Here is a 55,117-nt window from a genome sequence, read left to right on the forward strand (position 1 = left end):
AGGGACGTCAATTTGATGAATGTCAAAGCGGCACCCCGGAATACGGCGTAGTGCTGGAGACACTGCGCCCGGACTGAGATTTTTTGAGAGCCGGCGTCGTCTTGAAAATGGAAGGCCGGCCTTCCGGAAAAGGTGGATAGGACTATGGAACTCGACATAGTGGCGCTGTCGCGCCTGCAATTTGCAGTGACGGCTTTATATCACTTTCTGTTCGTTCCCCTGACGATCGGACTATCGGTGGTGATCGCCATCATGGAAACGGTCTATGTCATGACCGGCCGCACGGTCTGGCGGCAGATGACGAAATTCTGGGGCACGTTGTTCGGCATCAACTTCGTGCTCGGCGTTTCCACCGGCATCGTCATGGAATTCCAGTTCGGCATGAACTGGAGTTATTACAGCCATTATGTCGGCGATATTTTCGGTGCGCCGCTGGCCATCGAGGGCATGATGGCCTTCTTCCTGGAAGCCACCTTCGTCGGGCTGTTCTTTTTCGGCTGGGACAAGCTGTCGAAACTCGGCCATCTCGTCGCGACATGGTGCGTGGCGCTCGGTTCGAATTTTTCGGCGCTGTGGATATTGATCGCCAATGGCTGGATGCAGAACCCGACGGGATCGGCCTTCAATCCCCAGACCATGCGTATGGAAGTGACCGACTTCTTCGAGGTCCTGTTCAACCCGGTGGCGCAGGCGAAGTTCGTCCACACGGTTTCCGCGGGTTATGTCACGGCCTCCATCTTCGTGCTCGGCGTTTCGGCCTGGTATGTGCTGAAAGGCCGTCATGTCGATCTCGCCAAGCGTTCGATGACGGTTGCCGCCTCCTTCGGTCTGGCGTCCGCGCTGTCCGTCGTCGTGCTGGGTGATGAAAGCGGCTATCTCTCCACCGAACACCAGAAGATGAAACTCGCCTCCATCGAGGCCATGTGGGAAACCGAGCCGGCCCCGGCCCCCTTCACGGCCATCGGTTTTCCCGATCAGGAAGCACGCGAAACGCATTTCGCCGTGAAGATCCCGTGGGTGATGGGCCTTATCGGCACCCGCTCGCTCGACACACAAATTCCGGGCATCAACGATCTGGTGGTGCAGGCCAAGACCCGCATTCGCGACGGTATCAAGGCCTATGACGCGCTGATGCAGATACGGGCCACCGGCAAGGGCGCGGCGTTGCCGGAAGAGGTGCGCGGCACCTTTGCCGAACTCGGCCATGAGCTCGGTTATGCCCTGCTGCTGAAACGATATGTCGATGATCCGCGCCAGGCGAATGAAGAGCAGATCGCCAAGGCAGCGGCGGATACCATTCCGCATGTGCCGACCCTGTTCTGGGCTTTCCGCATCATGGTCGGCCTTGGCATCTTCTTCATCCTGCTGACGGCGACGTTCTTTTATCTTTCGGCCCGCCGCCGGCTGGATCATTATCCGTTGCTGCTGAAAGTGGCGGTCTTCGCCATTCCCCTGCCGTGGATCGCGGCGGAAATGGGCTGGGTGGTGGCCGAGTTCGGCCGTCAGCCATGGATCATCGAGGGCGTGCTGCCCACGGCCGCGGCCGTCTCCAGCCTCAGCGCCTCCACGGTCCTCATCACGCTCCTGTGTTTCATCGCCATCTACACGGTGCTGTTTATCGTCGAAATGGGGCTGATGCTGAAGGCGATCCGCAAGGGCCCCGAGCCGGACCATGAGCCGGAAGCGCCGCTCGTTCCTGAAAAACTCGTCGCTGCGGAGTAAACGATCATGATATTGCACCAACTCATCGACTACGAAATTCTCCGTGTCATCTGGTGGCTGCTGCTTGGCGTGGTGCTGATCGGTTTTGCCGTGACCGGCGGTTTCGATCTCGGCACCGGCGCGCTGCTACCCTTCGTGGCGAAAACGGATATCGAGCGGCGTGTCGTCATCAATTCCATCGGCCCGGTCTGGGAGGGCAATCAGGTCTGGCTCATCCTTGGCGGCGGCGCGATCTTCGCCGCCTGGCCGCCGCTTTATGCGGTGTCGTTTTCAGGGTTTTACCTGGCGATGTTCGCCACCCTGTTTGCGCTGATCCTGCGGCCGGTCGGTTTCAAATATCGCTCCAAGCGTGAAAGCGCCGCCTGGCGCACCGGCTGGGACTGGGCGCTCTTCATCGGCGGCTTCGTTCCGGCGCTGATCTTCGGCGTGGCCATCGGCAATGTGCTGCAGGGCGTTCCCTTCCACCTCAATGACGACCTCAGGATTTTCTATGATGGCACGACGCTGTTCGAGCTTCTGAACCCCTACGCCATCCTCTGCGGTCTCGTTTCCGTCGCCATGCTCGTCATGCACGGCGCCGCATGGCTGGTGCTGAAAACGGATGGTCCAGTCGCGGCCCGCGCGCGCGGTTTCGGCAGCATTGCGGCCCTTGCCACCACCGTTCTTTTTGCGCTCGGCGGCGTCTTTCTGTGGCTCGGTGTCGATGGCTATCGCTTCACCTCGGAGGTCGTAACCGACGGTCCGTCCAATCCGCTGTCGAAGACGGTCGAGGTTGCGGGCGGTGTCTGGTTTGCCAATTATGTGGCGCATCCCTGGATGATGCTGGCGCCGGCGCTCGGTCTTGTCTTCCCGCTCGTCGCTTTCGTCTTGCTCCGGGCCCGCAGGGAAGTGCTGGCGCTGCTTTCCAGCTCGCTCGCCATTTTCGGCATCATCGCAACGGTGGGGCTGACGATGTTTCCCTTCATCCTGCCGTCTTCGGTTGATCCGAAATCGAGCCTGACGGTGTGGGATGCGTCGTCCAGCCATATGACGCTGTTCATCATGCTGGTCGTCGCCCTCATCTTCATCCCGATCATCGTCGCCTATACGTCATGGGTCTATCGTGTGCTGTGGGGCAAGGTGGATGAAAAGGCGATCCGCGACGACAGCGGTCATGCTTATTGATTAAGAAAGAAGGAGATCGAACATGTGGTATTTCGCCTGGCTGCTTGGCCTGCCTCTCGCCGCCATCTTCGCCGTCATGAACGCCATGTGGTATGAGCTGATGGAAGAAAACGCGAAAAAGGCCGAAGCGAAGCTGGATAAATAGGGCTTTGGCGGAAGCCTCTCCTCCGTCATGCCGGACTAGATCCGGCATCCAGCCACGGCGCGTCTGCGCCGTGAAAAGAGTTTCTCGCGATCAAGGACTTGTGTGGACGTATTGTGGTTTACTTGATGCATAGGCCGGGATGCGCATCCCGGCCTATGCAGGCAGGAGGCCGTATTTCCGGACTGGTTGAAACAGCCGAGATCAAGCAAGGCCCTGCCTGCTCCCTTTGACCCCGAACGGTTGATCGGGCTTTCGCCCGCACCACAAGCCTGGGAGCAAGGCCATGATACCGGAACTTCTCTTCGTCGGCATCGACGTTTCCAAAGCCCGCTTCGATGTTTTTGTTTATCCGGCCGGCAAGCGCTGGAGTACCGGCAGTTCACCGACACAGATCGGCGCTCTCGCAAACCGCCTTCTGGGGCTCGGACCGGTCGTCGTCGGACTGGAGGCGTCTGGCGGTTATGAGCGCAGGCTGGCCGACAGCCTGCATGCGGCAGGCCTGAAGGCCCATATCCTGCCGCCCGCAAGGGTTCGCAATTTTGCCAAAGCCATGGGGCAGCTGGCAAAGACCGATATGATCGACGCTGCCGTGATCGCCCGCTATCTGGCAACGGTACACGCTCACCTCACTCCATATGAACCAAATCCCGTGCGTAGTCGCCTGAGCGCGTTGGCGGCCCACCGGCGCAGGCTGGTCGCCGAAAAGAGCGGCCTGACGAGCCAGCTCGATACCATCGAAGAGCCGCTGGTGCGCGACATGCTGGAGGCACGCCTGCGCATCATCGCCACGGACATCGCCACTCTCGACCGCGCCATGCGCGATCTGCTCAAGGCGACGCCCGGCCTGCGAAAGCGCCACGACAGAATGTGCAAGGTCACCGGCGTCGGCCCGGTGCTGGCCACCGCGCTCATTGCCGATCTGCCTGAACTCGGCACTGTCTCTTCAAAGGTCATCGCCGCTCTTGTCGGCGTCGCGCCGCATGCGCGTCAATCCGGCTCATCAAACCGGCAGGGCAAATGCTCCGGTGGCCGCAAGCATCTGCGCGACATCGCCTATATGGCCGCACTCAGCGCCATCAAGGTCAAAGACCCCGTTCTTGGAGCCTTTTATCAGCGCCTGCGCAGCAAGGGAAAACCTTTTAAATTGGCCATCGTCGCAACAATCCGGAAGCTCGTCACAATCCTCAACGCCATCGCAAGGACAGATCCAGCATTTGCTTGATCATCAACGGTTGCTTGATCGCGCTGGACCCCGGATCTAGTCCGGGGTGACGGAGTGCGGATGATGCAACTCCGCCAAATATAAAAGGGCGGCATCCGGTTGGGATGCCGCCGTTTTTGGGTAAACAGCCGTGCCTGCGATGCGCGGCTTCAGTGGATCGCGATGCCGCGCTTGTCCGCTTCTTCCTTGATGATGTCTTCGACGATGGCCCTCTTGAGATTTGGATTTCCCAGAAGATAGTTGTCGGCGATCTCGAAGATCGATTTCGGATTCTCGGTCCTGTGCAGGGTGTCGAGGTCCTGGCCGATCTGCTCTCGAAGGCTGGAATAGTCGTCCATCGCGGCGCTCCCGTTTATCGGTTCAATCCAGAAGGTCGGCCGGAACCTTGCCGCCGTTTTCGGACAGCTTCTTGATGACGGCCTTGTGCAGCCAGATGTTCATGGTCGCGGAATCCGAAGTGTCGCCGGTATAGCCGAGTTCGCCGGCCAGTTCCTTTCGGGCGCTGAGGCTGCTGTCCAGATTGAGCGCTTTCAGAAGGTCGACGATCGAATGTTTCCAGTCGAGTTTCTGGCCATTCTGCTTGACCGCCGCATCCAGGATCGAAGCGACGTCGACATTGCCGGCGGGGGCCGGAGCCGCGGCTGTCGGAGCGGGTGCTGCCGGTGCGGCCGGGCTTGCCGTGGCTGCCGGCGTGCCGGCGGGAGCCGAAGTCTGAGGCGCGGCCTCGGCCTTGCCGAAAATGGCGTTCTTGATCTTGTCGAAAAAGCTCATGGTGTCCTCCCCTTAGCGGCGAAATGCCCGCCCGACGGCGATGAGAATGCAGGCGCCGATGAAACCGGCGATGAGATAGCCAATCCAGCCTCCGAGCGAAATGCCCACGAGCCCCAGAAGGAAATTGGCGACGATGGCGCCGACAATGCCGAGGATAATGTTCATGAAAAGACCCATATTGCTTTTCATGAACTGTTCGGCGAGCCAACCGGCCACGCCACCGATGATGATTGCTGCAATCCAGCCAACTTGTGCGTCTTCCATAACAAGCCTTTCCTTTGTGAGAGAGGTCCGCAGGCATATGGACAGGCTTTTGCGCGCACTGATCCCCCCGCCTTGAATAGACCTCAGGCGGAGCAATAACGGCGATATGGGCGATTGGTTCCCTGCGGCGAACTATGCGCCGTATATTCTTTAGCTCTGGCTTTGAAAGTCGAGGCCGATATCGAGAACCGGCGCGCTGTGGGTCAGCCAGCCGACGGAGATGAGATCGATGCCGGTTGCGGCGATGGCTGCGGCCGTCTGCGGATTGATGCGGCCGGACGCTTCGGTAATGGCGCGACCGGCGACGATCCCCACCGCCTCGCGTAGCTGTTCGGGTGTCATATTGTCGAGAAGAACCGCATCGACGCCCTCATCCATGACCTCGCGCAACTGCGCAAGCGTATCGACCTCCACCTCGATCTTGACGAGATGCCCCACGCCCTGCCGGGCGCGGCGGATGGCGTCGCGCACGCCGCCGGCCACGGCAATATGGTTGTCCTTGATGAGAACGGCGTCATAAAGCGCAAAACGGTGGTTCGTGCCGCCGCCGGCGCGCACCGCATATTTTTCCAGCGCCCTCAGCCCCGGCGTCGTCTTGCGGGTGCAGGCGACCGAGGCCTTGGTGCCGGCAATGGCGGCAACGATTTTTGCGGTGACGGAAGCGATGCCCGACAGGTGGCCGAGGAAATTCAGCGCCGTGCGCTCCGCCGTCAGAAGGCCGCGCGAGGGGCCTTCGATCGTTGCGATGATATCGCCGGGCGTCACGGCGGCCCCATCCTGCACATGCCGTTTTATCACGATGGCCGGATCCACGAGCTGGAAAGCGAGTTCCGCCGCGTCGAGACCGGCAATAACGCCCGGTTCGCGCGCGGCCATGATGACGACCGAGCGATGATCGGCGGGAATGACAGCGGCGGACGTGATGTCGCCCGCCAGTCCAAGGTCTTCCAGAAGAGCGTTGCGCACGAGCGGTTCGATGATGAGGCGTGGCAGGGGTGAAAGGGTCATGTCAGGCGCTCCGCGCAAGGCTGGCCGAAGAATGGCTGGAAGAGGAGAATTCATGGGCGATGGTGAGGACATCGCTGAGGTTCAGCCTGCGCCTCGTCGCCGTTGTATGTTTTTCAGGGAAATCGTCGCGGAAATGCGCGCCGCGCGATTCCGTGCGCAGCGCCGCAAAGACGGCGATGGCCAGCGCGACAAGGGCAGGATCGGATGCCGGGCCGTTCCGCTCAGCCAGTGGCAGAAGGTCGCGGATCGCGCCCGTCAGCCCTTCCGCATGTCTTACGATGCCGAGATGGCGGGAAACGATGGGCCGGACGGGGGAGAGGTCGGCTGCCGGGAAATCGGGCACGGGGAGTGTTGCGATATCCGCTGCCTGTTTTCCCGCATATGCCGGCCTGCCGGCAATGTCTTCCGCCGCGCGCATGCCCATGGCCGCCGCTTCCAGCAGGGAATTGCTGGCAAGCCGGTTCGCGCCATGCAGACCCGTGCAGGCGGTTTCGCCGGCAACCCAAAGGCCCGGCACCGAGCTTCGGCCTTTACCATCGGTGGCGACGCCGCCCATATGGTAATGCACCGCCGGGCGCACCGGAACGAGCTCACGGGCGGGGTCTATCCCGGCTTCGCGGCAGAGCAGGTCGATCGAGGGGAAGCGGGCGGAAAAGCCGGAGCCGAGCGCCTTGCGGGCATCGAGAAAGACCTTGCCGCCGCGCAATATTTCGCGGTCGATGGCGCGGGCGACAATATCGCGGGCGGCGAGTTCCGCACCCGGAACTCCCACCATGAAACGTTCGCCGTTTTCGTTGAGAAGCAGTGCGCCTTCGCCACGCACCGCTTCGCTCACCAGCGCCAGCGGCCGTCTGGGCGAGGAAAGCGCTGTCGGATGGAATTGCACGAATTCCATATCGGCGAGGATGGCGCCGGCGCGGGCGGCGAGCATGATGCCCTGTCCGAAATTGCCGGAGGGATTGGTTGTCGCCTCATAAAGCCCGCCGAGGCCGCCGGTGGCGAGAACAATCTGATTTGCCGGCAAAGTGAAGCAGCCTTTTGGCCCGATGCAGGCGAGGCCGGCGATGACACCGTCTTCCGTCAGCAGGCGGCGAACCTCCGTGCCTTCCAGAACGGTTATGGAGGGCGTGCGAAGAACGGCGGCGGCGAGAGCCCTGACGATGGCCGCGCCCGAGCCGTCGCCTTCGGCATGCAGGATGCGCCTTCTGCCATGGGCGGCCTCCAGCCCGAAGACGAGCCTGCCCTCGGCATCCCGGTCGAAGCGCACCCCGGCCCGCTCCAGCGCCTCGATGACGGCGGGGGCGGCGGAAACGATCTCTGCGGCCATATCTGCATCGCAGAGGCCGTCGCCTGCGGCGAGCGTATCGGCAAGATGCAGCGTGGCGTTATCGTCCGGCCCGAGACTGGCGGCAATGCCGCCCTGGGCCCAGGCGCTGGACGTCTCGCCGCCGAGAACGCCGCGTGTCAGAAGCAGCACGGGTTGCGGCGCAAGCGTCAGCGCCGCCATCAGGCCCGCAATGCCGCTGCCGACAATGACCGTCCAGCCCGTATGCGACGGGAGGCGTTCGCTCATACTTCCAGCATCCTTTCCACGGCGCGACGGGCGGCGACAGCGATGGCCGGGTCGACCGTCACTTCGTGGCGGTTTTCCTCCAGCGCCGCGCGGATATTGCCAAGCGTGATGCGCTTCATATGCGGGCAGAGATTGCAGGGGCGGATGAATTCGACATCCGGGTGATGCACGGCGACATTGTCGCTCATCGAGCATTCCGTCAAAAGCACCACGCGGGCAGGTCGTTCCCGGCCGACATAATCCGACATGACGGCGGTGGAGCCGGAAAAATCCGCAGCTTCGACGACATCGGGCGGACATTCCGGATGCGCCAGCACGGTGACACCCGGATGGCTTTCGCGCAATTCGCGAATATCATCGGCGGTGAAAAGCTCGTGTACCTCGCAATGGCCGCGCCAGGCGATCAGTTCGACATTGGTTTCCCGCGCCACGTTCTTCGCCAGATATTCATCCGGCAACATCAGTACGCGCGGCACGCCGAGCGATTCCACCACCTGGCGGGCATTGCCTGAGGTGCAGCAGATATCAGACGCCGCCTTCACAGCGGCGGAGGTGTTCACGTAGGTCACGACCGGAACGCCGGGATAGGCCTTGCGCAGAAGCGCGATGTCCTCGGGCGTGATGGAATCGGCCAGCGAGCAGCCGGCAGCCATATCCGGAATGAGCACGGTTTTTTCCGGATTGAGCAGCTTTGCCGTCTCGGCCATGAAATGCACGCCGGCCAGAACGATGACATCCGCTTCCACCTCCATCGCCTTGCGGGCAAGGGCGAGGCTGTCGCCAACGATATCGGCGACGCCGTGGAAGATTTCCGGTGTCTGGTAATTATGGGCGAGGATGACGGCATTGCGCTTGCGCTTCAGCTCGAGGATCGCCTCCACATCGTCCTGAAAGCCCATCCATTCGGCCTTGGGAATGACGCGGGCAACGCGGTCGTAAAGGCTTGCGGCGGAAATCTGCTCGTTCACGGTGCTCTCCCATTTATACTCTTTTTGAGTATATCTAGGAGAAAGACATATTCTCATTATGAGCATATGTCAATTGCGGGAGAGCGGCAGTTTCGTTCCGGAAAGGGCGCGTTCATCGAGAACGGTCTGGCGGAAGCGGAAGAGCTTTGCCGGGCGTCCGCCGGTTTCGGTCGCCATCTCGCCGGTCTCTTCCACCAGCTGCTGCTGTTCGATCAGCCGACGGAAGTTCTGCTTGTGCAGCGTCAGCCCGGCCAGCGCCTCGATGGCGCGCTGTAGCTGCAGGAGCGTGAAGGCGTCGGCCATCAGTTCGAACACCACGGGGCGATATTTGATCTTGGCCCGCAGACGCGCGATGCCGGTGGCGAGGATGCGGCGGTGATCGGCAAACATCGGCCTGCCGAAATTGATCCGCGGTTCGCCCTGCGCCTCTTCGACCAGCCCGGCTTCATACAGCAACTCGTAACGCTGCAGGGTCAGCTCCTCGTTCCAGCCGCCGCCATCGAGGCCGAATGTGAAATCGGCGCGCAAATGGCGCTGGCTTTTGGAAGCGGGATCGGAATCCGCCCAGGCGCGCAGCCTGTCGATGATGCTGTCCAAAACCTCAGGGCGTCCCTGACGGTGATCCTCCCAGGGGAAATATTCGTACCAGCCGTGCCAGAGCGGGCGTTTGCCGCCGGAGGCTTCCTGTTCGCGAACCAGCCCGAGATAACCGATAGAGATGGTTCTGCCGCCTAAAATGTCGTTGTTGCGGTCGCGATCGGCGAAAGTATAGAGCTGTTCGAGATAACCGACGGGGTGATGGGTCTGTTCGTGAATCCATTCCCGCAAGCCGCTCTGGAGGGTTCTGTGCCCGAATTCGAACGGTCCCGACGGAAGTGCTGCACCTTCCCGAACGGTCATGACCCGCGGCTCATCCGTGGTGATGGCGGTGACGACGGCGATGAGTTCGGCATGGGCAAGCCCGATGGTCACGGCGGCTCCTCTGGTCGTTGGCGCGAGATCAATCTTCTTTGGCACAGGAAGGTTGCTTCGCCAACATGGCGGCCGAAAAGGGCTGTCGATAAGTAGTCTGACTGAAAACCGGACGCCATCAGACAAAAGGATGAATTCTTGTGGTTAGTCGTCCGTCATCTGATATGTTACAGACCCGCACGAGCATTTCAGACTGTAGAAGGCCGATGTTGGAAAACATATCTCTCGAAGAGACACTTGTGGGTTACTACACCTGGAATGTCGGGCAAAATCTGGTTTATCTGGATGCCGTGGCCGCCCGCCTGCGCGAATTTTCGCCGGAAGAAGCCGCCTGCGGCATTCCGGTTGAAGATTTCATCGCGCAGATCGAAAGCGGCTCGCGGGCGCGTGTCGCCAAGGCGGTCTATAATTCGCTGACAAATGGCGTGTTTTACGATCAGGAATACCGTATTGAGCTCAAAGTTGGCGGTTTCCGCTGGCTGCGGACAACGGGAAGAGTGATCCTGGATGGCGACCGGATCCCGATCATGGCCATGGGCACGGTGCGGGATGTCAGTGCCGGCAAGATTTTATTGATGTGATAAGCGGCGGACCTCTTCGCGGGGCGGCGGCCGATCGATTTTAATTCGTTCATTGTTTTGATGTTGCGGTGACATGGTCCGGCAGATCGCAATTTTGCTGTTTCAGATCGTTCTGGCCATTGGCCTCAGCATAGCCGGCATCCGCATCGCCTCGCTCGTCAATGGTGAGGCGACCCCGGCGCCAGCAGGCCTTGCGGCCAATACGGAACTGCTTTGGACGACCTCGCCGGTGCGGGTCGATCCGCGTAGCCAAAATTACGAGCGCATTCCGACGCCTCCCGATCTTTATCCGCTGAAAATGCATGCGGACCAGCGCCTGCGCGTCATCTCCAGCAGCCGCTTCACTTTCAAGGGCAAGGAATTCCGCCTCGCCGGCGTGGAGGATGTCGAACGCAACCGCGTCTGCACCGGCCCCGACGGCCGCCGTTACGCCTGCGGCCTCAACGCCTTCAAGGCGCTGGAGAATCGGCTGCGCGGCAGATATCTGGAATGTCGGACGGTGGAGGAAGGTGGTGCCGGCGGTTCCTTGGAGTGCCGGATCAACGGGCAGGATGTGCGGGCGCTGCTGCAATAGGCGATCAGCTTGCGAGATGCGCAAGAGCGACTGGCTAAAGGGAAGATGTTTTTTGTCTGGGAAGGTTTGGTGGAGCTAAGCGGGATCGAACCGCTGACCTCTTGCATGCCATGCAAGCGCTCTCCCAGCTGAGCTATAGCCCCATAAGGGTTCCGGCATTTCTTCCGGTTCCGGGAACCGAAGCGGTTGTTGTTCCGTTCGGTGGCGGCTTACTACTGCGGCTTTCCGACGAGTGCAAGCATAAAAAACGGCCCGGCGTCATTTTTTTGTCGTCGGGCCGAATTATCAAGTAAAATCAAGCTTCTTCGTCGTCGCCCGATACGCCGATGATGCCGGACATGTCGTCGTCGTCATCTTCGTCGTCGGTTTCGAGGAAGGTGTCGTCGTCGTCATCGATTTCGACGTCATCGTCGTCGCCGAGATCCGGGATATCGTCGCCGTTGTTGTCGCCATCGGCATCTTCCAGCGAGACGAGTTCGACTTCCGTGTTTTCGGTATCGACTTCCGCCACTTCCTCTTCTTCAGCCTGCTCCATCTTGGCCTGGGCGGTGCTTTCCTCGAAGAAGGAGAGCGGCCAGGACTTGCCGGTGTAGGGAGAAACGACCGGATCGCGGTTCAGATCGTAGAACTTCTTGCCGGTATCGGGGTCTGTGCGCTTGGTACCAAGTTCCGCTTTTGCCACTGTCTAAGCCTCAAATTGTCGAATGAGTTTCGGTGTGTACGCCGTAAAACCGGCATAGACGGTAAAATTTATAGCCGGTCCCCTTAATCGTTGCGCTCTTTCGTGTCAAAGACAAACTTCGGGTGCCGCCTGCCTCGGCGCAACCCCTATGCGGGGATGCTGATATAAATAGGAAGGTGTTGCGTACTCTATTATATGAATGACGAATGCACAGGCGGAAAGCTTCATGACCTTCACGATCGCCATAGACGGGCCGGCTGCGGCGGGCAAAGGAACCCTGTCGCGCAGGATTGCCGAGACCTATGGTTTCCACCATCTCGATACCGGGCTGACCTACAGGGCGACCGCCAAGGCGCTTCTGGATGCCGGCTTGCCGCTCGATGACGAAGCCGTGGCTGAGAAGATCGCGCTGGAAGTCGATCTTGCGGGGCTCGATCGCGCCGTTCTTTCCCGGCACGATATAGGCGAGGCCGCATCCAAAATCGCCGTGATGACGCCGGTGAGGCGCGCGCTCGTGAAGGCGCAGCAGCGTTTTGCCTTGAAGGAACCGGGCACGGTGCTCGACGGACGCGACATCGGCACGGTGGTATGCCCTGACGCGCCGGTGAAGCTTTACGTCACGGCCTCTGCGGACGTGCGGGCGCGACGCCGTTACGATGAAATTCTGGCCAATGGCGGCAGCGGCGATTATGATGCCATTTTCGCTGAAGTGAAAAAACGCGACGAGCGCGACATGGGCCGCGCCGACAGCCCGTTGAAGCCGGCTGAAGACGCGCACTTGCTAGATACGTCGGAAATGAGTATAGAGGCGGCGTTTCAGGCCGCGCGGACGATCATCGACGCCGCCCTGGAGAAACAGGTTTCTCGCGGAACCGCTTGAATTCGGTCCGCGTTTAGTCCGGAATTGCCCGAAGACATGTCCTTGCGCCGGAAAGCCTTTTGAAAAGGCGGGCATGGGGTCGGGTATCAACAACACTAGCCCACCGGCGCTTTTGTATTCGCCATTGCGCGGATGCAATCAGGAGATTTCATGTCAGTATCTACCCCCACGCGCGAAGATTTCGCAGCGCTTCTCGAAGAATCCTTTGCCTCCAACGATCTTGCCGAAGGCTATGTTGCCAAGGGTATCGTAACGGCAATCGAGAAGGACGTTGCCATCGTCGACGTCGGCCTCAAGGTTGAAGGCCGCGTACCGTTGAAGGAATTCGGCGCGAAGTCCAAGGACGGCACGCTGAAGGTCGGCGACGAAGTCGAAGTTTACGTCGAGCGCATCGAAAACGCCCTCGGCGAAGCCGTTCTGTCGCGCGAGAAGGCTCGCCGCGAAGAAAGCTGGGTCAAGCTCGAAGCCAAGTTCGAAGCTGGCGAGCGCGTCGAAGGCGTTATCTTCAACCAGGTCAAGGGTGGTTTCACCGTCGATCTGGACGGCGCTGTTGCCTTCCTTCCGCGTTCGCAGGTCGACATCCGTCCGATCCGCGACGTTACCCCGCTGATGCACAACCCGCAGCCCTTCGAAATCCTCAAGATGGACAAGCGTCGCGGCAACATCGTTGTTTCGCGTCGTACGGTTCTCGAAGAGTCGCGTGCCGAGCAGCGTTCTGAAATCGTTCAGAACCTCGAAGAAGGCCAGGTTGTTGACGGCGTCGTCAAGAACATCACCGATTACGGTGCGTTCGTTGACCTCGGCGGCATCGACGGCCTGCTGCACGTCACCGACATGGCATGGCGCCGCGTCAACCATCCTTCGGAAATCCTCAACATTGGCCAGCAGGTCAAGGTTCAGATCATCCGCATCAACCAGGAAACCCACCGCATCTCGCTCGGCATGAAGCAGCTCGAGTCCGATCCGTGGGATGGCATCTCCGCTAAGTACCCGGTTGGCAAGAAGATCTCCGGTACCGTCACGAACATCACCGACTACGGTGCATTCGTTGAGCTGGAGCCGGGCATCGAAGGCCTGATCCACATTTCCGAAATGTCCTGGACCAAGAAGAACGTCCATCCCGGCAAGATCCTGTCCACGAGCCAGGAAGTCGACGTTGTCGTTCTCGAAGTCGATCCGTCCAAGCGCCGTATCTCGCTTGGCCTCAAGCAGACGCTGGAAAACCCGTGGCAGGCATTCGCCTACAGCCATCCGGCCGGCACTGAAGTTGAGGGCGAAGTCAAGAACAAGACCGAGTTCGGTCTGTTCATCGGCCTCGAAGGCGATGTCGACGGCATGGTTCACCTGTCGGATCTCGACTGGAACCGTCCGGGCGAACAGGTCATCGAAGAGTACAACAAGGGTGACGTCGTCAAGGCTGTCGTTCTCGACGTTGACGTCGAGAAGGAACGCATCTCGCTCGGCATCAAGCAGCTCGGCAAGGATGCTGTCGGCGAAGCCGCTTCTTCCGGCGACCTGCGCAAGAACGCAGTCGTTTCCGCTGAAGTCATCGGCGTCAACGATGGCGGCATCGAAGTGAAGCTCGTCAACCACGAAGACCTCACCTCGTTCATCCGTCGCGCTGACCTTTCCCGTGACCGCGACGAGCAGCGCCCCGAGCGCTTCTCGGTTGGCCAGGTTGTCGACGCCCGCGTCGTCAACTTCTCGAAGAAGGACCGCAAGGTCATGCTTTCGATCAAGGCTCTGGAAATCGCTGAAGAGAAGGAAGCCGTCGCACAGTTCGGTTCGTCCGACTCGGGCGCTTCGCTCGGCGACATCCTCGGCGCGGCTCTGAAGAACCGCGGCGAATAATCGCTCCGATCTTTGAAATGAAGAACCCGCCGGAATTTCCGGCGGGTTTTTTGTTGGGTTCAACGGGCCTTGCCCGCTTGAGCGCGAAAGGCAAGGCTTCTCTCGACGTCATCCTCGGCCCTGTGCCGAGGATCTAATCACGTCGAATAAAATCAATCGGTCGCAAATCCTCGGAACAGGGCCGAGGATGACGTCGGCGTGATTGGCGCGACTTACATTCCAATCTGACCACACCGAATTCAGAGCATGCCGCTCATCTTCAGATAATAATTTTCCGCGCTGTCGTCGGAAGCCACCGTCGTTGGGCTTTCCTGCGTGTCGATCCCGTCATTGGCGGCGATGCGCTCTTCCTTTTCGTCCTGACTGTCAGAATTATCAGCGCCGGCTTCGGCCTCGTCGTTTGCCTCATCCTCGGAAAACGGACCGCCTCCGCGCGGCGGCGTTTCCGATTCATAGTCCTCATCCGCCGGCGGATAGGCGACAAGCGGCAGCGGTGTGCCGTCTTTTACCAGAGCCGCGGCGATCAACGATTGCGAAGCCGATTGCTCCAGCATCGCCATCCTCGCTTCCGGGTCCAGTATGGCCCGCGGCAGCGGCTGAGCTTCGGGGCGATGGGCCGCAGTTTCCGTTTCCTCACCCGAGGGGCGGGCGGCGGCTGTTGCGAGGGCCGATTTTTCGGCGGGCTGATCGTCGGACGGTTGCCGCGCAACACCCTGCGGCGCAGACGGAGGCTCTTGCGTGCCGGTCGGCTTGAGCGGAAGTTTACCGGCGGTGGCGGCAAGCAGCGGGCTGTTCACGGTCTCGGCATCGTCTGCGAACAAACCGGATGGCGGGGTAAGGCCCGTGCGGATTTCTTTCTGCTCCGGCTTCATCGTCTCCCGATGCGGAAGGGCAGGGCGGGCTTCGCCGGTTTCGGCGCGTGGCGGATTTGCCGGGCGGGCCTCGGCCGATACTTCCTTCATCACGCTGCCGATTTGTGGCGGAAGCGGACGTGCCGTGTTTTCGGCTCTTCCATCCGGCTTTGCGGCAACGGTCGGCGTATCATGTGTGTCGGCAGGCGGGATGGAAAGCGTGGGCCGGGGGTCCAGTTGCGCCGTTAGCGCCGCCACCGTTGCTTTCATCGCTGCGCCACTGAGGGCGAGTGGCCCGATGAGCAGCGGCAGGAGCCGGCTGACGGTGGCGGAATTTGCCGTCTGCGCTGCCGCGGCCGGAGATGGGCGAGCTTCCGCATTCTGGCCCGGTGCGTTCTGCTGTTTCGGCTGGGCCGATTGCGCGGGGGCGGGATTGGAGGAATTGTTCTGCTGATAGGAAGAAACCACCGCCTTTGCCGCAAGATCCGTTCCCTTGTAACGGGAAAGCTCGATCAGCAGCGCGAGGCGGGCAGCATCCGGCCCGGTCGGCTGTTTCAGGATTTCGGCAAGCATCGAAAGGGTCAGGCCCTGCAGGGCCTTGCCGACCTGCTGTTCCAGCGCCAGACGTTGTGGCGCGGGCAGGGTGCGGAGCGCCTCCGTCAGCCGCGTCACATAGGTCTCTATGGCTTCGCCATCCCGCCGGGGCAGGTTCATCAGCTTGCCGAGCGCTTCCGCCAGAACGGCGGTGCTGCGCGAGAGCTGAAATTCGCTGGTGAGGGAGGCGATTGCCGTGCGGGCAAAAAGGCTGCTGTTTTCAGGGGCGGGAGTGTTCGGTTGCGGCGGTGCAGTCTCTTTCACCTGCTCGCGCGGTGTCAGTGAAACCGTGGTTCCATAGGCGGCATCGGTTGCCGCAATTTTCGGTACAGGCGGTAACATGCTGCGCTCCGTTTCTATCGGTGACCGCCGCTGGCTGCGAAAGGGCCAATCCCCATTGGCTCTGTGATCCGCATCTGGCTTGAATGTTGAAAAATCGCCGCGCCGGTGATGGACAGGTGTCATCTCGCCCGCTCATGCGGGAGCGCCGTATACGCTTCTGGCCGCAATGCCGGTTGCAGCGCATACAGAATCATCAAGCTCAATCTTGGCTTGCAGATATTAAGATTTGGCTAACCAAGGAATTGCGCGTCCGGTCAGGGCGAAACGCCGATGAACATGCGGTAAAGGCCGTTATCGTCGGAATTGACCGAGGAAATATGGTCGGGATCGCTGGGCGCCGTCTCAAAAGCTTCCGGCGGCATGGCATCGAGCCAGCTTGCCTTGGGAAGGTTTCGTTCCGGTTGAATGTTCACCGGGTCGATGAGGCTGTCTTCCTCAGCGGGCGCGGTGAAGGCCGCATCATCCGGAACGAGCGGTGGGGCGGCCATGGATAGCAGCGCCTGCGCGGCATTGGGTTCTGTGTCGTAAACGGCGCTGCCGGATAGGCCGGAAATATCGGTCATGTCTGAACTCACATCATGTTTCGCTCAAGTGACGATCGGAAGCGGCAATCATGCCGCCTTTTTCTTCAGCAGTTCATAAAGGCCATTGTCGTCGATCGAGATCGGCAAAATGGCGTTGCGGGTGTCTTCGACAAGCGCCTGCGCATCGAGCAGTTTTTCGCCGTCGTCTTCCGCATCGGCTGGATCGGTGCCTGCGTCTGTCTCCGCAGGCTCATTTTCGTTTTCCGCCGGGGCGGCTTGCTCAGCAGGCGCCGCCGCAAGCACGGCGATCAGGGCCGTTTCCGACGATGTGTCGACCGGTGCCTGCGGGTCGACGCTTTCCGTTTTTTCGTCGCCGGAAGCATCGATATGCTCCTTCACGACGTCCTGGAGCTCCTGCACGTCTTCAAGCTTGCCCTGCGCATCGCGCGCCTGAATATCCTGTTCCCGCTCCGCCTTCACCTCGGCATCGTTGATTTCGCCGATACGATCCTTGCCGCGTTCGGCCTGCAACTCTTCCCTGGTTTTGGGATCGGCGACATCTTCGAGACGCTGGATGACCTTCAGGGTTTCACGCGTCATGAAGCGGGTGCCCTGCGCCTGTTCGTCCAAGGCCTCCTTCACGGCGCGCGCCTCATCGCCATAGGGGTTGGCGATGGCGGAGATCATCTGACGGGCCGAGACGCCGAGTTGTTTGAGGCCGGTCGATTCTTCCAGATCGTCGACGTTTTTCGGCAGGGTCGCGCGCGCCGCCATGATGGCTTTCGACATCTGCTCGCCGAAATCCTCTTCCGTGCCTGTGAGGCCTGCACCCTTTGCGATGCGGGCGGCAAGGGCAGCCATGGGATCGGTCTTGCTGTTGACGCCATTGTTCAGCACGTCCACGACCTCAGCCTCCGAAACGCCGAAGGATTTCAGGGAAATCTTCGTGGCTTTCCCCTGCGCATCGGTTTTTTCGAAACTGTCGGTCAGGGTTAGCGCATCCTGAAGTCTTCGTGCGAAGGAAAAGCTCGATTCGTCCTTTTCCTGTGTGATGCCCAGCGCGGAGGAAAAGCGGGAGACAAGCGAGGCGAAGGCATCGGCATCCGGTTTCATGACGCCGAAGAGATAGGCGCTTATCTTCTCATTGGCGGCGCGCTGGCTTTCGTCCGGCTGCGGGTTTGTCTTGACCGCATCGTCCTTTTTGGTGCCGTTGGCCTTTTCCTGCTCTTCGCGCTGGCGTTCCTCGATGGTTTCGACCATCGAACGCATGAGGTCGCTGACTGCAATGCCCGCCGTCTGCTGTAGCGGAGTAATCATCCCTCAAAGTCCCCGGCCGCCAAAGTTGCGGCCGAGAATAGGCAATTCTGGTAAATCAGTGCTTAAACCAGATGCGGGTTCGCTCAGCTATGGGCGAAAATATCGGTTTCTTCCCAGCCGAGGAGGTCGAGCTTCGCGCGGGTCGGCAGAAAGGCGAAACAGGCGTCGGCATGGTCGAGGCGGCCGTCACGCACGAGACGACCTGTCAGCTTGTCGCGCAGCGCGTGCAGGTGCAGCACGTCGGAGGCGGCATATTCGAGCTGCGCCGGCGACAGGGTCTCGGCCGCCCAGTCGGAAGATTGCTGGGCCTTGGAAATATCGACTTCCAGCATTTCCTTGAGGTTATCCTTCAGCCCGTGCCGGTCCGTATAGGTTCGGGTCAGCCGCGAGGCGATCTTGGTGCAGAAGACCGGCGTGGTCGTCACGCCGAAGGTGTGGAACAGAACGGCGATATCGAAACGGCCATAGTGAAAGATCTTCTGGCGGGCAGGATCCGCAAGCATCCGCACGAGGTTCGGCGCTTGCTTCTGACCGGCGGCGATGCGAATGACGTCCGCCGTGCCGTCGCCCGGCGAAAGTTGAACGACGCAGAGGCGGTCACGGCGCGGCACCAGTCCCAGCGTTTCCGTATCGATTGCGATGGCGCCGGTGTAACGCGCGGCATCTTCGGCGGAAATATCGCCTTCGTGGTAACGGATGGGTGCTGCCATGTCCTGCTCCAGAAATTCCAGTTTCCTGCTCCGGCTATAACGGAAAGAGCGGCGGGACGATACCGTTTTATCGGCTCGTCCGGTGCGTCACACTGCATGGCCCTTGGCACTTGCCTTTGCGAAAGCCCCCGGGTTAGGGTCGGGAAATCCTTTCCTGACAAATCGCATGAATTCCCGATGACAAAGAAAATCTATCTCGCCGGACCGGAAGTCTTCCTCCCGAACGCGCGCGAAATGCTCGATCTCAAGGCCTCGCTGGCGCGGGAAGCCGGTTTCACGCCGCTTTCGCCGGGCGATCTGCAAATTCCGCCGGCGGATACCAGGGTCGGTCACGGCTGCAACATCAATGCCGTCGATGAGCGGATGATGCTGGAAGCGGATGCGGTGGTCGCCAACCTCACGCCGTTTCGCGGCATCGCCGCCGATACGGGAACCAGCTATGAGCTGGGCTTCATGTGTGCGCTGGGCAAGCCGGTTTTCGCCTATACCAATGTCGCGGCCAATCACTTCACCCGCATCAAAGCGCATTATGGCGGCGTCGCCACCCTGGATGAAACGGGCCGTTATCGCGGGCCGGACGGGCTGTCGATCGAGAATTTCGACATGGTCGACAATCTCATGCTGCATGGCGGGATTTTGCGGCGCGGCGGCGTCATCATCGTTGGCGATGCTCCCGAAGAGGCTTTGTATACGGATCTCGAGGCCTATAGGCGCTGTCTCGCGGCGGCGGCCGAAAAGTTACTGACACCGATTGACCCTGAAAAAACCAATAGAGTGGAGGCATCATCATGAGCGGAACCATCCTCATCACTGGCGCGACATCCGGCTTCGGACAGGCCACGGCGCGGCGCTTCGTCAAGGAGGGCTGGAAGGTCATCGGCACGGGCCGGCGGGCGGAACGGCTGGAGGCGCTTTCCGCCGAGCTCGGTTCCGCCTTTCATGGCCTCGCCTTCGACATCACCGACGAGGAGGCGACAGGAAAGGCGCTGTCCGGATTGCCGGAAGGCTTCCGGGATATCGACGTTCTCGTCAACAATGCCGGTCTCGCACTCGGCACCGCGCCCGCACCGCAGGTGCCCTTGAAAGACTGGCAGATCATGGTGGACACCAACATCACCGGTCTCCTGAACATCACCCACCATCTGCTGCCGACGCTGATCGGGCGCAAGGGTATTGTGGTCAACCTCTCGTCTGTGGCTGCGCATTACCCCTATACGGGCGGCAATGTGTATGGCGGTACCAAAGCGTTCCTGCGGCAGTTTTCGCTCGGCCTGCGTTCCGATCTGCATGGCAAGGGCGTGCGGGTGACATCCATCGAGCCCGGCATGTGCGAAACGGAATTTACGCTGGTGCGCACCGGCGGCAATCAGGAAGCCTCGGACAATCTCTACAAGGGCGTCAATCCGATCACGGCGGACGATATTGCCAACACCATCCACTGGGTCGCCTCGCAGCCCAAGCATATCAACATCAACAGCCTAGAACTCATGCCGGTCAACCAGTCCTTCGCCGGTTTCCAGGTCTATCGGGAAAGCTGATTTTCCCGCGATTTTGGGGAGTGCTGAAAAACCGGGCAGGAATTTTCGAGCTATGCAGAAATGCAATGCTGCATTGCGAGACTTGCTCTGTTAAAAATCACGGATACCGCTATATTCAAATCATCGAAGCGACGCACTCCTCCTCCCAGCGTCGCTCGATGTGGATCGGTGGTACTCCTCCTCCCAATCACCGATCAAGTTTGAAGCCTGCCGCACCTCCTCCCGCGGCAGGCTTTTTCCTTTTCTGGGCGTCTATTCCTTGAATATTTTGGGCTGTCGACTTTCAGCGCACCGGCTTAGTGCTGAAGACGGTCCGCGGTCTCCCCTTGGATTTCCGGGGGATTTTGAATTTCTGCGTCAAGGCAACGAGCGTTGAAATCAGGCGTGCGTCGATCACATTTTCGTTATGTCTAGATAAATTTGCACAGTTTTGTGGTGGCGTGCCCTGCCGGGCCATTGCTTACCCCCGGCCCTGTGTTTAAGCATGAGCAAAAGAACGCTTGGGAGGTTGCCGGCACGCCTGTGTCTGCGGCCCGAAAGCGGCGGGGAGAGAATGGCAGACTTTCAAGAGGCGCTGAAGCGGTTTCAGCCGGTCGCGGTTTCATCGATCGCTGAAGACGAGCTCAGGTTGCGACTACGCGGCCTGCAGGCGCGAATGATCCAGCAAAATATTAAGGCGGTCTGGCTCGATGCATCATCGTCGCTGACCTATTATACCGGCCTGTCGCTTGGTCTTTCCGAGCGCATTCACGGCGCCCTGGTGCCGGCGGAAGGCGTGCCGGTCTATGTCAGCCCGACCTTCGAGGAGCCGAAGCTTCAGACGCTCATCCGCATTGCGGGTGAGGTTGCCGTCTGGGAAGAGGATGAAAGCCCCTTCGACCTGATGGCAAGGCGCATTGAGGCGCTGGCCTGTCCCGGTCATCTTGTCGCCATCGATCCCGCTACCCCCTTCGTCTTCGCATCGGCCCTCATGCAGCGTCTTGAAGGGCGCATCATTTCCGCCCAGCCGATGATCGTCGCCCAGCGGCAGGTCAAATCCGCAGCCGAGATCGCCATCATCCAGACGGCGATGGACGCGAGTTACGGCGTGCAGAAGGCCGTGTTCGAAGGTCTGCGTCCCGGCGTTTCCACCACGGAAGTCGCTGATTTCGTTAATGCGGCGCATATTGCCCTTGGCCTGAAGCCGCTTTTCGTGGCGGTGCAGTTTGGCGAGGCGACGGCCTATCCGCATGGCGTGCCCCATGCGCAGACGCTCAGCGAAGGCGATATGGTGCTGGTCGATCTTGGCGGCATTCTTCATGGCTATCGTTCCGATATCACCCGCACCTATGTCTTTGGCAAACCGACGGAACGGCAGTGTTTCCTCTGGAACGCCGAGCGCGACGCGCAGGCGGCGGCCTTTGCCGCAGCCAAAGTCGGCGCTGCCTGCTCGGATGTGGACAGGGCCGCGCGCGAAAGCCTGAAAGCGGCCGGTTTCGGCCCGGATTATCAGCTTCCCGGCCTGCCGCACCGCACCGGCCACGGGCTTGGGCTGGATATTCACGAAGAACCCTATATCGTTGCAGGAAATGCCACGGCGCTGGAGCCGGGCATGTGTTTTTCCATCGAGCCGATGCTGTGCGTTTATGGCGAATGCGGCGTCCGTCTCGAGGATATAGCCTATATGACGGAGGCGGGACCGCGCTGGTTCTGCCCACCGGAGAAGAACCTCGACCGGTTGTTTCAGCCGGTCGCCGGGTAATTGGTCGGGAGGCAAAGGACCGAACGGCGACACGGGGCTCCCGCGTCGCTGCTGACCAGAAGAGGTAGGCCCCGGATGGGGCCGCAGGAACTCAGAAAAAGAGGGAAAGGACCACCAGATGAAAACGCTGACCCGCAGTTTGCTTATCGCCTCTGCGATTGCGATCACTTCCGCCATGCCCGCCATGGCGAAGACCTTCGTTTATTGCTCCGAGGCATCGCCGGAAGGCTTCGATCCGTCGCCCTACACCGCTGGCGGCACCTTCGACGCTTCCGCGCATCCGGTCTACAACCGCCTGACCGAGTTCAAGAAGGGCACGACCGAAGTTGAGCCCGGCCTTGCCGAAAAATGGGAAGTTTCGAGCGACGGTCTGGAATATACCTTCCACCTGCGCAAGGGCGTGAAGTGGCACGCCAACGACAAGTTCACGCCGAGCCGCGAATTCAACGCCGATGACGTGATCTTCAGCTACGACCGCCAGCGCGATGCGAAGAACCCGTGGAACCAGTATATCGCAGGTATCACCTACGAATATTTCAACTCCATGGAAATGCCGTCGCTGATCAAGGAAATCGTCAAGGTCGACGATTACACCGTCAAGTTCGTGCTGACGCGTCCGGAAGCGCCGTTCCTCGCCAACATCGCCATGCCTTTCGCCTCCATCGTATCGAAGGAATATGCCGATACGCTGGAAAAGGCCGGCACCAAGGAAGACTTCAACAACCTGCCGATCGGCACGGGCCCGTTCAAGTTCGTCGCCTATCAGAAGGACGCGGTCATCCGCTACCAGAAGAACGCCGACTACTGGGGCGAAGCACCGAAGATCGACGACCTGATCTTCGCGATCACGCCGGACGCCGCCGTTCGTCTGCAGAAGCTGAAGGCCGGCGAATGCCACCTGATGCCTTACCCGGCACCGGCTGACCTTGCCGCCATCCGCGCCGATTCCAACCTCAAGCTCGATGAACAGTCGGGTCTGAACGTCGCCTACTTCGCCTACAACACCACCGTTGCGCCTTTCGACAAGCCGGAAGTCCGCAAGGCGCTGAACATGGCGATGAACAAGCAGGCGATCATCGACGCCGTGTTCCAGGGCGCCGGTCAGGTTGCAAAGAACCCGATCCCGCCGACCATGTGGTCCTATAACGACAGCATCAAGGACGATGCGTACGATCCGGAAGCGGCCAAGAAGGCTCTCGAAGCCGCTGGCGTCAAGGATCTGTCGATGAAGATCTGGGCAATGCCGGTTCAGCGTCCTTACATGCCGAACGCACGCCGCACCGCCGAACTCATCCAGGCGGATTTCGCCAAGGTTGGCGTCAAGGCCGAGATCGTCTCCTATGAATGGGGTGAATACCTCAAGAAGTCGACCGAAGTGAACCGCGACGGCGCCGTCATCCTCGGCTGGACCGGAGACAACGGTGACCCGGACAACTTCATGGGCGTTCTGCTCTCCTGCGCTTCGGCAGGCGAAGGCGGCACGAACCGTGCGCAGTGGTGCAACAAGGAGTTCTCCGAGCTGATTTCCAAGGCGAAGCAGGCGACTGACGTTGCCGAGCGCACCAAGCTCTACGAGCAGGCGCAGGTGATCTTCAAGGAACAGGCTCCGTGGGCGACGCTTGCGCATTCCACGCAGTTCGTTCCGATGTCCGCCAAGGTTTCCGGCTTCACCATGAGCCCGCTTGGCGACTTCACCTTCGAAAACGTCGACATCGCGGAATAATCCCAAACAACGGACGCGCGGAAGGACCCTGTTCTTCCGCGCGTCTTTTCAGGAAAAAGCCATGATCCGGTTCATTCTCGGCAAACTTCTCTATCTCGTTCCGACATTTCTCGGGATCACCTTTGTCGCCTTCTCCTTCGTGCGCGTCCTGCCGGGAGATCCCGTGCTGCTGATGGCGGGCGAACGCGGCATTTCACCCGAACGGCATGCGCAGCTTGCCGAACAGCTCGGCTTCAGCCAGCCCATCTGGCAGCAATATCTTCATTTCCTCGGACGGCTGCTTCAGGGCGATCTCGGCAATTCGCTGGTCACCAAGAAGCCGGTTCTCACCGAGTTCCTGTCGCTCTTCCCCGCGACGGTCGAGCTTGGTCTCGTCGCCATCATCATCGCAACCTTGATCGGTGTGCCGGTCGGCGTCATCGCCGCCATCCGTCGCGGTTCCTGGTTCGACCAGATTTCCATGACGACCGCGCTCGTCGGCTTCTCCATGCCGATCTTCTGGTGGGGGCTGCTGCTCATCATCATGTTCTCCGGCATCCTGCAATGGACGCCGGTGTCGGGCCGCATCTCGCTGATGTATTTCTTCCCCTCCGTCACCGGTTTCATGCTGATCGACAGCCTGATTTCGGGCCAGAAGGGCGCCTTCGCGTCGGCCTTTTCGCATCTCATCCTGCCCTCCGTCGTGCTCGCCACCATTCCGCTGGCGGTGATTGCGCGCCAGACGCGCTCGGCCATGCTGGAAGTCATGGGTGAGGATTATGTGCGCACCGCCCGCGCCAAGGGCATGTCGTCCGCCCGCGTCGTCGGCATTCATGCGCTGCGCAACGCCATGATCCCGGTCATCACCACCATCGGCCTGCAGATCGGCGTGCTGATGGCGGGCGCCATCCTGACCGAAACCATCTTTTCCTGGCCGGGCATCGGCAAGTGGATGATCGATTCCATCTCGCGCCGTGATTATCCGGTCGTGCAGAGCGGCCTGCTCCTGATCGCGGGTCTGGTGATGATCGTCAACCTGCTCGTCGATCTGACCTATGGCCTCATCAATCCGAGGATCCGTCACAAATGACCGATGTGATCACCACCCCCGGCGTCCGCCTTTCGGACGCCGCCATCCGCCGCCGGATGCTTGCCGATTTCTGGTTCTATTTCCGCCAGAACCGCGGCGCCGTCATCGGGCTTGCCGTCTTCATCCTGCTTGTGCTGGTGGCGATCTTCGCGCCCATCCTTGCCCCGCACGATCCGACACAACAATATCGCGATGCGCTGCTCGTCCCGCCGGTCTGGCAGGAAGGCGGCCGCGCCGGCTTCTTCTTCGGCACCGACGCGGTGGGCCGCGACATGCTGTCCCGCCTGATCTACGGCGCGCAATATTCGCTGTTCATCGGCGTCGTTGTCGTCTCCATCGCCCTTGTCGGCGGTATCGTCATCGGTCTCGTCGCCGGCTTCTTCGGCGGCTGGGTGGATACCGTCATCATGCGCGTGATGGACGTCATTCTGGCGTTTCCGTCGCTGCTTCTGGCGCTGGTGCTGGTTGCGGTCCTCGGGCCGGGTCTCACCAATGCCATGATCGCGATTGCCATCGTCTACCAGCCGCATTTCGCGCGTCTGACGCGTGCGGCCGTCATGAGCGAACTCAGGCGCGAATATGTCACCGCCGCCCGCGTGGCCGGCGCCGGCAATATCCGGCTGATGTTCAAGACCATCCTGCCGAACTGCCTTGCGCCGCTGATCGTTCAGGCGACGCTTTCCTTCTCGTCCGCGGTTCTCGATGCCGCCGCTCTCGGCTTCCTCGGCATGGGCGCGCAGCCGCCCGCTTCCGAATGGGGCACGATGCTGGCGGAAGCGCGTGAATTCATCCTGCGCGCCTGGTGGGTCGTTACCCTTCCGGGCCTGACGATCCTGATCTCGGTGCTCGCCATCAACCTCATGGGTGACGGCCTGCGCGATGCGCTCGATCCCAAACTGAAGCGGAGCTGAGCGATGAGCCTGCTGAAAATCAAGAACCTCACCGTCAAATTCGCCACCGCCACCGGCGCGTTCACGGCCGTCAACGGCATCGATGTCTCCGTGGACAAACACGAGGTGCTGGCCATCGTCGGCGAGTCCGGTTCCGGCAAGTCGGTATCGATGCTCGCCGTCATGGGGCTTCTGCCCGATACGGCGACGATTACCGCCGACGAGATGACCTTCGATGGCAAGAACCTTTTGGCCATGTCGCCGCAGGAGCGCCGCCGGGTGATCGGCCGCGAGATCACCATGATCTTCCAGGAGCCGGTCGCCTCGCTCAACCCGTCCTTCACGGTCGGTTTCCAGATCGAGGAGGTTCTGCGCCTCAATCTCGGCATGAGCGGCGCTGCCGCGCGTGCCCGCGCTCTGGAACTGTTCCGTGCTGTCGGCATTCCCGAGCCGGAAACCAAGCTCAAGGCCTATCCGCACCAGATGTCGGGCGGCCAGTGCCAGCGCGTGATGATCGCCATCGCAATCGCTTCCAAACCGCGCCTGCTGATCGCCGACGAGCCGACCACTGCGCTCGATGTGACGATCCAGAAGCAGATCCTCGATCTGCTGATGAACCTGCAGGCGGAATATGGCATGGCGCTGATCCTTATCACCCATGACATGGGCGTGGTGGCGGAAACCGCAGACCGCGTCGTCGTGCAATATAAGGGCCGCAAGATGGAGGAGGCGGATGTTTTGAGCCTGTTCGAGGCCCCGCAGCATCCCTATACCAAGGCACTGCTTTCGGCCCTGCCGGAAAATGCCACCGGCGACCGTTTGCCCACGGTTTCCGATTTCTTCGGCAAGGAGGGCGTTCAATGAGTATCGTTGTCGAAGGCAAGGGCATTACCCGCGACTATCACGTTCCCGGCGGCCTGTTCGGCGGCGCCAAGACGGTGCAGGCCCTGAAGGGCATCGACTTTACCGTCGAGCGCGGCAAGACGCTCGCCATCGTCGGTGAATCCGGCTCCGGTAAATCGACGCTGGCCCGCATCATCGCGCTGATCGACCCGGCATCCGGCGGCGAACTGAAGATCGAGGGCAAACCGGTCGATATCGCCAGACGCCGTCCCGATACGGAGATGCGCTCCAAGGTGCAGATGGTGTTCCAGAACCCCTATGGCAGCCTCAATCCGCGCCAGAAGGTGGGCGACGTGCTGATGGAGCCGCTGGTCATCAACACCAAAATACCGGCTTCCGAGCGCCGCGAGCGGGCCGAAGCCATGCTGGTGAAGGTCGGTCTCGGTCCTGAGCATTTCAACCGTTATCCGCACATGTTCTCCGGCGGCCAGCGCCAGCGCATCGCCATTGCGCGCGCACTGATGCTGAACCCGGCGCTGCTGGTGCTGGACGAGCCGGTCTCCGCGCTCGATCTTTCGGTGCAGGCGCAGGTGCTGAACCTTCTCGCCGACCTTCAGGAAGAATTCGAGCTGACCTATGTTTTCGTCAGCCACGATCTTTCGGTGGTGCGTTACATCGCCGACGATGTGATGGTCATTTCGAAGGGTGTGGCGGTGGAGCAGGGCACGCGCGAGGAACTCTTCGCCGATCCGAAGCATCCCTATACCCGCCAGCTTTTCGCTGCGACACCGATCACGGATGTCGATGCCATCCGCGCCCGGGTGGAACGCCGCAAGGCGGCACGGCTGGCAGCGACAGCCTGAAGGCTGACGACCGAGGTTAGGAACAGGCCGGATTTCCGGCCTGTTCTTTTTTCAGGACTTCAGGAAACGCTCGATTGCCGCAAGCGCGCCGTGTTCCCGAATGTCGCGATAGGCGGCTTTCAGGGTAGAGACGAAGGTTTCGTTTATGGGCAGGTCGCTGCCAAATGTGCGTTCGAAAGCCAGAAAACGGTCGACGACCGCATCCGGCGCCATTGCCAGTTGATCCGGCGCATCCCACTCCTTGAAAGCGGGATCGAGAATGGTGATCGGCTGCCCCTTTTCATTCTTGTCCGCGCAGGACCTGATCCAGAGCGCGACGGCGAAAATGACCGTCCGGCTTTCAGCCTTCTCCGCAAGCAATTCACGCAAGGGGCCAAGAATGCGCAGAGGTACTTTCTGCGACGCATCGGAGGCGATCTGCATGGTCTTGTGTTGCAATGAGGGATTGGCGAAACGCTGCCGCAGGCCGGCTGCGAATTCCGCCCCGTCGACGGCGGGATCGAGCGTCCGTTCGATCTCGCGCCAATAGGCGTCGATGAAATCGCGCACGGGCGTTTCACCCCAGGCATCCGCCACCGTCGCAAGGCCGGCAATCTGGCCGATGGCGGCGATGGCGCTGTGGGAGCCGTTCAGCATTCTGAGCTTCATATGCTCGTATGGCTCGACATTGCCGACGAATTCCACGCCCGATTTCTCGAGCGCCGGCCTTCCATGCGGAAAACGATCTTCAATGACAAAACGGAAATAGGGTTCGGCCACCACCGGCCAGGCATCGCTGAGGTCGAGTGCGGCCGAAATCGCCTCCCGGTCCGCATCCGTGGTGGCGGGAACGATCCGGTCCACCATCGAGCAGGGGCAGGCAATGTTTGTTTCGATGAAGGAAACCAGTTCCGGATCGGCCAGTTCCGCAAATTCCAGCAGCAGCTTTTGCAGCACATGGCCGTTGGCGGGCAGGTTGTCGCAGGAAAGGAGCGTCAGGGGCTGAGAACCTTGCCTGCGCCTGCGCCGTGTGGCCGCAAGGATGAAGCCGAAGATGGAGCGCGGCCGCTCCGGGTTTTCAAGGTCATGGGCGATATCGGGATGATCGCGCAGCAGGCTGCGGGAGGCGAGATTGGTCAGGTAACCCTTCTCCGTCACGGTCAGGGTGACGATGAGGACGCGCGGATCGGCCATCCGCTCCACCAGCCGTTCAGGCTCTTCCGGGGCGACGATGGTTTCGAGAATCGAACCGATGATGCGCAGGCGCTCGCTCTCACCGTCTCGCAGGCAAAAGGTGTAGAGATTATCCTGCGGCTCGATGGCGTCGCGCGTATCCGGGCTGCGCAGCGATGCGGCGACGATGCCCCATCGGGTTTCGCCGCGATTAAGGCAATCGTCGATGAAAACCGCCTGATGCGCCCGATGAAAGGCCCCGACGCCGAGGTGGACGATGCCGGGCGTGACGCTTTGACGGTCATAGGCGGGTGTCGTGACGGATTGCGGCAGGCGGGGCAGGGTTGCAGCGGAAAGCCGGTCTGTCATCGATGCGAAATCCCCATGCGGAACGGGACGATTGTAGCTCGCGCCGCTCTCATTGCGGCGTCCGGCTTGTGGCGCATCATGTCGGTTCCTCCCCTTATGTGCGGAATGATCAGGCGCCGGCCTCTTTGAGCAGCCGGACTTGGCGCAGCGTATTCTGGCGGCTGCGCTCGAGATGCCGCCACAGGGCATCGACGATCTGGGCCTTGCTGCCGGCGGCGATGGCATCGGCGATATTCTGGTGCTCCTCGACCGAGCGGGCGTAGTCGCCGAGGATCGAGACGAAAACCGTGTGGGTCTGGTCGAGAATGCGCTCGTGCGAGCCGGAAATGACCGGAATGCGCGCGGCCGACACAAGGGTCGTATGGAAGCTGCGGTCGTAAAAAAGCGCTTTCGACAATTCGTCGAGCGTCGAGCCTTTGGCGAATTCGCGATGTTTCGCAAGGCTTTCCAGAAGTTCCGCGTGCAGCACTCCATCCAGTTGCCCGGCGTCGAAGGCCACTTCCACCGCGCCTTTTTCGAGCAGCATTCTGGCGGCGTAAAGTTCCTCCACATCCTCCACGGTGAAATCGCGCACCACCATGCCGCGCCGGGAGGAATTGACCACCAGCCCATCGGCCTCGAGTTTCAGGCAGGCTTCCTTCACCGGCGTGGGGCTGATGCCGAGATCGGCGGCAAGCTCATTGGGCAGCAGGCGTTCGCCGCCGCGCAATCTGCCGCTGACGATGCGCGCGCGCAGTTCCTGATGCGCCTGTTCGGCGAGCGTGACTTTGACCAGCGAGTTCATGGCGGCATCATTGCCCAGCTTCGAAGGGCTGGCAATGGCTGAATATTAAAAATAAAAAATTTTTTATTTTACAAAAGCCGCTTTTCCTTTAGCTCTATCCGTCATCGGAAGCAGGCTGCTGGAGGAGGACGGTCTGGCAATTTCCCGAAAGCCATCTTCGCGGCCCGTGGTCGCGGGGACGTGGCGTCTATTCCTCCCCGCAAGCAATCAGCAATCGAGGAATGACCGATCATGAAAATTACCTCTGTCGAACCTTTCATCCTGCACCTGCCGCTGACATCGGAATCCATTTCCGATTCCACCCACAGCATCACCCATTGGGGCGTCGTCGGTGCAAAGATCACCACCAGCGATGGCCTTGAGGGCTATGGTTTTACCGGCACCCACGCGCATCTGCCGTCGGACAGGCTGATCACATCCTGCATCAGCGATTGTTACGCGCCCTTGCTTCTGGGGGAGGATGCATCGGAGCACTCGAGGCTGTGGACGAAACTGGCCCGTTATCCGGCGCTGCAATGGGTCGGCAGGGCGGGCATCACCCATCTGGCGCTGGCCGCAGTGGACGTTGCGCTCTGGGACCTGAAGGCGAAAAAGGCGGGCGTGCCGCTCTGGCACTATCTCGGCGGCGCGCGCACTGCGGCGGTGGAGGCCTATAATACCGATATCGGCTGGCTTTCCTTCACGCTGGAGGATTTGCTGGCGGGTAGCGCGAGAGCGGTGGAGGAGGATGGGTTTACCCGGCTGAAGATCAAGGTCGGGCATGACGATCCGAATATCGACATTGCCCGCCTTGCCGCCGTCCGCAAGCGTGTCGGTTCGTCCATCCGCATCGCCATCGACGGCAACGGCAAGTGGGATTTGCCCACATGCCAGCGTTTCTGCGCGGCGGCGAAAGATCTGGACATTTACTGGTTCGAGGAGCCGCTCTGGTATGACGATGTGACGAGCCATGCGCGGCTGGCGCGCAATACGTCCATTCCGATTGCGCTCGGGGAGCAGCTTTACACGGTGGATGCGTTCCGCTCATTCATCGATGCCGGTGCGGTTGCCTATGTCCAGCCCGATGTGACCCGGCTTGGCGGCATCACCGAATATATCCAGATCGCCGATCTCGCGCTCGCCCATCGCCTGCCCGTGGTGCCGCATGCCGGCGAGATGAGCCAGGTGCATGTGCATCTGAGCTACTGGCACCCGGCTTCGACCATTCTCGAATATATTCCGTGGATCAAGGATCATTTCGAGGAGCCGATCCATGTGCGGGATGGCGTTTACAAACGTCCGGAGCACCCCGGCGCCAGCACGACGCCCCTGGCGGAAAGCTTCGCCCGTTATGGCAAGGCGGTGAAATGAGCAGCGGTATACAGCCCGGATTTTAAGGGAGGGAAAGCCCGTCCTCCGTCATGCCGGACTAGATCCGGCATCCAGCCACGGCGCGTCTGCGCCGTGAAAAGAGTCCTTCGCGATCAAAGACTTGATCGCGCTGGACCCCGGATCAATTCCGGGGTGACGGAGTGTGGATGACGCAATTTTTCCAAATTTAGCGCCAGCCGAGAGCCGGCGCCACCTGCTTGAGAATCGTCTCGATCACATGGGCGTTGTAATCGACGCCCAGCTGGTTCGGCACGGTCAGGAGCAGCGTGTCAGCCTCGGCGATGGCCTCGTCGGCTTTCAGCTGTTCGATCAGTTTTTCCGGCTCGGCGGCATAGCTGCGCCCGAAGATCGCGCGTGTCTTGTCGTCTATATAACCGATCTTGTCGTCGCCTTCGTTGCCGTAACCGAAATAGGACCGGTCGCGATCATTAACGAGGGCGAAGATGCTGCGGCTGACCGATACACGCGGTTCGCGGGTGTGGCCTGCTTCCTTCCATGCTTCCCGGAAGGTGCGAATCTGCTGCGCCTGCTGAACATGGAAAGGCTCGCCCGTTTCATCGGTCTTCAGGGTGGAGCTTTGCAAATTCATGCCGAGCTTTGCCGCCCAGACCGCCGTTGCATTGGAACTCGAACCCCACCAGATGCGCTCGCGCAGCCCTTCGGAATGCGGCTCCAGCCGCAAAAGGCCGGGCGGGTTGGGGAACATCGGGCGCGGATTCGGCTCAGCGAAACCTTCGCCCTTCAAAAGCTCGAGGAAGACTTCGGTGTGCTGACGCGCCATGTCTTCTTCGCTCTGGCCCTCGGCCGGGCGGTAACCGAAATAACGCCAGCCATCGATCACCTGCTCCGGCGAGCCGCGGCTGATGCCGAGCTGCAGGCGTCCGCCGGCGATAAGGTCGGCCGAACCGGCGTCCTCCGCCATGTAGAACGGGTTTTCATAACGCATGTCGATGACGCCGGTGCCGATCTCGATCTTTTTCGTGCGCGCGCCGACGGCGGCCAGCAGCGGAAAGGGCGAGGCAAGCTGGCGGGCGAAATGGTGCACGCGGAAATAAGCGCCGTCGGCCCCCAGCTCCTCCGCCGCGACGGCGAGGTCTATCGATTGCAGCAGCGTGTCCGCAGCCGAGCGGGTCTGCGACTGGGGCGAGGGCGTCCAGTGGCCGAAGGACAGGAATCCGATCTTTTTCATGATGACCTTCCAGATGTCGGAGGATGCCGGCTTTGCCAGCCGGCTTCGTTGTTGTCAGTCATATAAGCAGTTGAGCGCATTCTCCAATTCGCCACCGGTAGACACGGTGTCGCCGAAATGTGAACGATGCCGCTCAGGCGGTCGTCTTTCGGTCGAGAACGAAGAGATTTTGGTGGGCGCGGGCCGTGGTGAGAATGAAATCCATAAGCGAGCGCACCCGCGGCACGTTGGCAAGGTCCTGGTGGCTCGTCAGCCAATAGCCCCGCCGCAGCTCCACTTCACCGGGAAGCACCATTTGCAGATCCGGAAAGCGGGCGGCGATGAAATTCGGCAAGATGCACAGCCCCCTGCCGCTCAGCGTTGCGGTCAGCTGCGCAAAAATGCTCGAGGACTGGAAACTCGGCCGCAGACCCGGCAGCACGTCACGCATATAATCGAGGCCCGGTGAGAAGATCAGGTCCTGCACGTAGCCGATGAAGAAGTGGTCGAGCAGGTCCTCGCGCTTTACGATTTTCGGCTGCCCGGCGAGATAGGAACGCGAGGCATAGATATGCAGCGTGTAATCGATGATCTGTTCATTGATGTAGGGACCGGCCTTTGGCGGATCGAGCGTTACCGCCACATCCGCCTCCTTTTTGGACAGCGCCATGATTTGCTGGATCGTCACCATCTCCACCATGATGTGGGGGTGGGTGACGGCGAAGTCTTTCAGCCTCTCCACGAAGAAAAAATTGGAAAAACCTTCAGGCGCGCTGAGCCGCACCACGCCGCGCAGCAGGCTGCCGCTTTCGGAAATATCCGACTGCAGCCTTTCGGCTTCCGCCTCGATACGCTCGACCGTATCCACCAGCCGCCGCCCGACGGTCGTGAGTTCATAACCGCGCGGGTTTCGCTCGAACAGCTTGGTTTTAAGCGAGAATTCCAGCCGGTCGATGTGGCGGGAGACGGTGGCGTGGCTGGTGCGCAGGCTTCGGGCTGCCGATGAGAGCTGTCCGGTGCGGGCCACGGCCAGAAAATATTGCAGGTCGTCCCAGGTGAAAGGGGTGGCCATATTTGTCTCCCATCAAGAGTTCTGTTCAAAAATGAACAGTTCCTGTTCGCAATTTGATGATGCCCCGCTCTTGTGTCAACGGCCGAATTCGAGAAGTCTAGGCTCAGGATGCATCGCTTTGAGGAGGGCGGTGTGACCGTTCAGGTGCAATGGCATGGAAGCCCGCAGGCGGTTTCGTTCACCGTTGCACAGACAATCTGAGGCTCGCAATCATCTCTGGGAGGAGAAGTCATGCGCAAGAGTATCGTTTTATCCACGGCCATGGCGCTGGCCGCTGGCACCGCCGCTTATGCCGCCGAGATTTCGGACGGCAAGGTCAAGATCGGCATTTTGAACGACCAGTCGGGCGTCTACGCCAATTTCGGCGGTAAATACTCTTATGAAGCCGCGAAGATGGCAGTCGAGGATTTCGGCGGCAAGGTGCTCGATGCGCCGGTGGAAGTGGTGACCGCCGACCACCAGAACAAGGCGGATGTGGCCTCCAATATCGCCCGCCAATGGTACGATACCGAACAGGTCGATTCGATCATGGAACTGACCTCGTCGTCGGTCGGTCTCGCCGTGCAGGCGCTGTCCAAGGACAAGAAGAAGATCACCATCAATACGGGTGCGGCAACCACCGAGCTGACCGGCAAGCAGTGCAGCCCCTATGGTTTCCACTGGGCCTATGACACCTATTCGCTGGCGGTCGGCACCGGCGGCGCGCTCGTCAAGCAGGGCGGCGACAGCTGGTTCTTCCTGACCGCCGACTATGCCTTCGGTTATTCGCTGGAAGAAAACACGTCGAATTTCGTCAAGTCCAATGGCGGTAAGGTGCTGGGTTCCGTGCGCCATCCGCTGGCCACGACGGATTATTCCTCCTTCCTGCTGCAGGCGCAGTCCTCGGGCGCGAAGGTCATCGGCCTTGCCAATGCCGGTCTCGATACCTCCAACGCCATCAAGCAGGCGGCCGAATTCGGCATCGTCGCCGGCGGCCAGCGGCTTGCGGCGCTTCTCTTCACGCTTGCCGAAGTCCACGGCCTCGGTCTTGAAGCCGCGCAGGGCCTGACGCTGACGGAAGGTTTTTATTGGGACCGCGACGATGAATCGCGCAAGTTCGGCGAACGCTTCAAGGAACGCACCGGCGCCATGCCGAACATGGTGCATGCTGGCACCTATTCCGCCGTGCTGCACTACCTGAAGGCCATCGAAAAGGCCGGCACAGACGATGCCGATGCCGTCGCCAAGGCCATGAAGGAAATGCCTGTCAACGACGTCTTCTCGAAAGACGGCCATGTAGCCGCCAACGGCCGCATGATCCACGACATGTATCTCATGGAAGTGAAGAAGCCGGACGAAAGCAAGCAGCCGTGGGATTATTACAAGGTACTTGCCACCATCCCCGGCAAGGAAGCCTTCATGGACCCCGCAAAGAGCGGTTGCCCGCTGGTAACGCAGTAAAGAAGAATAAAAAGGGGAAAGCTTGATGATGATCGCTCCCGCCCTTGCCGGGCAGGCCGAACCTCGCGTCGTTCTTTCGGCGCGCGGTCTCTCCAAGACCTTCGGCGCATTCGCGGCCGTGAAAAACGTCGATCTCGACGTCCACCATGCCCGCGTGCATGCGCTTATCGGTCCGAACGGTGCCGGCAAAACCACGGTCTTCAACCTGTTGACCAAGTTTCTCCAGCCGACAGGCGGGGCGATCACCTTCATGGGAACGGACATAACAAGGACGCCACCGGACAAGGTGGCGCGTCTCGGCCTCGTCAGGTCTTTCCAGATATCGGCGGTGTTTCCGCATCTGACGGTTCTGGAAAACGTGCGGGTGGCGTTGCAGCGGCCGAACAGCCTCGCCACGCAATTCTGGCTGCCGCTCTCCTCGCTCGACAGGCTGAACGCCCGCGCCGAGGAGCTGATCGCCATGGTTGGCCTGACACGGGAAAAACATGCGCTTGCGGCCGATCTTTCTTACGGTCGCAAGCGGGTTCTCGAAATCGCCACCACGCTGGCGCTCGATCCGAAGGTTCTGCTGCTGGATGAACCGATGGCCGGCATGGGCGGCGAGGATGTCGCCCATGTGGCCGAACTCATCCGTGAGGTGGCAAAGACACGCGCGGTGCTGATGGTCGAACATAATCTGAAAGTCGTGGCCGATATCTGCCACCACGTTACGGTGCTGCAACGCGGTGAAATTCTGGCGGAGGGCGATTATGCCGCCGTTGCCGCCGATCCGCGCGTGCGCACGGCCTATATGGGCACGGAGGAGGCTTGATATGGCGGCAATGCTCGAAGTCTCCAACCTGAAATCCTGGTATGGCGAAAGCCAGGCGCTGCACGGTGTCGATCTGACGGTCGGCGAGGGCGAAACCATCACCATTCTCGGCCGCAACGGCGTGGGCAAGACCACGACGCTGCGCACCATCATGGGCATCATTCGCAACCGCAAGGGCGTGATCAAGCTGGGCGGCAAGGATCTGATGCCGGTGCCGTTGCATCGCACGGCGAAATACGGCCTCGGTTTCGTGCCGGAAGAGCGCGGTATCTTCGCGACGCTGAGCGTCGAGGAAAACCTGAAGCTGCCGCCCGTCGTCGCATCCGGCGGCATGACGCTCGATGAAATATACGAGCTGTTTCCCAATCTTTACGAACGCCGCACCAGCCCCGGCACCAAGCTTTCCGGCGGCGAGCAGCAGATGCTGGCCATGGCGCGCATCCTGCGCACCGGGGTGAAGGTGCTGCTGCTTGACGAACCGACCGAAGGGCTTGCCCCGGTTATTGTGCAGCGCATTGGCGAGGTGCTGCAGAAACTGAAGAGCCGCGGCATGACCGTTGTTCTGGTCGAACAGAATTTCCGTTTTGCCAGCCGTATCGCCGACCGTTTCTACCTGATGGATCACGGCCAGATGGTCAGCAATTTTCCGGTCAGCGAGCTTTCCGGCCGCATGGGCGAGCTCAACAAGGTGCTGGGGGTTTAACCATGACGATGATCTTCGGCGTTCCAATTCAGGCACTGCTCGGGCAATTGCTGGTGGGCCTCATCAACGGGTCGTTTTATGCGCTGCTGTCGCTTGGCCTTGCCGTCATTTTCGGCCTGCTGCGCGTCATCAATTTTGCCCATGGCGCGCAATATATGCTCGGCGCTTTCGTCGCCTTCCTCGGCCTGCAATATTTCGGCATCAATTTCTGGGTGGCGCTCATCGTCACACCTTTCGTCGTGGCGCTGTTCGGTGCGATCGTCGAACGCTTCCTGCTGTCACGGCTTTACGATCTCGATCCGCTTTACGGGCTGCTGTTCACCTTCGGTCTCGCGCTGGTGGTGGAAGGCACGTTCCGCTGGCTTTATGGCGCGGCGGGCCAACCCTATTCGGTGCCGCGCGAGCTTGCCGGCGGCACCAATCTCGGCTTCATGTTCCTGCCGAATTACCGCGCTTTCGTCGTCGTCATCTCGCTCATCGTCTGCATCGCCACCTGGGCGTTGATCGAAAAGACGCGTCTTGGCTCCTATCTGCGCGCTGCGACGGAAAACCCGACGCTGGTGCAGGCCTTCGGCATCAATGTGCCCGTTCTCCTGACGCTGACCTACGCGCTGGGTGCCGGCCTTGCCGGGTTCACCGGGGTTCTCGCCGCGCCCATCTATCAGGTCTCGCCGCTGATGGGCACGAACCTCATCATTGTCGTTTTTGCCGTAGTCGTGGTCGGCGGCATGGGGTCGATCATGGGCGCCATCCTCACCGGTTACATGCTGGGCGTCGCCGAAGGCTTGACCAAGGTGTTCTACCCGGAAGCCTCCAACATCGTCATCTTCGTCATCATGGCCTTTGTGCTGCTCATCCGCCCCGCCGGGCTTTTCGGAAAGGACGCCTGATATGTCCAAAGCCACCCATAGCCCCACCGCCGGAGCAATGCCGCAGACGGAGGTTTCGACGACTGCCGGCACCATCAAGACCGTGCTTATTCTCGCAGGGCTTGCCGTGCTCATCGCCGCGCCGATGTTCGTTTATCCGATCTTTCTGATGAAGCTCCTGTGCTTCGCGCTGTTTGCCTGCGCCTTCAACCTCCTGATCGGTTACACGGGCCTGCTGTCCTTCGGCCATGCGGCGTTTTTCGGCGGTGCCGCTTATTTCACCGCCTATTCGGTGAAGGAATGGGGCGTGACGCCGGAGATCGGCCTTGTCATCGGCATGGCGGGGGCGGCCCTTCTCGGCCTCGTCATCGGCTTCTTCGCCATCCGCCGCCAGGGCATCTATTTCGCCATGATCACGCTGGCGCTGTCGCAGATGTTTTATTTCTTCTGCCTTCAGGCGCCCTTCACCCATGGTGAGGATGGCTTGCAGGGCGTGCCGCGCGGCCATCTCTTCGGCCTTCTCGACCTCAATGCGCCGCTCAATATCTATTACACCGTGCTGGCCGCCTTTGTGTTGGCGCTTCTTGTTATCTGGCGTTTCGTCAATTCACCCTTCGGCATGATCCTGAAATCGATCCGCGAAAACGAGCAGCGCGCCATTTCGCTGGGCTACAGCGTGCAGCGCTACAAGCTCGGAGCTTTCGTCATGTCGGCGACGCTGGCCGGTCTTGCGGGTGGCCTCAAAGCGCTGGTCTTCCAGTTCGCGACGCTGACGGATGTGACCTGGCAGATGTCGGGCGAAGTGATCCTGATGACGCTACTCGGTGGCATAGGCACCATGATTGGCCCGATCTTCGGCGCGGGTCTCGTCGTCACCCTGCAAAACTATCTCGCGACATCGGATTTCCCGGTCACCATCATTACCGGCCTCGTTTTCATGGCCTGCGTTCTGGTGTTCCGACGGGGTCTTATCGGCGAATTTTACGCGTCGCGGCTTGGGAGAAAACTCGGCTTCCAGCACCGCGGCTAAACATTTTTTGAAAACACTGGAAAGGCCTCCCCCGCGTCCGGGACGACGCGGCAAGGGCGGCGTATGGAGAAGAGCATGGGCGAATATGACTATATCGTCATCGGAGCGGGGAGTGCCGGATGCGTTCTCGCCAACCGCCTTTCGAAAGATCCGAACCACCGCGTGCTGCTGCTGGAAGCGGGCGGCAACGATAATTACCACTGGATCCACATTCCGGTCGGTTATCTCTATTGCATCAACAATCCGCGCACCGACTGGTGTTTCAAGACGGCGGAAGAGCCGGGGCTCAACGGCCGCTCGCTGATCTATCCGCGCGGCAAGGTGCTTGGCGGCTGCTCCTCCATCAACGGCATGATCTATATGCGCGGTCAGGCGCGCGATTACGATATATGGCGGCAGCTCGGCTGCGAGGGCTGGGGGTGGAACGACATCCTGCCTTATTTCCTGAAGTCGGAAGACTTTTATCGCGGCAAGAACGAGATGCATTCCGCCGGCGGCGAATGGCGCGTGGAAAAGGCCCGTGTGCGCTGGGATGTGCTGGATGCTTTCCAGAAAGCGGCGGGCGAAGCCGGCATTCCCGCGACCGATGATTTCAACCGGGGCGACAATGAGGGTGCCGGTTATTTCGACGTCAACCAGCGGGCGGGCTGGCGCTGGAACACGGCGAAAGCCTTCCTGAAACCGGCGCTCGGCCGCAAGAACCTGACGGTTCTGACCAAGGCCCATGTCAAGCGCCTCATCATCGAAGAAGGCCGTGTCACCGGCGTCGAGTTTCACCATGATGGCGTCTTAAAAAAGATGCGGGCGCGGCGCGAGACGGTGCTGTCCGCCGGCGCAATCGGCTCGCCGCATATTCTGGAGCTTTCCGGCGTCGGCCGTGGCGATGTGTTGCAGGCGGCCGGTATCGATACGGTGGCGGAGGTTCAGGGCGTGGGCGAGAACCTGCAGGACCATCTGCAATTGCGCATGGTCTACAAGGTCTCCGGCGTCCTAACGCTGAATGAAAGGGCCTCCACCCTGTTCGGCAAGGCGCGGATCGGTCTCGAATATGCGCTGACGCGCTCCGGGCCGATGTCGATGGCGCCGAGCCAGCTCGGTGTCTTCACCCGTTCTTCACCCGAGAAGGAAACCGCCGATCTGGAATATCATGTCCAGCCGGTTTCGCTCGACAAGTTCGGCGATCCGGTTCACACTTTCCCGGCCATTACCGCAAGTGTCTGCAATCTGCGGCCGGAAAGCCGGGGCTCAGTGCATGTGAAAGGACCGGATTTCGCCATGCAGCCGGAAATCCGCCCGAACTATCTTTCCACCGAAGGCGACCGCCAGGTGGCCATCGACGCCATGCGGCTGACGCGCCGCATCGTCGCCCAGCCGGCCTTCGCGCGCTTCAAGCCGCAGGAATACAAGCCGGGTCCCTCCTTCGAAAACGACAATGATCTTGCAAAGGCGGCGGGCGATATCGGCACTACCATCTTCCACCCCGTCGGCACGCTGCGCATGGGGTCGGATATGGAAAGCGTGGTCGATGCGCGGCTGAAATTCCGCCGGCTCGCCGGGCTGCGCGTCGCCGATGCATCGGTGATGCCGCGCATCACATCCGGAAATACCAATTCCCCTACGATCATGATTGCCGAAAAGGCCGCCGACATGATCCTTGCGGATAATCGCTGAAAGGAGCGCTCCGATGAAGACCGTCGCTTTTATCGGGCTGGGACATATGGGCCTGCCCATGGCCGCCAATCTCGTCAAGGCCGGATATGCCGTCAGGGGTCACGATCTTTCCGAAGCCTGCCGCGCGGCGGCGGGAGAGGCCGGTGTTCCCGTTGCTGCGGGTTCTGCCGAGGCTATCGAAGCCGCTGACGTCATCATCACCATGCTGCCGAAGGGCGAACATGTCGTTTCGGTCTATGGCGATCTGGTTCGGAAAATCCCTGCCGGAACGCTTCTCATCGACTGCTCGACGGTGGATATGGAAAGCGCGCTTAAGGCGCATGAGCTGGCCGCTTCCGCCGGTTGCCCCTCGGTCGATGCGCCCGTTTCCGGCGGGACGGGCGGGGCTGCGGCGGGCACCCTGACCTTCATGTGCGGCGGCGAGGCTGCGGCCTTCTCTGCGGCAAAGCCGGTGCTGGAGGCGATGGGCAAGAAGATCGTGCATTGCGGCAAGGGCGGTAACGGCCAGGCGGCGAAGATCTGCAACAACATGATCCTCGGCATTTCCATGATCGCGGTTTCCGAAGCCTTCGTGCTGGGCGAAAAACTCGGGCTTTCGCATCAGGCGCTGTTCGATGTCGCCTCCACCTCTTCCGGGCAATGCTGGTCGCTCACCACCTATTGCCCGGTGCCGGGACCGGTGCCGACATCGCCCGCTAACAAGGATTATCAGCCCGGATTTGCGGCGGCCCTGATGCTGAAGGATCTGAAGCTTTCGCAGGAGGCCGCCAATGGAGCCGGGGCTTCCACCCCGCTCGGTGCGGCGGCGGCGGCGCTTTACGAGAACTTCGTCGATGAGGGGAGCGGCGGGCGCGATTTTTCCGCCATCGTCGAAATGCTGCGCGGGGGCGAAGCATGACGGACGCCGCGCCATCCGACATCTTATGGGTGCCGCCGGAGAAGAGGCTGGAACGCTCGGCGCTTTTCGCCTTCGCGACGAAAACGGCAAAGCTGCACGGGCAGGCCGCCGATGACTATGCCGGCCTGCTGCGCTGGTCCATCAACGCGCCGGATGAATTTTACGATGCGCTGTGGGACGAACTCGGCATTATCGGCACGCGCGGCGACGCGGCGTTCAAACCGGGCGCGACGATCCGGGAGGCGGAGTTCTATCCAGGCGCGAGGCTTAATTATGCCGAGAACCTGCTTCGCGATGCCGACACGCGGCTGGCCATCATCGCCCATCGCGACGATGGCACACGGCGTGAAATTAGCCGCAGAGAGCTTTACGACGAAGTATCCCGCATGGTGCAGGCGCTTGCCCAGGCCGGTGTGAGCGAAGGCGATCGCGTCGGGGCCATCGTCACCCATGATATCGAGGCGATCGTCAGCTATCTGGCTGTCAGCGCCATCGGCGCGATCTGGTCCTCCTGCTCGCCGGATTTCGGGCCGGCGGGAGCCTCCGACCGCCTGTCGCAGATCGGTCCGAAAATCCTCATTGCCGTGCCGGAATATGGTTATGCCGGCAAACGCATCGATGTTGGCGCGACCATTCGTGCGGTGGCTGAAAGTGCGGTGCCTGAAAAGATCGTGCTGATCGGCGATGCCGTGCCCGAAAGCCTTGCTGATCTCGGCTGCGTGACGCTTACGGATTTCGTCGCGCCTTATGCGGCGGGCGAGATCGCCTTCAACCGTCTGCCCGTCAAGGCGCCGCTGGCGATCCTTTATTCCTCCGGCACCACCGGCAAACCGAAATGCATCACCCATTCCGGCGGCGGTTTGCTCCTTCAGCACATGAAGGAACTGAAGCTGCAATGCGATATTCAGGAGGGCGAGCGCTTCTTTTATTTCACCACCTGCGGCTGGATGATGTGGAACTGGCAGGTCTCCGGTCTGGCGCTTGGCGCTACGCTCGTCACCTATGATGGCAATCCCGGTTATCCAACATCCGCACGGCTGATCGATCTCATCGACGCCGAACGGATCGCCACTTTCGGCACGTCGGCAAAATTTATCGACGCCTGCCTGAAGGCCGGGCTGAAGCCGCGCGAAAGCCACGATCTTTCGTCGCTGAGGACAATTCTTTCCACCGGCTCGCCGCTCATCCCGCAATCCTTCGATTATATCTATCGCGACTGGAAGGCCGACGTGCACCTCGCCTCCATTTCCGGCGGCACGGATATCTGCGCCTGTTTCCTCGGCGGCAACCCTTTGCAGCCGGTGCATCGCGGCGAATTGCAGGGTGCGATGCTCGGTATGGATATCGACACGCTGGACGATGAGGGCCGTTCCGTTCGCGGTGTTGCCGGCGAACTCGTCTGCCGCAATGCGCATCTGTCGATGCCGGTCAAATTCTGGGGCGATGAGGACGGTTCGCGCTATCGGGCCGCCTATTTCGACCGCTTTCCGGGCATCTGGGCGCATGGCGATTTTGCCGAAATGCGCCCCTCCGGTGGATATGTCATCCATGGACGCTCGGACACGACGCTCAATCCCGGCGGGGTGCGCATCGGGACTGCGGAAATCTACCGGCAGGTGGAAACCGTGCCTGAGGTCGAAGAGGCGATTGCCGTGGGGCAGGATATCGAGGGCGACCAGCGGGTCATCCTCTTCCTGCGCATGAAGGGCGGCGCGGTTTTGACGGAAGAGCTGGAAAAAACGATCCGCAGCCGTATCCGTTCGGGTGCGACGCCGCGGCATGTGCCGGCAAGGATCATTGCCGTCAGCGCCATTCCCCGCACCCGTTCCGGCAAGATTTCCGAAATCGCGGTGCGCGACACCATTCATGGCCGGCCGGTGAAGAATGCTGATGCGCTCGCCAATCCCGAAGCGCTCGAACTTTTCCGCAACCTGCCGCAGCTGAAGGACTAGGCCGATGGAGGATCAACCGAAAACCGTGCTTGTCACGGGCTCCACCAGCGGCATCGGGCTCGCCATCGCCAAGCGTTTCGCCGAGGCGGGGTATCTGGTCGGGGTGCATGGCATAGAGACGGCGGAGGAGGCGACGCAGGCGCTGGAGGCGGTCGCGAAGGTGGCGCGGCACAGGCCGGTCTATTTTGCCGCCAACCTCGCCAATTATGATGAAAGCGCACATCTGCCGGAAACCGTCATCGCCGAATTCGGTCATATCGATGTCCTCGTCAACAATGCCGGCATTCAGAAGGTCGCGCCGATCGATGCGTTCGATTTCGCCGATTTCTCCCGCATCGTCGCCATCTCGCTCGACAGCGCGTTTCACACCATCCATGCGGCCTTGCCGGGCATGAAGGAAAGGGGCTGGGGCCGCATCGTCAACATCGCTTCCGCGCATGGCCTGCGCGCTTCACCCTTCAAGGGGCCTTACGTCGCGACCAAACATGCGGTGGTGGGCCTGACGAAAAGCGTGGCGCTGGAAGTGGCCGAACTTGGCATCACCTGCAACGCCATCTGCCCCGGTTATGTCTGGACGCCGCTCGTCGCCGCCCAGGTCGCCGATCAGGCGCGCGTGCATGGCATGAGTGAGGAGGATGTGGTGAAGAAGGTGATGCTCGCGCCGCAGCCGACCAGACGGTTCGTGCAACCGGAAGAAGTGGCGGAAATGGCGCTTTATCTCGCGGGGGACATGGCCCGCTCGATCACCGGCACCACCATCTCGATCGATGGCGGCTGGACCGCGAAATAATCTTCGCATGTCCGACGCTGCGCTGGCGCTTCGATACGCACGCCGCTGGAATGGGGTTGAAACTAATCCTTTTCCGCGTCTGGAACAAAACCCTGACCCCAATGATTAGATCAACAGGGTTACAGGGAGTGAAAGACATGGCCAGAGAAAATACCAGCTATCTCGACGGTCGGGATGCGAAGAGCGAAACGGCAACGCGCGCGCGGCAGGGATCGCGCGGACGTCCCGTGCTCGTCATTCTGATCGTCAGCGTGCTTCTTGCATTGGTGGTTTGGGCCGTTGTCGAATATTCGGTTTTCGAACCCGACGAGAACCTGCCGCAGAACCCGCAGACCGAGACTGCGCCCGTGCCGCAGCAGCCGTCGGGCTCCGGAAGCTTCGACAACAATCCGGCGAATGGCCGCCCCCAGCCGCCGTCATCGACAGAGACAAATCCCGCGCCGCAGGATTCGACCGGCGCGCCGCAGAACCCGTGACCACCATGGCGTGAAGTTTTTTCGCGACGATGATGATTTTCATGGAACCAGATCACGCCCGATTTCATTTCACGCAAAGTGACAGGAATCGGGGGTTTCATTCATGGCAGTCACCGTCACTGCAGTTGTTCTCACGCTGATCGGTCTTGCGCTGTTCGGTTTCGGCTCTCAGCTCGTCATGCTGGGCGGGAGCTTCTATTACGTGCTTTCCGGACTGGCGTTTCTGTTGACGGCCGTTCTGCTGTTCAAGCGCAATCGCGCAGCCCTTCACGTCTATGCCGTCTTCATTGTCGCGACGCTCGCCTGGGCCATATGGGAAGTCGGCTTCGACTGGTGGCAGCTTGGCCCCCGCGGCGGCGTCATCATTCTCATAGGCCTCTGGCTTCTGGTTCCCTGGGTCAGAAAGCCGCTCGGTTTTTCGAGCCCGACCGGGCTTAGCTACGGGCCGAATGCCTGGCCGCTTGCCCTTTCCGTGCTCGCCTCCATCGTCGTGGCCGGATATTCCATGGCGCAGGATCCGCACGATACGGCAGGTTCCTTGCCTCAGGAAACGGCCTCGGCCACGCCCGCCTATGGCGGCAATGTGCCTGACGGTGACTGGCATCAATATGGCCGCACGCCCTATGGCCAGCGTTATTCGCCGCTGACCCAGGTCAATGTCGACAATGTCTCGCAGCTCAAGGAAGCCTGGCGTTACCAGACGGGCGATGTGAAGCTGCCCGATGATGTGGGGGAAACCACCTATCAGGTGACGCCGCTGAAGATCGGCAACACGCTTTATATCTGCACGCCGCATAATTGGGCGATTGCCATCGATGCCGCCACCGGCAAGGAAAAGTGGAAATACGACCCCAATGTCGGTCTCAATCCGGATCGCCAGCATCAGACATGCCGTGGCGTTTCCTATTATGCCGAGCCGAATGCCGCTCAAGGCACGGCCTGCGCGGAGCGCGTCTACCTGCCGACCTCGGATGCGCGGCTGATCGCGCTCGATGCCGCCACCGGTCAGGTCTGCACGTCCTTTGCCGATCAGGGTGTGCTGCATCTCGAGCAGGGCATGAAATACAATCCCGCCGGTTATTATTATTCGACCTCGCCGCCCGTCATCGTGGCGGGAAAGATCATCATCGGCGGCGCGGTGAACGACAACTATTCCACGCAGGAACAGTCCGGCGTCATCCGGGCTTTCGATGTGAACAGCGGCGCGCTCGTCTGGAACTGGGATTCCGGCAATCCGGCGAAAACCGAACCGATTGCGGCGGGTGAAACCTACACCACCAATTCGCCCAACAGCTGGTCGGTCTTCAGTTACGATGAAGGCCTCGGCCTCGTTTATATCCCGCTTGGCAATCAGGTGCCGGATCAGCTCGGCATGGGCCGCAGCGAGAATGTGGAGAAATATTCCTCCTCCATCGTCGCGCTGGATATAAACACCGGCAAGGATCGCTGGGTGCGCCAGACGGTTCATCACGATCTCTGGGACATGGACGTGCCGGCCCAACCGGTGCTGCTCGACATCACCAAGGACGGCCAGACCGTGCCGGCTCTCGTCGGCCCGACCAAGCAGGGCGATATCTACGTTCTCGACCGGCGCACCGGCGAGCCGCTTCTGCCGATCACCGAAGAGCCCGCGCCGGGCGGCGCCATACCGGAGGACTTCACCTCTCCGACGCAGCCGACGACGGCCCTGTCCTTCAAGCCGGAGCCATTGCAGGAAAAGGATATGTGGGGCGTCTCCATGTTCGATCAGCTCGCCTGCCGCATCCGCTTCCATCAGCTGAACTACAAGGGCCGCTATACGCCGCCCTCGTTGACCGGCTCGATCATCTATCCCGGCAATTTCGGCACCTTCAACTGGGGCAGCGTGGCGGTCGATCCCGAGCGTCAGGTGATGTTCGGCATGCCGACCTATCTCGCCTTCACCTCGCAGCTCGTGCCGCGCGCCGACATTCCGCCGAAGGGTCAGGACGAAAAGGGAAGCGAACAGGGCCTCAACCGCAATGACGGCGCACCCTATGGCGTGTTCATGGGCCCGTTCCTCGGTCCGCTGCAGATCCCCTGCCAGGCCCCGCCATGGGGTTATGTCGCGGGTGCTGACCTGCGCACCGGCGATATCGCCTACAAGCACAAGAACGGCACGGTCCATGACATGACGCCGCTGCCGCTGCCCTTCAAGGTGGGTGTGCCGGGCATTGGCGGGCCGATGATCACCAAGGGGGGCGTCGCCTTCCTCGGTGCGGCCGTCGACAACTACCTGCGCGCCTATGATCTGACCACCGGCAGGCAGCTTTGGGAAGCGCGCCTGCCGGCCGGCGGTCAGGCAACGCCGATGACCTATGCGCTGGATGACGGCAAGCAATATGTGGTGATGGTTGCGGGTGGCCACGGCTCCGTCGGAACCAAACCGGGCGACTATGTGATCGCCTATACCCTGCCGTAATCTCTGCAGGTTTCAAGATACAAAAAAACCGGAATGGGCGACCATTCCGGTTTTTGTTGCCAGGGAGGATATCAAGCCGCTTTTTTCTCGGCGGCGGCGTTAACCGAAGTTTTGGCGAGCGCGGTCAGCGCATCATCGGTTTTCGCTTCTTCCTTGAGCGTGGCATCCAGCAACGAAACTGCTTTCGTGTGTCCCAGCTTTTCCGCCCATGCCTTCAGCGTGCCGTAACGGGCGATCTCATAGTGCTCGACCGCCTGTGCCGAGGAAACCAGACCGGCGTCGAGGGCGGGCGTGCCCTTGAAGTCCTCCATGATTTCCTCGCCCTCGGCGATGATGCCCTGAATGGCTTCGCAGGTCTTGCCCTGTGCCCGCTTGCCGATGATCTCGAACACCTCCTGCAGGCGCTCGATGTGTCCCTGCGTTTCTTCCTTGTGTTTTTCAAAGGCCTGTTTCAGCTTCGGATCGGTCGCCGCCCGCGCCATTTTCGGCAGGGCTTTCAGGATCTGCCTCTCGGCGTAGTAGATATCCTTCAGCGTATCGTAAAACAGGTCGTCGAGTTTCTTCTCGGCCATTGGTCCTTCTCCCATGTGTGAAAATACATGACGTGCGCCCATGCGCACGGGAGACAAACCCTTTGCTGCGCCCATGGTTCCGGCTCGGTTGCGCGCAACGTTTATATTGCCGCGCGGAACCAACACGCCTCTGCGAACTTAGTGTGAAGAAATTTCGGGAGGAGACGCGACAGTGCCCCAGAGCCTTGCAGAAGAATTTTCCATGAATATTTCCATCCCCTTCGAGGTGCTGCTGGTGCGTGTGTTCGGCGCAGTCATCCTGTGCGGCCTGATCGGTCTGGAACGTGAGTTTCACAAGAACACCGCCGGCCTGCGCACCAACATGCTGATCGGCCTTGCCGCCGTCACCTTCTGCGTCATCACCATTCACATGATGGAGACGATGGCGGAAGGCCATGAGGCCGCGCGGCTCGATCCCATCCGCCTGGTGGAGGCCGTGACGGCGGGCATCGCCTTTCTCGCGGCGGGTGTGGTCGTTTATACCAGAGGCGATGTCAAAGGCCTGACGACGGGCGCCAGCATGTGGCTTTCGGCGGCAATCGGCCTCTCGGCCGGCCTTGGCATGTGGCCGCTTGCTCTTCTTGCTTCGGGAATGGGCATTGTCGTCCTGTGGACGCTGCGCCGCTTACAGGTGGCGGCGGGCATCAAGGAGGAATGAACGACATCAGCTGAAGCGGAAAAGATCGGCGTCGGGGTCCTTGCCGCCATTGATGGCGGCGGCCACGATTTCAGCGGCGATCTGGCTGAAGGTGATGCCGTTGCCGCCGAAACCCATCACGGCATAGACGTTGTTCATGCCGGGCACCGCGCCAATCAGCGGCAGGCCGGTGGTGGTCGTGCCGAAGGCCGCCGCCCAGCGATATTCCGGCTTTCCCATATCGATGCCGAGAAGCTTTTCGATCTTGCGGCGGATCGCTTCCGCCTTGGCGGCGAGCTTGCGCTCCGACTGGTAGGCGGTCGGGTTTTCCTCGTCCTCGCCTCCGGCGATCATCCGCCCCTCGCGATCGGTGCGCAGGTAGAGATACGGATCGGACGCCTCCCAGACGATATGGTTCTCCAGCCAGTCGGGGAGGTCGAGCCCCTTTCTGCTCGCCAGCGCCCAGGTGGAAATGATCTGGTGTTTCGGGCTCTCCAGCACTTTCAGGAATTCATAGCCGGTGCAGAAAACGACATTGCGCGCTGAAAGGATTTTGCCGCCGGCGGTGGCAAGGACAACCTCGTCGCCGAGGTTCCTGAGATCGGTGATCTCAAGCTGGGAGACGATTTCGGCGCCGGCGCCCGCCGTGTGGCGCAGCAGGCCGGCCGTCAGCTGCGCGGGATTGGCGGAGGCCGAAATATCGCTGAGGATGGCCCCGGTCCGGTGCAAGCCGTATTGCTCTCTCAGTTCCGCAGCCGTGAGAAAGCGGGCCTCGATGCCCGCTTCTTTGCGGGCATCCGCTTCGGCCTTCAACGCGCGCGATCCCATTTCGTCCCCAGCCAGATAAAGGGCCTGTTTGCGCCTCATGCTGCAGGAAATGCCGAGCGAAGAAACGATTTCCTCCAGCCGCAGGACGGCGCGGGCGGAACGCTGCCATGCCCTGTCGGCCGCGTGCCTGCCGATCATCTTTCGAAGCTGCGTCAGCGGCGTGTCGATTTCGTGCTGGATCATCGCGGTGCTGGCGACGCTGCTGCCCATGACCGGTTCACGCCGGTCGACGATCAACAAGGATTGACCTGCCCGTTGCAGGGCGTGGGACACCAGCGCGCCACTGATACCGGCGCCGACGACGATCGTGTCGTAATGGTCGGCCTCCGGCGTGTGCCTGCTGCGGACGCCAATGCGGGGCGTATCCGCCCACACGGGCTTTGAATCCCTGAGGTCGCGTGCTTTCGTCAGTTCCGATGTCGGCATGAAATCATCCTGAAAGGTGTCACGGCTCGGTATAGCCGGCGACATTGATGGTGAGCGTTGCGCTGCGGGGATCGTTGCGGAAGAAAAGCGTGCCGGTGTCGCGAGACTCCGAGGCGACGTAATCGAATGTCACATCGGCGCTCTCCAGCGTTGCGCCGTTTTGCTGCAGGTCGCCGCGCACCTGCACCTGCGCCGCCGTCGTCATGGACAGGTTGCGGATGTCGAACCGCACCCGGTATTGCCCGGCCTGCGCCTCTACGCCGGTAACGGCGATTTCGAAGCGGGCATCCTCCGGCCTGTAGCGATAGATGTCATAACCGATCCAGCCCAGCATGGCGGCGACAAGGAGCGTGCAGATGGCGCCCGTCAGCCATTCCACCCAATGGGGCTCGGGGCTTTCCGTATGTTTGCGGCCCTTGGATATCGTCATCTTTTCCTCACAGGATCAGCCGGGCAGAGGCAGCGCCGATCGAGGCGGGAACGCCGAGAATCACGGCGGCATTCATGATCTGCGACAGCGATGTGTGGTCGAGGCGCTCGAAGGTCCAGAGCGTATAGATGCTGATGGCGATGGCGATGACATATCCGGGCAGGGTGAAGCGGATGAAGGATTGCCACCACTTCTGCCCTTCGTGCAGCTGGTGCGAGCCCTTGAAGTGAAGCGCGTAGACAAAGCCATGCATGATGGCGACCGACAGCAGGCAAAGCGCCAGAATGTGATAGGGCGTCACCTTATAGGCGATCAGGATCATTTCTTCCGTCGGCGCAACATTGAGGCTGAGGAAAAGCGCGCCGACCACCATCATGAACAGTTCGTGCAGATAACCCGTCTCGCCGGAATATTCGCCCTCCTCTTCATCCTCCGCGTCGGAATGCTGACCGAGCTGGCTGCGCCCAAGCAGTGCGCCGATGCTGGCTGGAACGGATTGCAGCGCAATCTTGGCGACGATGTTGGAGGCGGTGATCTGGTCGTTCAGAATGCCGAACAGCAGCAGCACCGCGGCGCTGACGGCAATGCCCAGCCCATAGGCCGTTATCGCATCGCGCAGCGCCTGGCTCCAGGAGTGAATATTCTCGAAACCGATGCGGCGGGCGAGAAGAAGCAGCAGCGGCAGGTTGAGAATGCAGAGCAGAAGAAGCCGCCAGGAATCGACGTAAAGACCGAGAAACCACATTTCCATGGTCATCAGCATGGGCAGGGCAAACAGCAATGCACCCGCCGTGCCGCGCGCGAGGCCGATCAGAAATTGCCCGACCTCGTCATCGTCCGCATCTCTTCGATTGATCGCCGTCACCATGCCGCCCCCTGTCCACAGCGATAACGCAATGGCGTTTTTCCGGTTCCGTGGGTTTATTTCGCGGGATCGATGAGAGCGATGCCGAATTCCGGGCGATAGCTGCGCCGCAATTCCGCCGGTGTTTCGCGAATGACGACTTCCAGCGTCGGCCGCACCACCCCTTTTAGAAAATGGCCGCCCCTGGTGGAGCCATCGGCAAAGCCCAGAACCACATGCAGGTGCGGATTGGGCGTGTCATTCTCGTCAAGGGTGATATCGCCGAGCAGGCTCAGAACCTCGCTCTGGTCGGTGACCGGTATTTCCTTATAGTCCTGCGTCGAAAGATCGAAAAAGGCGAGTGTTGCCGTGGCGAAGGCGCCGATCGCGGTAACCGAGGCGGCGTTGATATTCTCGGCCCTGGCAAAGCGCCTGATGGCCTCGAAGGCTTCTTCCTCGGGATCGATGACGAGGATGAAGGTACGCTCCGCGCCGCTTGCCAGCAATCTGCTTTTCATGTCTTCCTCCCATATAGAAGTGCCGCCGGGAAACCGGCGGCACGGGAATAGGGTGTGTGTCTTAAGCGGCGCGGCGTTCGTGGCGGCCTTCCTCGACTTCTTCCACGATCTTGGCGACGAAGGCGTCGAGATCGTCAGGGCTGCGGGAGGTAATGATCCCCTTGTCGGTCACCACCTTTTCATCCTTCCAGTTGGCGCCGGCGTTCTTGAGGTCGGTCTTGATCGACCAATAGGAGGTGGCGTCGCGGCCACGCAGGGCGTCGGCTTCTACAAGCAGCCAGGGTGCGTGGCAGATGGCGGCCACCACCTTGCCGGATTTGATGAAATCACGCACCACCCGCATCGCATCCTCGTCATGGCGCAGAACGTCCGGGTTGATCTGGCCGCCGGGTAGAACCAGCGCGTCAAAATCGTCGGTTTTTACGGCCTTGGCGGATAGATCGACGGCGATGCTGTCACCCCAGTCTTTCTTGTCCCAGCTCTTGATCTCGCCCTCCTTGATGGAGGCGACCTTCACGTCTGCACCTTTGGCCTTCAGCTGGTCATAGGGCACGCGCAATTCGGAACGCTCATAGCCGTCCGTTGCGAGAATGAGGATTTTTGCAGCGTTGATGGCGGTCATGTCTGTCTCCTTTCGGGTTCAGTCTTCCTTGTCGGAATTGATGGAGGGCAGGAAAAATTCCACGTCCTTGAGCCGCTCCGCGTCGAGATTTTCGATATGCGTTTGCCAGAACCGTTCGGCTTCCGCCGGTTCGTGCTGCCATTGGCGCACGAAGGTCTTGTTGTCATCGATCATCACCTGACGCGTGCCGCCGAGACGCAAATATTCTTCCGCAAGTTTGCGAGTTTCGGTCTTTTCCATGTCGCGGCTCCTTGTGCGTGGAAAGCGGGAACGGAGGGGTGCCGGATGGGCAAGAAGCTCGGCTGCCATTTCGTTGGCCACCGGGAGAAAACGGAAAAATCCCGATGTTCTTCAGCGCCATCGCGTCCGTTTGACACGGCGGCCCCTCCTGCTGGAACAACGTGAGCTTTCCGGTAAGGTTCCGCAGTTTTTTCGGCGGCCTCGTTGCCGGTGCCGAATGTATCGCGCGCAATTTTTTACCGGAACAAACGGGCATGTCCCGCTGTTTTATCCCCGATGCAGGGGAGGCAGCATGACAGCCAGACAGAGTGACGGTGAATACTGCGGTGACAACGAAAACAAGGGTTTCTGGTCGATCGATTTCGGCAACTCACCGGTTATCGGCACGGCCATTCATGACGGTCATCGCATTAGACCGGACGTATCCGGGCTCATCGCCCTTTCCCCGGAACAGCGGCTGCGGGAGGAAGACCCTTTCACCGGTGAGATGATCGCCGGACTGACGAACCGTCTCGTCGTTCACCATTCGCGTTTCGAAATCGATCTCAACCGTGCGGCCGATCAGGCGATCTATCTGAAGCCGGAACAATCCTGGGGGCTCGAGGTCTGGAAAGAAGAGCCGGCGCAGGAGGCTATCCGGCAATCGCTCGATTTTCACGCCGACTATTATGCGATGCTGGAGACCGTGCTCTCTGCAATCGAAAGGCGGCACGGCGCCTTCGTCGTGCTGGATGTGCACAGCTATAATCATCGTCGGCAGGGCGCCGCTGCGCCGCCGACGGCGCAGGCGGAGGCGCCCGATATCAATATCGGCACCTTTTCCATGGATCGCAGCCGCTGGGGCGATATTGTGAGCGCGGTCGGGCACCATTTCGCGTCAGCGACCATCGGCGGACGCCGCCTCGATGTTCGCGAGAACGTGGCGTTTCAGGGCAAGGGGGAGCAGACCCGTTTCATCCACGAAAGGTTCGCAGAAAATGGCTGCGCCATCGCAATCGAGTTCAAGAAATTCTTCATGGACGAGTGGGCGGGAAGGCCGGATGCGCGTGTCGTGGCGGATATTCGCCAAGCGATAACAGCACTCCAGCCGGTGCTCGAAGAGTGCCTGAGGTCGCGGCGATGAACCTCTCTCCCGCCCGCAGCGCGCCGTCTTCCATCGCCGATCTGGTCGATGATGTCGTGTCCTGCCTCGAGGCCGGCAAGGCCATCCGCCGCGATGTCGGCAAAGACGGTCGTCTGCATATCGACCGGCCGCTGCCGTTCCTCTGCCTGCATCTGACGGGCGGCACGAAAAATCTCGCCGCCCGCGATATCGCCGCCGCCCATGCCTCCTATCTGATCGCGTCGACCATTCAGGAGGCCGCGCCGCTGATCGAGGCCGTTGGCACGGTCATGCGGCAGCGCTTCGGCGCCTTCATCGTCCTCGATATCGGCGAGCTGGAGCATGACATCCTGCTGGCCGACGATTCGCCTTTCCTGCCGCATTATGAGGTTTCCGTCTCGGCGACGGCTGAACCCGAAACGCAGAATGCCCGCCGGGTCTTCATCAAGGCGGTTTGCGATGCCGAAGTGCGTTTTCGCACGCCGCGCATCACCCGGCCGGAACCGGATGCCGATCCCGTTCTGCGCTTCAAGAAAGCGGGCCTCGATTTTCCCTGCATCAGCGTGCGTTTTGCGCCGATCTACCGCCAGCCGGAATCCGGTGCGGATTATCCGGGCCTGCGGGTGACGATGATCGCCGATCTTTTCGATGCCGGCCTGCAGGCTTTTTCATCCTTCGCTTCGGGCAAGGACGCGCTCAAGGTTACCAGCCACCGTGCGCTGGGGCGCAAGGCTTTCGTCGATGCCGTCAGGCGCGCCGACCGGTCCGTCGACGATATTGTTTCATCCTTCGATTTTCTGCTTTCCGTCACGCCCATCAATGCCCGCCGGGCCTTCGAGGAATTTCGCGATGGCGGCTTTCAGTTCGCGCCGCGCCTGCTCTACCGGCCGCTCGGCGTCGATGTCGAGGAGCAGAAACGCAAGCTTTATTCCGTCGTGTTCGATCATCTGGAAGACCCGGTGCTTTATAATCTCTACCGGGAGAAACAGCAGGAGATCGATCTGCAGCTGACGATGCTCGCCAATCTGCACCATCGCACCTTCACCGATTTTTCACGCGCCCTTTATGGCGCTGTCGAACCGGCTCTTCTTCAGCTGGCGCTGCGGGTGCTTGCGGATTGCCCGCGCAGGGAGGAAAGCAGCGAAATCGCCATGGTCGATTGTTACGCGGTCGCCAAGAAGTCGCGGGAGATGGTCGAGACCTATCTTGCGGAAGACCCGGAATTCAAGGCGCGCGTCGAAATCCGCGACGACCTGCCGCCGGGCCTGATGGTGACGGGCGAGAAGCTTTTGATCTCCCGCCACACCGTCATGGAACAGCGCCGTTTGGAGGCGCTGCTGTCGCATGAGATCGGCGTGCATCTTCTTACCTATTTCAACGGTTCGTTTCAGGGGTTGCGGCTCTTCCGCACCGGCCTTTCCGGTTATGAGGGCGTGCAGGAGGGGCTCGCGGTGCTGGCGGAACATCTGGCCGGCGGCATGACGCGTGAGCGCCTGCGGCTGATCGCCGGCCGCGTTATCGGCTGCGCCGCCATGCTGGATGGGGCGAGCTTCGTGGAGACTTTCCGCACCATGACCCGCGATCACGGTTTCGATGAGGCCGGGGCCTTCAACATGGTGCTGCGCATCTATCGCGGCGGCGGTCTTTCCAAGGATGCGATCTATCTGCGCGGGCTGGCGGAGGTGCTGGACCATCTGCGCAGGGGCGGGGCGCTCGATCCGTTCTGGATGGGCAAGATCGCCGCCGCCCATTTTCCGGTGATGCAGGAGCTTGCCCTGCGCGGCCTGCTTCGCCCGCCGGGCGTCAGGCCCGCATTTCTGCTGCCCGCCAAGGCCAATGAGCGGCTGGAAAAAATACGGGCGGGATTATCCATTGCCGAACTGGCGACATTATAGGAGGGGCTTCATGCGTATCGCATTTTTCGTCAATTCCATCGAAACCGAGGGACCGAACTACGCGACCGGCCTGCTTGCCATGGCCGCGCTCAATCGCGGCCATGAGGTGGTCTATCTAACGCCCGGCGATTTCACCTTGCGCTCGGACGACAGCCTGACCATTCACGCCACCGTGCTGCCGAAGGGGAAAATCAAGAAAGGCGAGACGTTCCATTCCACGCTTCAGGACAAGGCGCTGGAGCGGCGAACCATGGATGTGGAGGAAATCGATGCGCTGATGCTGCGCAACGATCCCTCGCTCGACCAGACGACGCGGCCATGGGCGGTGCATGCCGGCATCCTGTTCGGGCGGCTTGCCGAACAGCGTGGCGTCGTGGTTCTGAACGATCCCGAAGGTCTGGCGCTTGCGCAGAACAAGCTCTATTTCCAGAGCTTTCCCGAAATCGTTCGTCCGACTACGATCATTTCGCGCAATGTCGAGGAAATCCGCGCCTTTGCCGACGCGCACCCCAAGGGCGTCATCGTCAAGCCGCTGCAGGGCTCCGGCGGCAAGAACGTCTTCAAGATCGGCTCCAGCAAGGAGACCAATCTCAACCAGATTTTCGAGGCGGTGAGCCTTGAGGGA

At 60.8% G+C, this 55,117-nt stretch carries 56 protein-coding genes and 1 tRNA gene (2 of these 57 cut by a window edge); 33 read left to right on the forward strand and 24 right to left on the reverse strand.

Features of this window, described 5'->3' with window-relative positions; all coding sequences use genetic code 11:
- From cydC to ACQZ5K_RS14415, 5 genes are all read left to right on the forward strand, one after another.
- On the forward strand, positions 1-77 hold the final stretch of the coding sequence (gene cydC / locus ACQZ5K_RS14395) for a thiol reductant ABC exporter subunit CydC (RefSeq protein WP_174058428.1). 1,615 nt of this gene lie to the left of the window's left edge; 77 of the gene's 1,692 nt are visible here — the last part of the coding sequence; its start codon lies beyond the left edge, outside the window; it ends in the stop codon at positions 75-77.
- 67 nt (positions 78-144) lie between these two features.
- Positions 145-1,722, forward strand: coding sequence for a cytochrome ubiquinol oxidase subunit I (locus tag ACQZ5K_RS14400; RefSeq protein WP_174058430.1), 1,578 nt, complete (start codon positions 145-147; stop codon positions 1,720-1,722).
- Between the two features lie 6 nt (positions 1,723-1,728).
- On the forward strand, positions 1,729-2,886 hold the full coding sequence (gene cydB / locus ACQZ5K_RS14405; protein WP_174058432.1) for a cytochrome d ubiquinol oxidase subunit II: 1,158 nt from the start codon (positions 1,729-1,731) through the stop codon (positions 2,884-2,886).
- A 22-nt stretch (positions 2,887-2,908) separates the two neighbouring features.
- Complete coding sequence (gene cydX, locus ACQZ5K_RS14410; protein WP_003508602.1) at positions 2,909-3,031, forward strand: cytochrome bd-I oxidase subunit CydX; 123 nt, start codon at positions 2,909-2,911, stop codon at positions 3,029-3,031.
- A gap of 283 nt (positions 3,032-3,314) precedes the next feature.
- A complete protein-coding gene (locus ACQZ5K_RS14415; protein WP_174059042.1) occupies positions 3,315-4,253 on the forward strand; it encodes an IS110 family RNA-guided transposase in 939 nt (312 codons plus the stop codon).
- Positions 4,254-4,402: 149 nt separating this feature from the next.
- Here the strand turns inward: ACQZ5K_RS14415 and ACQZ5K_RS14420 are convergent, their stop codons facing one another.
- The 7 genes from ACQZ5K_RS14420 to ACQZ5K_RS14450 all read right to left on the reverse strand — a co-directional run bounded on the left by ACQZ5K_RS14420 (position 4,403) and on the right by ACQZ5K_RS14450 (position 9,809).
- Complete coding sequence (locus ACQZ5K_RS14420) at positions 4,403-4,591, reverse strand: hypothetical protein (protein ID WP_174058443.1); 189 nt, start codon at positions 4,589-4,591, stop codon at positions 4,403-4,405.
- A 22-nt stretch (positions 4,592-4,613) separates the two neighbouring features.
- Positions 4,614-5,024: a DUF3597 domain-containing protein gene (locus ACQZ5K_RS14425; protein WP_059756941.1), complete on the reverse strand. Its 411-nt coding sequence runs from the start codon at positions 5,022-5,024 to the stop codon at positions 4,614-4,616.
- 12 nt (positions 5,025-5,036) lie between these two features.
- The gene (locus tag ACQZ5K_RS14430; protein WP_003522465.1) at positions 5,037-5,288 is read right to left on the reverse strand and encodes a GlsB/YeaQ/YmgE family stress response membrane protein; all 252 of its coding nucleotides are present in this window, start codon (positions 5,286-5,288) and stop codon (positions 5,037-5,039) included.
- Positions 5,289-5,438: 150 nt separating this feature from the next.
- Positions 5,439-6,296, reverse strand: a complete 858-nt coding sequence (gene nadC / locus ACQZ5K_RS14435; RefSeq protein ID WP_174058444.1) for a carboxylating nicotinate-nucleotide diphosphorylase — start codon at positions 6,294-6,296, stop codon at positions 5,439-5,441.
- Position 6,297: 1 nt separating this feature from the next.
- Positions 6,298-7,869: an L-aspartate oxidase gene (locus tag ACQZ5K_RS14440; RefSeq protein ID WP_174058445.1), complete on the reverse strand. Its 1,572-nt coding sequence runs from the start codon at positions 7,867-7,869 to the stop codon at positions 6,298-6,300.
- Positions 7,866-8,837, reverse strand: a complete 972-nt coding sequence (gene nadA, locus ACQZ5K_RS14445; RefSeq protein ID WP_035263293.1) for a quinolinate synthase NadA — start codon at positions 8,835-8,837, stop codon at positions 7,866-7,868. Before nadA ends, ACQZ5K_RS14440 begins: the two co-directional genes overlap by 4 nt.
- Positions 8,838-8,906: 69 nt before the next feature.
- On the reverse strand, positions 8,907-9,809 hold the full coding sequence (locus ACQZ5K_RS14450) for an NUDIX hydrolase (protein WP_003522469.1): 903 nt from the start codon (positions 9,807-9,809) through the stop codon (positions 8,907-8,909).
- Positions 9,810-10,015: 206 nt separating this feature from the next.
- Between ACQZ5K_RS14450 and ACQZ5K_RS14455 the strand changes: the two genes are divergently transcribed.
- Both ACQZ5K_RS14455 and ACQZ5K_RS14460 read left to right on the forward strand, forming a co-directional pair.
- On the forward strand, positions 10,016-10,390 hold the full coding sequence (locus ACQZ5K_RS14455) for a PAS domain-containing protein (protein WP_059756929.1): 375 nt from the start codon (positions 10,016-10,018) through the stop codon (positions 10,388-10,390).
- A 73-nt stretch (positions 10,391-10,463) separates the two neighbouring features.
- Positions 10,464-10,964, forward strand: a complete 501-nt coding sequence (locus tag ACQZ5K_RS14460; protein WP_448740653.1) for a thermonuclease family protein — start codon at positions 10,464-10,466, stop codon at positions 10,962-10,964.
- Positions 10,965-11,031: 67 nt separating this feature from the next.
- On the opposite strand, the gene ACQZ5K_RS14465 is transcribed toward ACQZ5K_RS14460, so the two are convergent.
- A tRNA-Ala gene (locus tag ACQZ5K_RS14465) sits at positions 11,032-11,107 on the reverse strand.
- Positions 11,108-11,259: 152 nt separating this feature from the next.
- Positions 11,260-11,646, reverse strand: a complete 387-nt coding sequence (locus tag ACQZ5K_RS14470; RefSeq protein ID WP_003522472.1) for a TIGR02300 family protein — start codon at positions 11,644-11,646, stop codon at positions 11,260-11,262.
- A 199-nt stretch (positions 11,647-11,845) separates the two neighbouring features.
- Here ACQZ5K_RS14470 and cmk point away from each other — a divergent pair, with 199 nt between their 5' ends.
- Together cmk and rpsA are read left to right on the forward strand one after the other, a co-directional pair.
- Positions 11,846-12,526, forward strand: a complete 681-nt coding sequence (cmk, locus tag ACQZ5K_RS14475) for a (d)CMP kinase (RefSeq protein ID WP_174058447.1) — start codon at positions 11,846-11,848, stop codon at positions 12,524-12,526.
- Between the two features lie 150 nt (positions 12,527-12,676).
- Positions 12,677-14,377: a 30S ribosomal protein S1 gene (gene rpsA / locus ACQZ5K_RS14480; RefSeq protein WP_003522474.1), complete on the forward strand. Its 1,701-nt coding sequence runs from the start codon at positions 12,677-12,679 to the stop codon at positions 14,375-14,377.
- A gap of 239 nt (positions 14,378-14,616) precedes the next feature.
- On the opposite strand, the gene ACQZ5K_RS14485 is transcribed toward rpsA, so the two are convergent.
- The 4 genes from ACQZ5K_RS14485 to ACQZ5K_RS14500 all read right to left on the reverse strand — a co-directional run bounded on the left by ACQZ5K_RS14485 (position 14,617) and on the right by ACQZ5K_RS14500 (position 18,715).
- Positions 14,617-16,164: a hypothetical protein gene (locus ACQZ5K_RS14485; protein WP_174058448.1), complete on the reverse strand. Its 1,548-nt coding sequence runs from the start codon at positions 16,162-16,164 to the stop codon at positions 14,617-14,619.
- A gap of 254 nt (positions 16,165-16,418) precedes the next feature.
- Entirely contained in the window at positions 16,419-16,727 is a 309-nt protein-coding gene (locus ACQZ5K_RS14490; RefSeq protein WP_174058449.1) for a hypothetical protein, read from the reverse strand.
- 48 nt (positions 16,728-16,775) lie between these two features.
- Positions 16,776-18,005 carry a hypothetical protein gene (locus ACQZ5K_RS14495; RefSeq protein WP_174058450.1) on the reverse strand — a complete coding sequence of 410 codons (1,230 nt, stop codon included), beginning with the start codon at positions 18,003-18,005 and terminating at the stop codon, positions 16,776-16,778.
- An 83-nt stretch (positions 18,006-18,088) separates the two neighbouring features.
- Positions 18,089-18,715: a ribonuclease D gene (locus tag ACQZ5K_RS14500; protein WP_059756914.1), complete on the reverse strand. Its 627-nt coding sequence runs from the start codon at positions 18,713-18,715 to the stop codon at positions 18,089-18,091.
- A 177-nt stretch (positions 18,716-18,892) separates the two neighbouring features.
- Between ACQZ5K_RS14500 and ACQZ5K_RS14505 the strand changes: the two genes are divergently transcribed.
- The 8 genes from ACQZ5K_RS14505 to ACQZ5K_RS14540 all read left to right on the forward strand — a co-directional run bounded on the left by ACQZ5K_RS14505 (position 18,893) and on the right by ACQZ5K_RS14540 (position 27,382).
- Positions 18,893-19,507: a nucleoside 2-deoxyribosyltransferase gene (locus ACQZ5K_RS14505; RefSeq protein WP_174058451.1), complete on the forward strand. Its 615-nt coding sequence runs from the start codon at positions 18,893-18,895 to the stop codon at positions 19,505-19,507.
- On the forward strand, positions 19,504-20,253 hold the full coding sequence (locus ACQZ5K_RS14510) for an SDR family oxidoreductase (RefSeq protein ID WP_174058452.1): 750 nt from the start codon (positions 19,504-19,506) through the stop codon (positions 20,251-20,253). The genes ACQZ5K_RS14505 and ACQZ5K_RS14510 overlap by 4 nt, the downstream gene beginning before the upstream one ends.
- 553 nt (positions 20,254-20,806) lie before the next feature.
- On the forward strand, positions 20,807-21,994 hold the full coding sequence (locus ACQZ5K_RS14515) for a M24 family metallopeptidase (RefSeq protein ID WP_174058453.1): 1,188 nt from the start codon (positions 20,807-20,809) through the stop codon (positions 21,992-21,994).
- A gap of 118 nt (positions 21,995-22,112) precedes the next feature.
- Complete coding sequence (locus tag ACQZ5K_RS14520) at positions 22,113-23,717, forward strand: ABC transporter substrate-binding protein (protein WP_137453361.1); 1,605 nt, start codon at positions 22,113-22,115, stop codon at positions 23,715-23,717.
- A gap of 61 nt (positions 23,718-23,778) precedes the next feature.
- The gene (locus ACQZ5K_RS14525) at positions 23,779-24,786 is read left to right on the forward strand and encodes an ABC transporter permease subunit (protein WP_003522483.1); all 1,008 of its coding nucleotides are present in this window, start codon (positions 23,779-23,781) and stop codon (positions 24,784-24,786) included.
- On the forward strand, positions 24,783-25,697 hold the full coding sequence (locus tag ACQZ5K_RS14530) for an ABC transporter permease subunit (RefSeq protein WP_137453360.1): 915 nt from the start codon (positions 24,783-24,785) through the stop codon (positions 25,695-25,697). Before ACQZ5K_RS14525 ends, ACQZ5K_RS14530 begins: the two co-directional genes overlap by 4 nt.
- A 3-nt stretch (positions 25,698-25,700) precedes the next feature.
- Positions 25,701-26,540 carry an ABC transporter ATP-binding protein gene (locus tag ACQZ5K_RS14535; RefSeq protein WP_003522485.1) on the forward strand — a complete coding sequence of 280 codons (840 nt, stop codon included), beginning with the start codon at positions 25,701-25,703 and terminating at the stop codon, positions 26,538-26,540.
- Entirely contained in the window at positions 26,537-27,382 is an 846-nt protein-coding gene (locus ACQZ5K_RS14540) for an ATP-binding cassette domain-containing protein (RefSeq protein WP_003522486.1), read from the forward strand. The genes ACQZ5K_RS14535 and ACQZ5K_RS14540 overlap by 4 nt, the downstream gene beginning before the upstream one ends.
- Before the next feature lie 51 nt (positions 27,383-27,433).
- Here ACQZ5K_RS14540 and ACQZ5K_RS14545 read toward each other — a convergent pair whose 3' ends face one another.
- Together ACQZ5K_RS14545 and ACQZ5K_RS14550 are read right to left on the reverse strand one after the other, a co-directional pair.
- The gene (locus ACQZ5K_RS14545; RefSeq protein ID WP_174058454.1) at positions 27,434-28,903 is read right to left on the reverse strand and encodes a mannitol dehydrogenase family protein; all 1,470 of its coding nucleotides are present in this window, start codon (positions 28,901-28,903) and stop codon (positions 27,434-27,436) included.
- Positions 28,904-29,012: 109 nt separating this feature from the next.
- Entirely contained in the window at positions 29,013-29,687 is a 675-nt protein-coding gene (locus tag ACQZ5K_RS14550) for a GntR family transcriptional regulator (protein WP_448740654.1), read from the reverse strand.
- A gap of 231 nt (positions 29,688-29,918) precedes the next feature.
- Between ACQZ5K_RS14550 and ACQZ5K_RS14555 the strand changes: the two genes are divergently transcribed.
- Positions 29,919-31,037 carry a mandelate racemase/muconate lactonizing enzyme family protein gene (locus ACQZ5K_RS14555; RefSeq protein ID WP_448740655.1) on the forward strand — a complete coding sequence of 373 codons (1,119 nt, stop codon included), beginning with the start codon at positions 29,919-29,921 and terminating at the stop codon, positions 31,035-31,037.
- A 187-nt stretch (positions 31,038-31,224) separates the two neighbouring features.
- Here the strand turns inward: ACQZ5K_RS14555 and ACQZ5K_RS14560 are convergent, their stop codons facing one another.
- Positions 31,225-32,247 (reverse strand): LLM class flavin-dependent oxidoreductase, encoded by a 1,023-nt coding sequence (locus tag ACQZ5K_RS14560; RefSeq protein ID WP_003522491.1) that lies wholly within the window; start codon positions 32,245-32,247, stop codon positions 31,225-31,227.
- A 133-nt stretch (positions 32,248-32,380) separates the two neighbouring features.
- Positions 32,381-33,298 (reverse strand): LysR family transcriptional regulator, encoded by a 918-nt coding sequence (locus ACQZ5K_RS14565; RefSeq protein ID WP_003522492.1) that lies wholly within the window; start codon positions 33,296-33,298, stop codon positions 32,381-32,383.
- Between the two features lie 231 nt (positions 33,299-33,529).
- Here ACQZ5K_RS14565 and ACQZ5K_RS14570 point away from each other — a divergent pair, with 231 nt between their 5' ends.
- The 11 genes from ACQZ5K_RS14570 (at position 33,530) to ACQZ5K_RS14620 (ending at position 46,378) form a co-directional block, all read left to right on the forward strand.
- A complete protein-coding gene (locus ACQZ5K_RS14570) occupies positions 33,530-34,738 on the forward strand; it encodes an ABC transporter substrate-binding protein (RefSeq protein ID WP_080857693.1) in 1,209 nt (402 codons plus the stop codon).
- 25 nt (positions 34,739-34,763) lie between these two features.
- Complete coding sequence (locus ACQZ5K_RS14575) at positions 34,764-35,549, forward strand: ABC transporter ATP-binding protein (protein ID WP_448740656.1); 786 nt, start codon at positions 34,764-34,766, stop codon at positions 35,547-35,549.
- Position 35,550: 1 nt separating this feature from the next.
- Positions 35,551-36,252: an ABC transporter ATP-binding protein gene (locus ACQZ5K_RS14580; RefSeq protein ID WP_065657340.1), complete on the forward strand. Its 702-nt coding sequence runs from the start codon at positions 35,551-35,553 to the stop codon at positions 36,250-36,252.
- A 2-nt stretch (positions 36,253-36,254) separates the two neighbouring features.
- Entirely contained in the window at positions 36,255-37,142 is an 888-nt protein-coding gene (locus ACQZ5K_RS14585; RefSeq protein WP_448740657.1) for a branched-chain amino acid ABC transporter permease, read from the forward strand.
- Between the two features lies 1 nt (position 37,143).
- Positions 37,144-38,151 (forward strand): branched-chain amino acid ABC transporter permease, encoded by a 1,008-nt coding sequence (locus ACQZ5K_RS14590; RefSeq protein ID WP_080839024.1) that lies wholly within the window; start codon positions 37,144-37,146, stop codon positions 38,149-38,151.
- 75 nt (positions 38,152-38,226) lie between these two features.
- Complete coding sequence (locus ACQZ5K_RS14595; protein ID WP_448740658.1) at positions 38,227-39,822, forward strand: GMC family oxidoreductase; 1,596 nt, start codon at positions 38,227-38,229, stop codon at positions 39,820-39,822.
- Positions 39,823-39,835: 13 nt separating this feature from the next.
- The gene (gene mmsB / locus ACQZ5K_RS14600) at positions 39,836-40,720 is read left to right on the forward strand and encodes a 3-hydroxyisobutyrate dehydrogenase (RefSeq protein ID WP_448740659.1); all 885 of its coding nucleotides are present in this window, start codon (positions 39,836-39,838) and stop codon (positions 40,718-40,720) included.
- Entirely contained in the window at positions 40,717-42,672 is a 1,956-nt protein-coding gene (locus ACQZ5K_RS14605; protein WP_448740660.1) for an acetoacetate--CoA ligase, read from the forward strand. Before mmsB ends, ACQZ5K_RS14605 begins: the two co-directional genes overlap by 4 nt.
- A 4-nt stretch (positions 42,673-42,676) precedes the next feature.
- Positions 42,677-43,462 carry a 3-hydroxybutyrate dehydrogenase gene (locus ACQZ5K_RS14610; RefSeq protein WP_174046056.1) on the forward strand — a complete coding sequence of 262 codons (786 nt, stop codon included), beginning with the start codon at positions 42,677-42,679 and terminating at the stop codon, positions 43,460-43,462.
- A gap of 137 nt (positions 43,463-43,599) precedes the next feature.
- The gene (locus tag ACQZ5K_RS14615; RefSeq protein WP_065657333.1) at positions 43,600-43,938 is read left to right on the forward strand and encodes a flagellar basal body-associated FliL family protein; all 339 of its coding nucleotides are present in this window, start codon (positions 43,600-43,602) and stop codon (positions 43,936-43,938) included.
- Positions 43,939-44,041: 103 nt separating this feature from the next.
- Positions 44,042-46,378 (forward strand): glucose/quinate/shikimate family membrane-bound PQQ-dependent dehydrogenase, encoded by a 2,337-nt coding sequence (locus tag ACQZ5K_RS14620; RefSeq protein WP_448740661.1) that lies wholly within the window; start codon positions 44,042-44,044, stop codon positions 46,376-46,378.
- A 71-nt stretch (positions 46,379-46,449) separates the two neighbouring features.
- Here the strand turns inward: ACQZ5K_RS14620 and ACQZ5K_RS14625 are convergent, their stop codons facing one another.
- A complete protein-coding gene (locus tag ACQZ5K_RS14625; RefSeq protein ID WP_003522505.1) occupies positions 46,450-46,950 on the reverse strand; it encodes a YciE/YciF ferroxidase family protein in 501 nt (166 codons plus the stop codon).
- A gap of 172 nt (positions 46,951-47,122) precedes the next feature.
- Between ACQZ5K_RS14625 and ACQZ5K_RS14630 the strand changes: the two genes are divergently transcribed.
- Positions 47,123-47,608 (forward strand): MgtC/SapB family protein, encoded by a 486-nt coding sequence (locus ACQZ5K_RS14630; protein ID WP_065657330.1) that lies wholly within the window; start codon positions 47,123-47,125, stop codon positions 47,606-47,608.
- A gap of 6 nt (positions 47,609-47,614) precedes the next feature.
- Here the strand turns inward: ACQZ5K_RS14630 and ACQZ5K_RS14635 are convergent, their stop codons facing one another.
- The 6 genes from ACQZ5K_RS14635 to ACQZ5K_RS14660 form a co-directional block, all read right to left on the reverse strand.
- Positions 47,615-48,841 carry an NAD(P)/FAD-dependent oxidoreductase gene (locus tag ACQZ5K_RS14635; RefSeq protein ID WP_448740662.1) on the reverse strand — a complete coding sequence of 409 codons (1,227 nt, stop codon included), beginning with the start codon at positions 48,839-48,841 and terminating at the stop codon, positions 47,615-47,617.
- Positions 48,842-48,860: 19 nt separating this feature from the next.
- Positions 48,861-49,271, reverse strand: a complete 411-nt coding sequence (locus ACQZ5K_RS14640) for a TIGR02588 family protein (protein ID WP_059756861.1) — start codon at positions 49,269-49,271, stop codon at positions 48,861-48,863.
- Positions 49,272-49,278: 7 nt separating this feature from the next.
- Positions 49,279-50,139 (reverse strand): TIGR02587 family membrane protein, encoded by an 861-nt coding sequence (locus ACQZ5K_RS14645; RefSeq protein WP_448740663.1) that lies wholly within the window; start codon positions 50,137-50,139, stop codon positions 49,279-49,281.
- Positions 50,140-50,192: 53 nt separating this feature from the next.
- On the reverse strand, positions 50,193-50,633 hold the full coding sequence (locus tag ACQZ5K_RS14650; RefSeq protein ID WP_078052647.1) for a PPC domain-containing DNA-binding protein: 441 nt from the start codon (positions 50,631-50,633) through the stop codon (positions 50,193-50,195).
- Between the two features lie 61 nt (positions 50,634-50,694).
- Positions 50,695-51,255, reverse strand: coding sequence for a type 1 glutamine amidotransferase domain-containing protein (locus tag ACQZ5K_RS14655; RefSeq protein WP_448740664.1), 561 nt, complete (start codon positions 51,253-51,255; stop codon positions 50,695-50,697).
- An 18-nt stretch (positions 51,256-51,273) separates the two neighbouring features.
- Positions 51,274-51,495, reverse strand: a complete 222-nt coding sequence (locus ACQZ5K_RS14660) for a hypothetical protein (protein ID WP_078052649.1) — start codon at positions 51,493-51,495, stop codon at positions 51,274-51,276.
- A gap of 292 nt (positions 51,496-51,787) precedes the next feature.
- On the opposite strand from ACQZ5K_RS14660, the gene ACQZ5K_RS14665 reads away from it, so the two are divergent.
- The 3 genes in view from ACQZ5K_RS14665 to ACQZ5K_RS14675 are tightly spaced (at most 10 nt apart) and all read left to right on the forward strand, a layout consistent with a single transcriptional unit that may run on beyond the window.
- Positions 51,788-52,618, forward strand: a complete 831-nt coding sequence (locus tag ACQZ5K_RS14665; RefSeq protein ID WP_448740665.1) for an N-formylglutamate amidohydrolase — start codon at positions 51,788-51,790, stop codon at positions 52,616-52,618.
- Positions 52,615-54,492, forward strand: coding sequence for a flavohemoglobin expression-modulating QEGLA motif protein (locus tag ACQZ5K_RS14670; RefSeq protein ID WP_448740666.1), 1,878 nt, complete (start codon positions 52,615-52,617; stop codon positions 54,490-54,492). The genes ACQZ5K_RS14665 and ACQZ5K_RS14670 overlap by 4 nt, the downstream gene beginning before the upstream one ends.
- Positions 54,493-54,502: 10 nt before the next feature.
- Positions 54,503-55,117, forward strand: the 5' portion of a protein-coding gene (locus tag ACQZ5K_RS14675) for a glutathione synthase (protein ID WP_003522515.1). It continues 432 nt past the right edge of the window; 615 of the gene's 1,047 nt are visible here — the first part of the coding sequence; it begins with the start codon at positions 54,503-54,505; its stop codon lies off the right edge, out of view.

It is taken from the genome of Agrobacterium sp. 22-226-1 (assembly GCF_053522345.1).

Coding starts and splice junctions, on each gene's coding strand:
- ACQZ5K_RS14625 (WP_003522505.1), bottom strand. CDS start 46,950: ATGGCCGAGAAGAAACTCGACGACCTGTTTTACGATACGCTGAAGGAT.
- ACQZ5K_RS14500 (WP_059756914.1), bottom strand. CDS start 18,715: ATGGCAGCACCCATCCGTTACCACGAAGGCGATATTTCCGCCGAAGAT.
- ACQZ5K_RS14510 (WP_174058452.1), top strand. CDS start 19,504: ATGAGCGGAACCATCCTCATCACTGGCGCGACATCCGGCTTCGGACAG.
- ACQZ5K_RS14585 (WP_448740657.1), top strand. CDS start 36,255: ATGACGATGATCTTCGGCGTTCCAATTCAGGCACTGCTCGGGCAATTG.
- ACQZ5K_RS14420 (WP_174058443.1), bottom strand. CDS start 4,591: ATGGACGACTATTCCAGCCTTCGAGAGCAGATCGGCCAGGACCTCGAC.
- ACQZ5K_RS14615 (WP_065657333.1), top strand. CDS start 43,600: ATGGCCAGAGAAAATACCAGCTATCTCGACGGTCGGGATGCGAAGAGC.
- ACQZ5K_RS14575 (WP_448740656.1), top strand. CDS start 34,764: ATGATGATCGCTCCCGCCCTTGCCGGGCAGGCCGAACCTCGCGTCGTT.
- nadC (WP_174058444.1), bottom strand. CDS start 6,296: ATGACCCTTTCACCCCTGCCACGCCTCATCATCGAACCGCTCGTGCGC.
- ACQZ5K_RS14505 (WP_174058451.1), top strand. CDS start 18,893: ATGACAAAGAAAATCTATCTCGCCGGACCGGAAGTCTTCCTCCCGAAC.
- ACQZ5K_RS14565 (WP_003522492.1), bottom strand. CDS start 33,298: ATGGCCACCCCTTTCACCTGGGACGACCTGCAATATTTTCTGGCCGTG.
- ACQZ5K_RS14415 (WP_174059042.1), top strand. CDS start 3,315: ATGATACCGGAACTTCTCTTCGTCGGCATCGACGTTTCCAAAGCCCGC.
- ACQZ5K_RS14530 (WP_137453360.1), top strand. CDS start 24,783: ATGACCGATGTGATCACCACCCCCGGCGTCCGCCTTTCGGACGCCGCC.
- ACQZ5K_RS14440 (WP_174058445.1), bottom strand. CDS start 7,869: ATGAGCGAACGCCTCCCGTCGCATACGGGCTGGACGGTCATTGTCGGC.
- ACQZ5K_RS14580 (WP_065657340.1), top strand. CDS start 35,551: ATGGCGGCAATGCTCGAAGTCTCCAACCTGAAATCCTGGTATGGCGAA.
- ACQZ5K_RS14590 (WP_080839024.1), top strand. CDS start 37,144: ATGTCCAAAGCCACCCATAGCCCCACCGCCGGAGCAATGCCGCAGACG.
- ACQZ5K_RS14535 (WP_003522485.1), top strand. CDS start 25,701: ATGAGCCTGCTGAAAATCAAGAACCTCACCGTCAAATTCGCCACCGCC.
- ACQZ5K_RS14660 (WP_078052649.1), bottom strand. CDS start 51,495: ATGGAAAAGACCGAAACTCGCAAACTTGCGGAAGAATATTTGCGTCTC.
- ACQZ5K_RS14670 (WP_448740666.1), top strand. CDS start 52,615: ATGAACCTCTCTCCCGCCCGCAGCGCGCCGTCTTCCATCGCCGATCTG.
- rpsA (WP_003522474.1), top strand. CDS start 12,677: ATGTCAGTATCTACCCCCACGCGCGAAGATTTCGCAGCGCTTCTCGAA.
- ACQZ5K_RS14645 (WP_448740663.1), bottom strand. CDS start 50,139: ATGGTGACGGCGATCAATCGAAGAGATGCGGACGATGACGAGGTCGGG.
- ACQZ5K_RS14455 (WP_059756929.1), top strand. CDS start 10,016: ATGTTGGAAAACATATCTCTCGAAGAGACACTTGTGGGTTACTACACC.
- ACQZ5K_RS14520 (WP_137453361.1), top strand. CDS start 22,113: ATGAAAACGCTGACCCGCAGTTTGCTTATCGCCTCTGCGATTGCGATC.
- ACQZ5K_RS14545 (WP_174058454.1), bottom strand. CDS start 28,903: ATGACAGACCGGCTTTCCGCTGCAACCCTGCCCCGCCTGCCGCAATCC.
- mmsB (WP_448740659.1), top strand. CDS start 39,836: ATGAAGACCGTCGCTTTTATCGGGCTGGGACATATGGGCCTGCCCATG.
- ACQZ5K_RS14655 (WP_448740664.1), bottom strand. CDS start 51,255: ATGACCGCCATCAACGCTGCAAAAATCCTCATTCTCGCAACGGACGGC.
- cydB (WP_174058432.1), top strand. CDS start 1,729: ATGATATTGCACCAACTCATCGACTACGAAATTCTCCGTGTCATCTGG.
- ACQZ5K_RS14650 (WP_078052647.1), bottom strand. CDS start 50,633: ATGAAAAGCAGATTGCTGGCAAGCGGCGCGGAGCGTACCTTCATCCTC.
- ACQZ5K_RS14425 (WP_059756941.1), bottom strand. CDS start 5,024: ATGAGCTTTTTCGACAAGATCAAGAACGCCATTTTCGGCAAGGCCGAG.
- ACQZ5K_RS14595 (WP_448740658.1), top strand. CDS start 38,227: ATGGGCGAATATGACTATATCGTCATCGGAGCGGGGAGTGCCGGATGC.
- ACQZ5K_RS14485 (WP_174058448.1), bottom strand. CDS start 16,164: ATGTTACCGCCTGTACCGAAAATTGCGGCAACCGATGCCGCCTATGGA.
- ACQZ5K_RS14525 (WP_003522483.1), top strand. CDS start 23,779: ATGATCCGGTTCATTCTCGGCAAACTTCTCTATCTCGTTCCGACATTT.
- ACQZ5K_RS14555 (WP_448740655.1), top strand. CDS start 29,919: ATGAAAATTACCTCTGTCGAACCTTTCATCCTGCACCTGCCGCTGACA.
- ACQZ5K_RS14460 (WP_448740653.1), top strand. CDS start 10,464: ATGGTCCGGCAGATCGCAATTTTGCTGTTTCAGATCGTTCTGGCCATT.
- ACQZ5K_RS14495 (WP_174058450.1), bottom strand. CDS start 18,005: ATGATTACTCCGCTACAGCAGACGGCGGGCATTGCAGTCAGCGACCTC.
- ACQZ5K_RS14490 (WP_174058449.1), bottom strand. CDS start 16,727: ATGACCGATATTTCCGGCCTATCCGGCAGCGCCGTTTACGACACAGAA.
- ACQZ5K_RS14640 (WP_059756861.1), bottom strand. CDS start 49,271: ATGACGATATCCAAGGGCCGCAAACATACGGAAAGCCCCGAGCCCCAT.
- ACQZ5K_RS14605 (WP_448740660.1), top strand. CDS start 40,717: ATGACGGACGCCGCGCCATCCGACATCTTATGGGTGCCGCCGGAGAAG.
- ACQZ5K_RS14665 (WP_448740665.1), top strand. CDS start 51,788: ATGACAGCCAGACAGAGTGACGGTGAATACTGCGGTGACAACGAAAAC.
- ACQZ5K_RS14610 (WP_174046056.1), top strand. CDS start 42,677: ATGGAGGATCAACCGAAAACCGTGCTTGTCACGGGCTCCACCAGCGGC.
- ACQZ5K_RS14620 (WP_448740661.1), top strand. CDS start 44,042: ATGGCAGTCACCGTCACTGCAGTTGTTCTCACGCTGATCGGTCTTGCG.
- ACQZ5K_RS14635 (WP_448740662.1), bottom strand. CDS start 48,841: ATGCCGACATCGGAACTGACGAAAGCACGCGACCTCAGGGATTCAAAG.
- ACQZ5K_RS14570 (WP_080857693.1), top strand. CDS start 33,530: ATGCGCAAGAGTATCGTTTTATCCACGGCCATGGCGCTGGCCGCTGGC.
- cydX (WP_003508602.1), top strand. CDS start 2,909: ATGTGGTATTTCGCCTGGCTGCTTGGCCTGCCTCTCGCCGCCATCTTC.
- ACQZ5K_RS14550 (WP_448740654.1), bottom strand. CDS start 29,687: ATGAACTCGCTGGTCAAAGTCACGCTCGCCGAACAGGCGCATCAGGAA.
- ACQZ5K_RS14400 (WP_174058430.1), top strand. CDS start 145: ATGGAACTCGACATAGTGGCGCTGTCGCGCCTGCAATTTGCAGTGACG.
- ACQZ5K_RS14515 (WP_174058453.1), top strand. CDS start 20,807: ATGGCAGACTTTCAAGAGGCGCTGAAGCGGTTTCAGCCGGTCGCGGTT.
- ACQZ5K_RS14560 (WP_003522491.1), bottom strand. CDS start 32,247: ATGAAAAAGATCGGATTCCTGTCCTTCGGCCACTGGACGCCCTCGCCC.
- ACQZ5K_RS14430 (WP_003522465.1), bottom strand. CDS start 5,288: ATGGAAGACGCACAAGTTGGCTGGATTGCAGCAATCATCATCGGTGGC.
- cmk (WP_174058447.1), top strand. CDS start 11,846: ATGACGAATGCACAGGCGGAAAGCTTCATGACCTTCACGATCGCCATA.
- ACQZ5K_RS14540 (WP_003522486.1), top strand. CDS start 26,537: ATGAGTATCGTTGTCGAAGGCAAGGGCATTACCCGCGACTATCACGTT.